Source organism: Parapedobacter tibetensis, from assembly GCF_024704835.1.
GTDB classification, from domain to species: domain Bacteria; phylum Bacteroidota; class Bacteroidia; order Sphingobacteriales; family Sphingobacteriaceae; genus Parapedobacter; species Parapedobacter tibetensis.
This window is the reverse complement of the sequence record NZ_JAMXBE010000009.1, coordinates 115,343-173,013: the sequence shown is the minus strand read 5'-3', so window position 1 is coordinate 173,013 and position 57,671 is coordinate 115,343. Positions and strand designations below refer to the sequence as shown.

The 57,671-nt window shown below is 47.1% G+C and carries 53 protein-coding genes, 1 tRNA gene and 2 pseudogenes (1 of these 56 cut by a window edge); 33 read left to right on the top strand and 23 right to left on the bottom strand.

Annotated elements, in window-relative coordinates:
- From NF543_RS15720 to NF543_RS15695, 6 genes are all read left to right on the top strand, one after another.
- Positions 1-225, top strand: partial view of a VOC family protein gene (locus tag NF543_RS15720; RefSeq protein ID WP_257668826.1) — the 3' portion only. 144 nt of this gene lie to the left of the window's left edge; only the last 225 of its 369 coding nucleotides appear in the window; the start codon falls outside the window, past its left edge; its stop codon occupies positions 223-225.
- A gap of 79 nt (positions 226-304) precedes the next feature.
- On the top strand, positions 305-547 hold the full coding sequence (locus NF543_RS15715) for a hypothetical protein (RefSeq protein ID WP_257668827.1): 243 nt from the start codon (positions 305-307) through the stop codon (positions 545-547).
- 377 nt (positions 548-924) lie between these two features.
- Positions 925-2,526: a DUF4139 domain-containing protein gene (locus tag NF543_RS15710; RefSeq protein WP_257668828.1), complete on the top strand. Its 1,602-nt coding sequence runs from the start codon at positions 925-927 to the stop codon at positions 2,524-2,526.
- Between the two features lie 10 nt (positions 2,527-2,536).
- A complete protein-coding gene (locus NF543_RS15705) occupies positions 2,537-2,875 on the top strand; it encodes a hypothetical protein (RefSeq protein WP_257668829.1) in 339 nt (112 codons plus the stop codon).
- 344 nt (positions 2,876-3,219) lie between these two features.
- Positions 3,220-3,930, top strand: coding sequence for a DUF6891 domain-containing protein (locus NF543_RS15700; RefSeq protein ID WP_257668830.1), 711 nt, complete (start codon positions 3,220-3,222; stop codon positions 3,928-3,930).
- Positions 3,931-4,041: 111 nt separating this feature from the next.
- Positions 4,042-4,686 carry a tetratricopeptide repeat protein gene (locus NF543_RS15695; protein ID WP_257668831.1) on the top strand — a complete coding sequence of 215 codons (645 nt, stop codon included), beginning with the start codon at positions 4,042-4,044 and terminating at the stop codon, positions 4,684-4,686.
- Positions 4,687-4,794: 108 nt separating this feature from the next.
- Here the strand turns inward: NF543_RS15695 and NF543_RS15690 are convergent, their stop codons facing one another.
- The 4 genes and pseudogenes from NF543_RS15690 to NF543_RS15675 all read right to left on the bottom strand — a co-directional run bounded on the left by NF543_RS15690 (position 4,795) and on the right by NF543_RS15675 (position 11,483).
- Positions 4,795-6,297, bottom strand: coding sequence for a TlpA family protein disulfide reductase (locus NF543_RS15690; protein ID WP_257668832.1), 1,503 nt, complete (start codon positions 6,295-6,297; stop codon positions 4,795-4,797).
- Positions 6,298-6,299: 2 nt separating this feature from the next.
- Positions 6,300-7,286: a hypothetical protein gene (locus NF543_RS15685; protein ID WP_257668833.1), complete on the bottom strand. Its 987-nt coding sequence runs from the start codon at positions 7,284-7,286 to the stop codon at positions 6,300-6,302.
- A gap of 358 nt (positions 7,287-7,644) precedes the next feature.
- Positions 7,645-8,310 carry an ATP-binding cassette domain-containing protein gene (locus NF543_RS15680; RefSeq protein WP_257668834.1) on the bottom strand — a complete coding sequence of 222 codons (666 nt, stop codon included), beginning with the start codon at positions 8,308-8,310 and terminating at the stop codon, positions 7,645-7,647.
- 683 nt (positions 8,311-8,993) lie between these two features.
- Positions 8,994-11,483 (bottom strand): annotated as a pseudogene (locus NF543_RS15675) (zinc-dependent metalloprotease).
- A 255-nt stretch (positions 11,484-11,738) separates the two neighbouring features.
- On the opposite strand from NF543_RS15675, the gene NF543_RS15670 reads away from it, so the two are divergent.
- From NF543_RS15670 to NF543_RS15645, 7 genes and pseudogenes are all read left to right on the top strand, one after another.
- Positions 11,739-11,972 carry an alpha/beta fold hydrolase gene (locus tag NF543_RS15670; protein WP_257668835.1) on the top strand — a complete coding sequence of 78 codons (234 nt, stop codon included), beginning with the start codon at positions 11,739-11,741 and terminating at the stop codon, positions 11,970-11,972.
- Positions 11,973-12,031: 59 nt separating this feature from the next.
- Positions 12,032-12,238 (top strand): annotated as a pseudogene (locus NF543_RS25560) (transposase); the annotation flags it as partial.
- Entirely contained in the window at positions 12,216-12,383 is a 168-nt protein-coding gene (locus tag NF543_RS15665) for a hypothetical protein (RefSeq protein ID WP_257668836.1), read from the top strand. The pseudogene NF543_RS25560 and the gene NF543_RS15665, both read left to right, overlap by 23 nt.
- A gap of 2 nt (positions 12,384-12,385) precedes the next feature.
- Positions 12,386-12,829 carry a hypothetical protein gene (locus tag NF543_RS15660; protein WP_257668837.1) on the top strand — a complete coding sequence of 148 codons (444 nt, stop codon included), beginning with the start codon at positions 12,386-12,388 and terminating at the stop codon, positions 12,827-12,829.
- Positions 12,830-12,983: 154 nt separating this feature from the next.
- Positions 12,984-13,346, top strand: coding sequence for a hypothetical protein (locus NF543_RS15655; RefSeq protein WP_257668838.1), 363 nt, complete (start codon positions 12,984-12,986; stop codon positions 13,344-13,346).
- A gap of 187 nt (positions 13,347-13,533) precedes the next feature.
- Positions 13,534-13,674, top strand: coding sequence for a hypothetical protein (locus tag NF543_RS15650; protein WP_257668839.1), 141 nt, complete (start codon positions 13,534-13,536; stop codon positions 13,672-13,674).
- 5 nt (positions 13,675-13,679) lie between these two features.
- On the top strand, positions 13,680-14,018 hold the full coding sequence (locus tag NF543_RS15645) for a hypothetical protein (protein WP_257668840.1): 339 nt from the start codon (positions 13,680-13,682) through the stop codon (positions 14,016-14,018).
- Between the two features lie 214 nt (positions 14,019-14,232).
- Here NF543_RS15645 and NF543_RS15640 read toward each other — a convergent pair whose 3' ends face one another.
- Complete coding sequence (locus NF543_RS15640; protein WP_257668841.1) at positions 14,233-14,781, bottom strand: DinB family protein; 549 nt, start codon at positions 14,779-14,781, stop codon at positions 14,233-14,235.
- A gap of 201 nt (positions 14,782-14,982) precedes the next feature.
- On the opposite strand from NF543_RS15640, the gene NF543_RS15635 reads away from it, so the two are divergent.
- The 4 genes from NF543_RS15635 to NF543_RS15620 are packed head-to-tail and all read left to right on the top strand — an operon-like array spanning position 14,983 to position 17,373.
- Positions 14,983-15,291 (top strand): hypothetical protein, encoded by a 309-nt coding sequence (locus tag NF543_RS15635; RefSeq protein WP_257668842.1) that lies wholly within the window; start codon positions 14,983-14,985, stop codon positions 15,289-15,291.
- 12 nt (positions 15,292-15,303) lie between these two features.
- A complete protein-coding gene (locus NF543_RS15630; RefSeq protein ID WP_257668843.1) occupies positions 15,304-16,284 on the top strand; it encodes a hypothetical protein in 981 nt (326 codons plus the stop codon).
- A 25-nt stretch (positions 16,285-16,309) separates the two neighbouring features.
- A complete protein-coding gene (locus NF543_RS15625) occupies positions 16,310-16,624 on the top strand; it encodes a hypothetical protein (protein ID WP_257668844.1) in 315 nt (104 codons plus the stop codon).
- A 32-nt stretch (positions 16,625-16,656) separates the two neighbouring features.
- Complete coding sequence (locus NF543_RS15620; RefSeq protein ID WP_257668845.1) at positions 16,657-17,373, top strand: hypothetical protein; 717 nt, start codon at positions 16,657-16,659, stop codon at positions 17,371-17,373.
- A 146-nt stretch (positions 17,374-17,519) separates the two neighbouring features.
- Here NF543_RS15620 and NF543_RS15615 read toward each other — a convergent pair whose 3' ends face one another.
- A complete protein-coding gene (locus NF543_RS15615) occupies positions 17,520-17,954 on the bottom strand; it encodes a hypothetical protein (protein ID WP_257668846.1) in 435 nt (144 codons plus the stop codon).
- A 250-nt stretch (positions 17,955-18,204) separates the two neighbouring features.
- Between NF543_RS15615 and NF543_RS15610 the strand changes: the two genes are divergently transcribed.
- The 8 genes from NF543_RS15610 (at position 18,205) to NF543_RS15575 (ending at position 28,244) form a co-directional block, all read left to right on the top strand.
- Entirely contained in the window at positions 18,205-19,707 is a 1,503-nt protein-coding gene (locus NF543_RS15610) for a toxin-antitoxin system YwqK family antitoxin (protein WP_257668847.1), read from the top strand.
- Positions 19,685-21,376, top strand: coding sequence for a hypothetical protein (locus tag NF543_RS15605; protein ID WP_257668848.1), 1,692 nt, complete (start codon positions 19,685-19,687; stop codon positions 21,374-21,376). Before NF543_RS15610 ends, NF543_RS15605 begins: the two co-directional genes overlap by 23 nt.
- Complete coding sequence (locus NF543_RS15600) at positions 21,373-22,095, top strand: hypothetical protein (protein WP_257668849.1); 723 nt, start codon at positions 21,373-21,375, stop codon at positions 22,093-22,095. The genes NF543_RS15605 and NF543_RS15600 overlap by 4 nt, the downstream gene beginning before the upstream one ends.
- A gap of 236 nt (positions 22,096-22,331) precedes the next feature.
- A complete protein-coding gene (locus NF543_RS15595; protein ID WP_257668850.1) occupies positions 22,332-22,934 on the top strand; it encodes a hypothetical protein in 603 nt (200 codons plus the stop codon).
- 513 nt (positions 22,935-23,447) lie between these two features.
- Entirely contained in the window at positions 23,448-24,779 is a 1,332-nt protein-coding gene (locus NF543_RS15590) for an ankyrin repeat domain-containing protein (protein ID WP_257668851.1), read from the top strand.
- A 79-nt stretch (positions 24,780-24,858) separates the two neighbouring features.
- Positions 24,859-25,389 carry a hypothetical protein gene (locus NF543_RS15585; protein ID WP_257668852.1) on the top strand — a complete coding sequence of 177 codons (531 nt, stop codon included), beginning with the start codon at positions 24,859-24,861 and terminating at the stop codon, positions 25,387-25,389.
- 54 nt (positions 25,390-25,443) lie between these two features.
- A complete protein-coding gene (locus NF543_RS15580) occupies positions 25,444-26,223 on the top strand; it encodes a LytR/AlgR family response regulator transcription factor (protein ID WP_257668853.1) in 780 nt (259 codons plus the stop codon).
- Between the two features lie 5 nt (positions 26,224-26,228).
- Positions 26,229-28,244: a histidine kinase gene (locus tag NF543_RS15575; RefSeq protein ID WP_257668854.1), complete on the top strand. Its 2,016-nt coding sequence runs from the start codon at positions 26,229-26,231 to the stop codon at positions 28,242-28,244.
- 137 nt (positions 28,245-28,381) lie between these two features.
- Here the strand turns inward: NF543_RS15575 and NF543_RS15570 are convergent.
- The 7 genes from NF543_RS15570 to NF543_RS15540 all read right to left on the bottom strand — a co-directional run bounded on the left by NF543_RS15570 (position 28,382) and on the right by NF543_RS15540 (position 36,368).
- Positions 28,382-28,453, bottom strand: a tRNA-Glu gene (locus tag NF543_RS15570).
- Positions 28,454-28,560: 107 nt separating this feature from the next.
- The gene (locus NF543_RS15565; RefSeq protein WP_257668855.1) at positions 28,561-29,988 is read right to left on the bottom strand and encodes a TolC family protein; all 1,428 of its coding nucleotides are present in this window, start codon (positions 29,986-29,988) and stop codon (positions 28,561-28,563) included.
- Between the two features lie 82 nt (positions 29,989-30,070).
- Complete coding sequence (locus NF543_RS15560) at positions 30,071-33,283, bottom strand: efflux RND transporter permease subunit (RefSeq protein ID WP_257668856.1); 3,213 nt, start codon at positions 33,281-33,283, stop codon at positions 30,071-30,073.
- 15 nt (positions 33,284-33,298) lie between these two features.
- Positions 33,299-34,438: an efflux RND transporter periplasmic adaptor subunit gene (locus NF543_RS15555; RefSeq protein ID WP_257668857.1), complete on the bottom strand. Its 1,140-nt coding sequence runs from the start codon at positions 34,436-34,438 to the stop codon at positions 33,299-33,301.
- Positions 34,439-34,601: 163 nt separating this feature from the next.
- Positions 34,602-35,204: a TetR/AcrR family transcriptional regulator gene (locus NF543_RS15550; RefSeq protein ID WP_257668858.1), complete on the bottom strand. Its 603-nt coding sequence runs from the start codon at positions 35,202-35,204 to the stop codon at positions 34,602-34,604.
- A 96-nt stretch (positions 35,205-35,300) separates the two neighbouring features.
- Complete coding sequence (locus NF543_RS15545; RefSeq protein WP_257668859.1) at positions 35,301-35,954, bottom strand: class I SAM-dependent methyltransferase; 654 nt, start codon at positions 35,952-35,954, stop codon at positions 35,301-35,303.
- A gap of 6 nt (positions 35,955-35,960) precedes the next feature.
- Positions 35,961-36,368: a DoxX family protein gene (locus NF543_RS15540; protein ID WP_257668860.1), complete on the bottom strand. Its 408-nt coding sequence runs from the start codon at positions 36,366-36,368 to the stop codon at positions 35,961-35,963.
- A gap of 143 nt (positions 36,369-36,511) precedes the next feature.
- On the opposite strand from NF543_RS15540, the gene metG reads away from it, so the two are divergent.
- Positions 36,512-38,581 carry a methionine--tRNA ligase gene (gene metG / locus NF543_RS15535; protein WP_257668861.1) on the top strand — a complete coding sequence of 690 codons (2,070 nt, stop codon included), beginning with the start codon at positions 36,512-36,514 and terminating at the stop codon, positions 38,579-38,581.
- A 2-nt stretch (positions 38,582-38,583) separates the two neighbouring features.
- Here the strand turns inward: metG and folP are convergent, their stop codons facing one another.
- From folP to NF543_RS15515, 4 genes are all read right to left on the bottom strand, one after another.
- The gene (gene folP / locus NF543_RS15530; RefSeq protein ID WP_257668862.1) at positions 38,584-39,390 is read right to left on the bottom strand and encodes a dihydropteroate synthase; all 807 of its coding nucleotides are present in this window, start codon (positions 39,388-39,390) and stop codon (positions 38,584-38,586) included.
- Position 39,391: 1 nt separating this feature from the next.
- Positions 39,392-39,871 (bottom strand): DUF4920 domain-containing protein, encoded by a 480-nt coding sequence (locus NF543_RS15525; protein WP_257668863.1) that lies wholly within the window; start codon positions 39,869-39,871, stop codon positions 39,392-39,394.
- A 67-nt stretch (positions 39,872-39,938) separates the two neighbouring features.
- The gene (locus NF543_RS15520) at positions 39,939-40,517 is read right to left on the bottom strand and encodes an L-threonylcarbamoyladenylate synthase (RefSeq protein WP_257668864.1); all 579 of its coding nucleotides are present in this window, start codon (positions 40,515-40,517) and stop codon (positions 39,939-39,941) included.
- Between the two features lie 22 nt (positions 40,518-40,539).
- Positions 40,540-41,358: a 2,3,4,5-tetrahydropyridine-2,6-dicarboxylate N-succinyltransferase gene (locus NF543_RS15515; RefSeq protein WP_257668865.1), complete on the bottom strand. Its 819-nt coding sequence runs from the start codon at positions 41,356-41,358 to the stop codon at positions 40,540-40,542.
- Between the two features lie 127 nt (positions 41,359-41,485).
- On the opposite strand from NF543_RS15515, the gene NF543_RS15510 reads away from it, so the two are divergent.
- The gene (locus NF543_RS15510; RefSeq protein ID WP_257668866.1) at positions 41,486-41,887 is read left to right on the top strand and encodes an RNA-binding S4 domain-containing protein; all 402 of its coding nucleotides are present in this window, start codon (positions 41,486-41,488) and stop codon (positions 41,885-41,887) included.
- Between the two features lie 19 nt (positions 41,888-41,906).
- On the opposite strand, the gene NF543_RS15505 is transcribed toward NF543_RS15510, so the two are convergent.
- The 4 genes from NF543_RS15505 to NF543_RS15490 form a co-directional block, all read right to left on the bottom strand.
- Complete coding sequence (locus NF543_RS15505; RefSeq protein ID WP_257668867.1) at positions 41,907-42,659, bottom strand: hypothetical protein; 753 nt, start codon at positions 42,657-42,659, stop codon at positions 41,907-41,909.
- A 310-nt stretch (positions 42,660-42,969) separates the two neighbouring features.
- Positions 42,970-43,461, bottom strand: coding sequence for a 6,7-dimethyl-8-ribityllumazine synthase (gene ribH / locus NF543_RS15500; RefSeq protein WP_257668868.1), 492 nt, complete (start codon positions 43,459-43,461; stop codon positions 42,970-42,972).
- Positions 43,462-43,471: 10 nt separating this feature from the next.
- Entirely contained in the window at positions 43,472-44,155 is a 684-nt protein-coding gene (locus NF543_RS15495) for a tetratricopeptide repeat protein (protein ID WP_257668869.1), read from the bottom strand.
- Between the two features lie 173 nt (positions 44,156-44,328).
- Positions 44,329-46,257, bottom strand: a complete 1,929-nt coding sequence (locus NF543_RS15490; protein ID WP_257668870.1) for a polysaccharide biosynthesis protein — start codon at positions 46,255-46,257, stop codon at positions 44,329-44,331.
- A gap of 308 nt (positions 46,258-46,565) precedes the next feature.
- On the opposite strand from NF543_RS15490, the gene NF543_RS15485 reads away from it, so the two are divergent.
- The 4 genes from NF543_RS15485 to NF543_RS15470 all read left to right on the top strand — a co-directional run bounded on the left by NF543_RS15485 (position 46,566) and on the right by NF543_RS15470 (position 51,481).
- Positions 46,566-47,777: an alanine dehydrogenase gene (locus tag NF543_RS15485; protein ID WP_257668871.1), complete on the top strand. Its 1,212-nt coding sequence runs from the start codon at positions 46,566-46,568 to the stop codon at positions 47,775-47,777.
- A 12-nt stretch (positions 47,778-47,789) separates the two neighbouring features.
- Complete coding sequence (locus NF543_RS15480; RefSeq protein WP_257668872.1) at positions 47,790-48,704, top strand: alpha/beta hydrolase; 915 nt, start codon at positions 47,790-47,792, stop codon at positions 48,702-48,704.
- 436 nt (positions 48,705-49,140) lie between these two features.
- A complete protein-coding gene (locus NF543_RS15475) occupies positions 49,141-50,565 on the top strand; it encodes an MATE family efflux transporter (protein ID WP_257668873.1) in 1,425 nt (474 codons plus the stop codon).
- A 37-nt stretch (positions 50,566-50,602) separates the two neighbouring features.
- Positions 50,603-51,481: a glutamate--tRNA ligase family protein gene (locus tag NF543_RS15470; RefSeq protein WP_257668874.1), complete on the top strand. Its 879-nt coding sequence runs from the start codon at positions 50,603-50,605 to the stop codon at positions 51,479-51,481.
- Here NF543_RS15470 and NF543_RS15465 read toward each other — a convergent pair.
- Positions 51,478-52,758: a replication-associated recombination protein A gene (locus tag NF543_RS15465; RefSeq protein WP_257668875.1), complete on the bottom strand. Its 1,281-nt coding sequence runs from the start codon at positions 52,756-52,758 to the stop codon at positions 51,478-51,480. The two genes, NF543_RS15470 and NF543_RS15465, sit on opposite strands and share 4 nt — an antisense overlap.
- 179 nt (positions 52,759-52,937) lie before the next feature.
- Between NF543_RS15465 and NF543_RS15460 the strand changes: the two genes are divergently transcribed.
- Positions 52,938-54,074, top strand: a complete 1,137-nt coding sequence (locus NF543_RS15460) for a tetratricopeptide repeat protein (RefSeq protein WP_257668876.1) — start codon at positions 52,938-52,940, stop codon at positions 54,072-54,074.
- 185 nt (positions 54,075-54,259) lie between these two features.
- Positions 54,260-56,386, top strand: coding sequence for a carboxy terminal-processing peptidase (locus NF543_RS15455; RefSeq protein ID WP_257668877.1), 2,127 nt, complete (start codon positions 54,260-54,262; stop codon positions 56,384-56,386).
- Between the two features lie 153 nt (positions 56,387-56,539).
- Here the strand turns inward: NF543_RS15455 and NF543_RS15450 are convergent, their stop codons facing one another.
- Positions 56,540-57,199, bottom strand: a complete 660-nt coding sequence (locus NF543_RS15450) for a DUF6266 family protein (protein ID WP_257668878.1) — start codon at positions 57,197-57,199, stop codon at positions 56,540-56,542.
- Between the last annotated feature and the right edge of the window lie 472 nt (positions 57,200-57,671).

Sequence of the window (57,671 nt, the reverse complement as noted above, 5' to 3'; positions counted from 1 at the left end):
CATAAATGGGGAGAACACGAACATCCGACAATGTTGAATCCTGAAAAGGAGATTGGAAACGGACTGATTCTCCTCTTCCGTGTTAACAACTTAAATCGGGTATTGGAAAATGCACAAAAGCTCAATGCAAATATTCAGAAAGAAATTCATTACAACGAAAACTCACTTAAAAATCAGTTCACTTTGAGAGATTTGGACGATTATTACTTAATTATATCTGAATAAAGCAACGACAGCTAACAGGACAATCGGCCACGATGGTGAGGCGGCAAAGTTTGTTGTTTCGCGCCAGTGTAGTGAATTTATGAATGGAACCAAGGGATATGCAACTACTCGTTTTCCGGCTTTTCAGCGTAAGATCGACCGCAGAGAGGTTCCAGCGGATGTGGGTGCCATAGATCCGGTTATACACCCGGGCCGCCACCCAGATGACGAAGCATATGCTGGCGAACAGGCCCAGATAACCTACAACGGAGTATACCCGGGCTTCAAAAAACCAGAACAATATATCGTGCAGGAAATACCAATATCCGGCTGCGGTAGCTAAAAGCAACACGGTAAACAGTAAGGCAAATACCGCCATGCACCCCGCGGCGAATACATTGGCCGAAAAGCTGCATTTTATCCCGGCTGAACTGATGATCGTGACACCCTATCTAACCTACCAATGCGCGCATTTCAATAGCGGATACCGAACAAGAAAAAGGATGGATTGGGCATCCTAAAACGGGGCGTCGCCGTAAAGCACAATAGGCACCAATGGTTTCCAGCGAATACTAATCGATCGTCGGCACATTTAAAACGCCGATTGACCCTGAGCATCCCTTAACCGATATTGCACCCTTGATTTTCGGATTTTTTTATGGAATTTGAAAGGTTGGGGAATCCGTAGTGCAACATGTTAATAAACTAATGAACGATATCATGAAGAAGTTGCTGTTTTTTGTATTCGCAGGATATATGGGGAATGCTGTGTTCGCGCAGTCCTCACCCACGGTGGCCAAGCTAGACTCAGCTATCGTGTATAGGCAAGGCGCCGAGTTGATGCATCGGGCTCGGTTGCGTTTAAACCAAGGCGCCAACACGCTGCGTATCGCCGGGATCGCGCGGTCGCTGGACGAACGGTCGCTGCGGATTGATCTGCCCGAAGGGGTGAGTCTCCTATCGGTGCAACAGGCCGCTGCCGATGCGGACCGGATGGGAGCGCTCGACGACCATCCGAAGTATCGTCAAATAGCCGATAGCGTCGACCGGATCAAGCAGGAACTGGAAGAAATCCGGAACCAACAGCTGGCCGAAGAGGGTACATTAGTACTGCTGGATGAAAATCAGCAGCTGGCTGGAAAGGAGGGCGCACTGACCATTGACCAATTAAAGCGGTTCATCGACTACTACAAGCAGGAGCGGCTTGCTGTGCGGGGCCGTATCATTACGCTCAATGCGGCGAAAAAACGGACACAAAGCCAATTGGATAGGCTGGAAAAAGCCTTGAAGGCGGTGGAAGCATCCATCGGTGGCAGCGGAAGCCAGTTGGATTTGCAATTATTCGCTGAGCGCGATACGGATGCTCCCATCGCCATCCGATATGTGACCACGGCAGCGGGGTGGACGGCCTTTTACGACCTGCGTGTAAACGATGTTGCTTCTCCGCTGTCGCTGGTTTACAAGGCACAGGTACGGCAGGAAACCGGTGTCGATTGGAAGCAGGTGGCGCTCACGCTGGCTACCGGATCGCCTGCCCGTGCCGGTACCGCGCCGCAGTTCGATCCGTGGTTCTTGCAGGTGGTGCCGCCAACGCCACGGCCGCTGTATGCGTCCGAAGCAGACCTCGCCATGGAGAATATGGAATTGGAAGAGGTGGCAACCGCCCAGTCCAAGCGGAGCGAATACGTCGCGATACCCATGCAGGTGCAGGAAAGCCAGCTTAACCTCCGTTTCCATGCTCCTGTGCCGTATGATATCGCTGCAAACGGCAAACCGCATGGTGTGATTTTGCAGCAAGTAGACCACCCTGCGCGTTACCATTATTATGCTGCCCCTAAATTTGACCTCGATGCGTTTTTAGTGGCGGAGGTGACGGATTACCGGAAGCTCAACCTGTTGGCTGGCGAAGCCAACCTGATCGTGGAGAATGCCTATGTAGGCCGGGCAACCGTAGACCCTAAGCAGACGGGGGATACGCTGCGGCTGAGCATGGGTCGGGATGACCGTGTGGCCATCAGTCGGACACGCGTAGACGAGAACCGTACCGTTCAACGGATCGGTAACCAAAGCAAGCAAACGTTCACCTATGAAATAATGGTGCAGAACCACAAATCCACCCCCATAGACCTAACGCTTGAAGAGCCTTATCCGATTTCGGCCGACGATGCGATCCGCGTAAAATTATTGGAAACGAGCGGTGCCACAAACGATGAGGAAAAAGGCCGGCTGAAATGGGTGTTGTCGCTGAAGCCGGGGGAGTCGAAGGCGGTGCGCATCGAGTACGAGGTGCGTTTTCCCAAAGACAGTGCAATTAATCTATAAGCATAAAGGTATGCATGAAGACAAGCGGATTGACCAATTGACCAAGCAATTGCCGATCTTGGGGCTGGTACCTCGGCCGGCACGGTTGCAGGTGCATCGGCGGGCAATCAGACACCCGCTCACCTGGATCACATTGGTGGCGTCAATGGCATTATGGTTTTATTTTTTTGCGGAAGAGATCATGGCTATCGAGATACCTGAGGGATTGAGCGGGAGGGCACGCACCCTGGCCATCGGGAAAGCCGTATTTTTTCCAGCGGTGGTGCCTACCATGGTGATTTGCGCTGCCCTGTTAACGATCCGTTACCAGCTGGTCAAACGGATTGTCAAGAAAGAATACGGAGCGTGATATTGATAATTCGTTTCGACGTCTGGACGGTATTGTTCCACGCCGCACCGAACTCTGCCCACGCCGGATAGGGTTCGGGTGCAATACACCCGGTTTACTTCCAGCATCGGCCCAAACCCGTCGGGCGTTCCATGGACCCGTTCCGGCATGGAACGGTTTTATGTCTGGCGTTAGACAACGCCAAAACGGTTTGTATCATGTGTCGGTCTTTGCTGCCCATTGCCGGCAGCCGTGCCCTATGGGATAACACAAGGCCACGAATACTCGATTCATCTCAACACATATAAACCTACCGTATAACTTATGCATATTCGGCTTACCTTTGGGCTACCAAATAAAACGCGATGGGATTTTTTGATTTTTTCAGGAAGCCGGATGGACCGCAGGGCGGGTCGAGCAACAAGGAGGATTTTCCGGCACCGGAGGATGAGCAACTTCAGGAAGAAGTGCTGCAACTGATTAAAGAGGAGATTACGTTCGGTTTCAAAAACGAGGAGGAAATCGTAGAGGCCATCTGGGCGGCAGGTTTTGAGAACGAAGAGCAATTGGACGAGCAGTGGCTCCGGACGTTGATTTCAACCCACTACGCGGCTTATCAACTGGAGAGCAGGCTATGGACGAGACCGACCGACTTTGATAAGTTAGCCCACGTTTTCGATGAGCTGAACCGAGCGGGCATCATCGCACTGCATCAAGCCGGATATACCAAGCAGGATGGAATCAGCGATGTGCGGGAAGTCGTCCAAGCACTTAAGGCAAAAAATATCGAGCCATTGGGGTTCTGCTTTTACCATACCCAAGATCTGCAACGGGCCATCCATCCGGATATCCGGAATTTGTTCTTGGCTTTTGACGACATCGCCCAAGACGACGGGAAAGCCGTGGCACTGGGCAAGCGGATTGTGGAGAAATTGCATGCTCAGGGATTGAAGACAGCGTGGGACGGAACGGTCGATCAGCGGATTGAGCTGAAAAATGTCGACTGGAAAAAGCTGCCGGACGGGCAGGACTGGGGGATGAACCGGGCATTGAAGCAACTGTGTGAAGCAACATAGCGTACGTGTATCCAGTAACGTTTCTTAATCTGTTCCCAACGGATTTATATCAGACTTGTCACCTTTGGGCGCTACCGGTTTATATTTGTTATCGTAAAAAAAACGATTAAAATGATGTGTTTAAAAATGAAGCGTTTCCACTATGGTGCATGGGTGGCCGCCTTGATTGCGCTAGTAACTGCTGCATGCAATGGCTCGGATGAAGCGAAGGCTGACCGATTGGCCGGGCAGGGTAAGACGGGTGAGGCGATTGCCTTATACGAACGTGCTATTGAAGATGGTAGCCTTGAGGCGATCAACAAACTCGCCTTGCTGTATAGCAACAACCTACAACCCGAAAAGGCCAAGGAGTACTACCACATGGCACATGAAAAGGGAGACCGGAAAGCTACAGCGTATCTCGCCAATACCAGTCTGAAAGACCACAACTATGATGATGTGGTTACCTACCTGAAACCCTTGGTGGACGATGGGGATACCACGCAGGTCTATCCGCTGGGGTGGGCTTATGTGGAGCTGGGGCGATACGAAGATGCGGTGGCATGCTTGCTGAAAAACAAAGACAACGTGTACGTGAAAGGGATTTTGGGGACGGCCTACTATGAGCTGGATGATCTGGAACAAGCGGAAGCGGTTTGGAAATCAGCCGTCAATGATCATTCATCCGGTGGAGTGAATTCGTATAACAAGCTCTTGGAGCTCTACTGCGAACAAGGTAGAACGGAAGATTACGAGGCGCTGGAAGGTCGGTATTGAGGGCTTTGGATAGAGCCGTGATCATCCTATCGGTTGTTCGTGCTAATACCCGGCACTGTGGTACTCACCGCAAACCTGAGCCAAAGCCGCGAAAAGAGTAGGTGGACATTAATCCGGATCCGCCTCGCCATCCAGTTCCTGTGCCAGCTTGCCGATATTGGAAGGGCCGTTAACGTATTTGCGGACGATCGTTCCAGCTTGATCCACAAGAAAATGCCAAGGGATCGTGAAGGGATCGTCGCCACGAAGCTGAAGCAGATCGTCTACCAGGCTGTCATTTGCATGGATATGGTATCCTTCAAGTTCATAGTAGTGCACCATGTCGTGCCATAATTCGGCCCTGTCATTTTTGTCAATAGAGATGTAAATGGGTATGATGTTCTTGTCTCTTAAGAGGCTAATCAGCTCGGTGTTATACCGGAACTCGTCTTTGCACGGGCTGCACCAGGTTGCCCAAACATCCACATAAAACTGCTTTCCTTCCAATTGTCCGGCCAGCTCTGCAAGGGAGTTCATTTCCCTCGGATTTTCGAGGAACCTTATCTCCGGGTTGGTTGATCGCTCTTTTTTTTCGTGGAAGCCAATGATGTGAATAATTTCCGGTTCGATAAAAGCGGTGTATTTGCTCTGCGGATAGGTGGTTTTGAATTGCTCAAATAGCGTCAACAGTTCCTTTTCGTAGTTTCTGTTAATGGCGTTATAATAAAGGTATGCAGCGTAATAATACTCCAGCTGTGGTTCAGGAAGGTGGTTTATCGCCGTTTGGATGTTGTGTGTATGGATAGCCCCTTGCTCGCGTGCTGCGGTTAACGTATCGAAGGATGTGGACTCTACAATCAGATACTGATACCGTAGAAAAAGTTCGGTGTAGTAGAAAAACCAAGGCGACCGGAGGAGCTCCGGATGGGTAACCGGCTCTTTTTCGAAGATGCTGCTCCAAAGTGGGATGTAGCTGGCTTCATCCATTACATTTTGATTACGTTGGCTCAACAGCTTGTTGAGAAATCCGACGGTGCCCTGTACGCCATAATAGAAATAGGTGCGATCATTTTTTACCAGATGGTAAAAGTCGTCTGAAATGAGGTTTTTCTCCAACAAACTGTCAAATCGGAAGAGTTCCGCTTTCAGGCGTTGTTTAATACCCGTCTCGATCTGGGTTGCTACGGAATCTTGCCGATATTGCGCTGCTCCAGCATCAAAATCTCCAATTGGCATGCTCCGGTTGGGTAATTGATTATACAGCGCCTGCCCGGCTTCATCCTGTCCATGCACAATGATCGTGGGTTTTTCCTTCCTGTGATCGATGGCGACTTCATACGTCGCTCCCGGCATGGCGATGATGCTGCCGTAAGAAGTATAACCTTTGGATAATTCGATGATAGCCGGTCGATCCATGTTGACGGACAGTCGGAAGCCACCCGTGCTGTCCACAGATACAGCGTCTTCAAATCCGAAATAGTTGATCCCGTTTACGGGTACAGTGAATTCGACGATGTTAGGAATGGCACCAATGATCTGACCGGTAATTACAACATCGCTTTTGAGTTGCTGTGCATATCCGACTCCTGTCAAGCAGACGGACAAAATGATATGAAGAATGGTATGTTTCATTTTTAATTTTCTTGCATTTCAAAATCCTCCACCTCCGGCTCAGATTTTTCGGATTTGACCAGCTGTAGGCGGTTATCCCGGTAAACAAAATACTCCTTGGCGTTCCAGACCCAGCTTTTGCCTCGCTGCATGTTGACGCCTGTTACCGTGTAGGCGACCACGATCTCATCGCCGCTCACGGTGAGACCGATGCTGTCGAATGTTTCCTGCATGGTGGCGCCATCAGGGATAGTCGGGCAGTTTTCGAGCTTTTTCAACACGGCGCTGTCGTTCCGGAACCAGTGCCGGAGGAAGCCGAGATGGGTATTGGAGCACTGGTAACCTAAATTAAGGGCCGTCAGGATTTTGCACTTCAGGTTACTGCGGGACGAAGTGGCTTTTCCATCCCAGCTGCATTCGTTGCCGATGAAGGTGGCTACGTAACCCAGTGCCGCCTTCTCCGGGTCGGTGATGGTTTTGGCATAGCTTTCATCCAGCACGATGGTATTGATTGTTGTGTTGAACTCTTCGTTAAATCGATCTTCCCGCCACAGGAATTTCACAGTACGGTTTTCCAGCTTCAGGGGTTCTAAAAGGGAAGCAGATACCAACCTCTCGGTAAAATCCAATTCTTCAGGATCTCCGGCGAAGTACATGCTGTCCATCTCCCATTGGATGGCCAGCCGGTCGCCCCGCACGAAATTGTGTTCATCCTGGTAGATTAACCACACCGTATCCTGCGCCTTTTCCACATTGAACAGGAAATAATCGCCGTCGTCATTGAAGTCCACAAACGTCACCGTATCGGTGTATACTTTTCCAAGTTTGAGCGGCTCGCCAGGGCGGAGATCGCTTTTCAGGGAGGTGGTGCCAGCTGCCGCCTGTGTTGAGGCAGGTGCGGGAGGCGCTTCCGTTTGGTTGTCGGTGGGCTGCTGACATGCCAACGTTACTGTCAAGGTCAGGCCGGATAGCCATCCTGTATACTTGAATAATTTTGTCGGATTCTCCATAACCATCAATAGTCACTCACAAACATCCGGATAATGAAATGAATGGATTGGCGGATTGGCGTGTGCTGGTTTCGAAAATCAACCGCTTTTGCATGTAAAGGGGCACGGATGTTAATGAATACGGGCCGTATAAAAATAAAGGCAGTGAGGTTCATTTAACAGATGGCTGATATGCTAAGCTTTCGCCTTTAGCTTCACCCTTAGGAAACACAATAAGTGTTAAAAATGCAATCACGGCAAGAAAAGCACTCTTGTTTGCTGAATTTAAACTACACGTAATTAAGGCGTTATTTATTTAAAATTGTATTGATAGTTGAGATCCTTGTATACCACAAAGCTATAAATTTCTTTGAATAATTCATAGTACATCAGGAACATATCCATGTGTAATCAAATCTTCTTCCTTTTGAATTTGATAGTTGCTTCCATTATGGATTAATACTATTCGATCACTTATGCCCAATATGTCTCTGTAACTATGGTCCGTTATTATGATCCCTTTTTTTGCTTTAAACTTATCTATTTCGTCAATAAATAGGAGTTTGAGCATCGGTTCGAGATGAAGAAATGGCTCATCGAGCAAAACAAACGGAGGATCTCCGTAAAGGATGATGAGTCCCTCTATTAATCTTGCCAAACCACCGGACAAATCCCCCATCTTATCGTTTAGATGCCTTTTTACATGCTCATTTTGAAGCAAATCATCCCTATAGACAGTGGTCAACATGTTGACTGCAAAACCAACCTTAGAACTTGATGGCAACAAACGCTTTTGCGGAAGGTAACCGACTTGACCCGTCAAAAAGGCTTTTTTTACGATCTTGCCATTGATGGTGAGGTGCTTGAATTGTCCTTTTTCAATGCCAAATATCATTTTCAGTAATACTGATTTTCCCGAACCGTTCCTTCCCAAAACGCCGACAATTTCCCCAAGTCCGCAGTTTAAAAAAACAGCATTCAAGACGTTTCTATTCCCAAATCTACACTGCGCACTATCGATGATTAATTCACTAGGACTGTCCATATGGAGATAATTGCGAGAAAGACGATAAAGTCAACTAAAAAAATGAAGGAGAATAGTTTTCTGTACGGCAATTGAAGATTGTAGAACAGGGCCTTCCGATGGTTCTCATAAAACACAAATTCTAAAACGACCGACAACACATAACCCAGTAGTTTTAAGGACAAAATAAAGGGGATTAAGACAAACATATTTGCCGATAATTGTCGATTCGTATATAGGGTCATAAAAACAGATAGGGCGATATTGAGAAAAATTATTGTTTTAAAGTATTTCCAATATACAATTAATAACTTGGTGTTATCCTTATTTCGGAGATTCATTGGGTCTGTAAATGAACTATGCCAAAGGCTGATTGCCAGCCTCACGAGGCCGGCAATCAGCCTTTGCATCTATCGCAAATATAACACCATTCTCCCAGGAAGCCAAAACACTGAAGAATAAAGACAAGGAATGGGAATAAATCGCGAATTATAACTACGGTCAAATGGGTGACAAGCAGGGTGGCCATGGCTTGAGAAGTATGGGGCAACGTGCGGCCAGAATGAACGGCTAGCTGGTGTGTACGGCTGAAGATGGCGTATTCCACCTTACGCTGGTTATTCTGTAGGACAATGGTTAACTGAAAAATCCCCGGCTGTACATGACCGGGGATTTTTGATGATTCAATTAGAAGGTTCGGTCATCTACGAAGTTGAATGTGTGTTGATGACCGTATCGATTTCGCGCAGCAAATAGTGGTAATGTGCTTTGGTCACGGCATCTTTCGTACGTGGGATGGCGCGTTTGAGTTCGCGGTGCAGCGTAAGCAAGTCTGCCAGTGCCAAAGAACGTACATCCGTGTTCGAAGTATACCCACTGGCCAAGCCAGCCATCAGGCTTTGGAGATCACCGCCGCTATTTTTGGGATTATACAGGGCAATCATATTCGACACATACGTTTTTTGGAGATGTCTGCGATAGGTATCTATCGCCTCCCGGCTGCCCAGCTCTTTCCAGACCATGCGGTGAATATCTGCCAAATATTCCTCCGGTCGGTAGGGGTCTTGATTGGGGTAGCGCTCCGCAATGAACATCATCCGGCTGAACCGGCTACCACCCAGCAGGGTGAGCAAAGTCCCCTCTACCTCCTGGTTCACCGCATGCTTAGCCTTTGGCGATGCAACCTTGTTCAGAATATCCGTATCGATGAGCCATGTCGGTTCATGAAAAAGGTGGGTGTCTAAAAATTCAAGCGCTTCCTTTTGCTGCACTTTGGCTACGGATCCATACACATCCCCTCCTTCTGCAGTGGTTTGGGGCGATATATAAACGCCGCCGATACTTTTCAACACATGATTGATGTACCGGTTGTATTGGCTGACGGCTGCGTTGTACACTTCATCGAGGTTTTCATAGGTATCCCAGCTATCCCCTTTTGACCATTCGACCAGTTCAGGCACAATCCGTTTTAGGTTTTCAATGCCATAGGCACTTGCCTGTACCGCATTGTCGCCCAGGTCTTCGGTTTGCGACCGGGGGTCAAAATCCCGGCCTTCCCCGCCAAACCAGAGCCGGGGATTAGCCGCCACGCTATCCGTAACCAATTTACTCAGGTATGCCCGCTCCTCATCGGCATTCATCTCCTGCGGTAATCGGCTGTATCCCCATTGGATGGCCCATTTGTCGTAATCATTGATCCGGGGCATAAGATTCTCCGGGTTTACGCCATCTTCCGGTTAGGCCACATAATTAAACCGCGCATAATCCATGATGGAGCTGGTATGCCCGTAACGTTTGAGCCACTCCGGATCGCGCAATTTTTCTACAGGGGTAGCATGGCTGGCGCCCATGTTGTGGCGGAGCCCCAACGTATGTCCTACCTCGTGCGAAGAGACGAAGCGGATCAGCTGCCCCATCAGTTCGTTACTAAACGTCAACCGCCGTGCCCTTGGGTCTATAGCCCCAGCCTGGATCATATACCAATTGCGCAAGAGGTTCATCACGTTGTGATACCATCCGATGTGGCTTTCCAAAATCTCTCCGCTACGCGGATCGGCCACATTCGGTCCGTAGGCATTGGGTATAGGCGATGCATAATACCGGATCACCGAAAAGCGGGCATCTTCCAGACTCATGGTCGAGTCATTCTCCGGCCATTCCTTTCCAACTATGGCATTTTTAAATCCGGCTTGCTCAAATGCACCTTGCCAGTCATTGATGCCCTCAATCAAATAGGGGCGCCATTTCTTCGGTGTAGCCGGGTCGATATAAAAGACAATCGGTTTGGTTGGCTCCACCAGCTCGCCCCGTTTCCATTTTTCCAGATCTTCCGCCTTCGGTTCCAATCGCCAGCGGTGGATGACTGTCTGCCGGTTTACCCGTTGTTGGTCATCGCCATATTCATAATACGAGCTTGCAAAATATCCAACCCGTGGGTCGAAATACCGCTTTTCCATCGGCTCTTCCGGCAATAAGATGATCGAATTGTTGATCTCTAGCGTTACCACACCAGCCAGCGCCGCCGCCGCGAGGCTACTGCCGCCACTATCGCCTGTTTTGGCCTTGTAGGTCTTCACGGTCTTGATTTCCGTGTTGATCGGGTAGGTCGCTATGTTTTTAATATACGATTTATCCTTCTCCAATGCGGTCAGTTTCAGGCTTTCCTTCTGGCTGGCACTGAGCGAAAATAGCGGGTTATCACCATTGATGAAATCCGTCACATCGATGACGGATCCTTGTTTATCCTCACTAAGCGCTTTGATATCAAAAGCAGCAACAATGGGTGTTACCGTTGAGCTGCTTACCGCTTTCGCGATGGCATCATCTTCACTTGCCCTATTGATCAGGGTTTGGATGCGGAGTAAGATTTTGTCGCTCGGCGCCTTTTCCCACGTGATGGTTTTCTCCCCGATTTGCTCCCCTCCATATTTCATCGCCCCGTCCGGGGTTTTGATAAACCGGGTTACCACCAACAATTCGCGGTCTAGTAAACTGTCTGGCAGCTCAAAATAATAGCGGTCTTTCACCAGATGTACGCCAAAAAGCCCCTGTTGGGATACCGCGCCTTTGGTAATCACTTTGTTATAGGGTTTCGGCTTTTTCCCCTCATCGTCTTCCTTTTCTTCGTCAGCTTTCTTGGCCGTGGAATCTGTGGTATCCGTTTGCGCGATGGCTAGGCGGTGTGTCAAGTTCATTTCAGTTACCGAGCCGTGGCCGATGAACGGAGCGAATGCAATTAAAAAAATCAAGGATTTGACAGCGATCGTTTGTTTCATCAACGTGTTTTTTTTCATGTTCTGGTGTGCAAGTTATCAATTATTGATATTTTTTTGTCTTTAGCGGCATCAATGAGACCGCTCCGCTAAGTTATTGATGATTTAATTGGATGTCTGGATTGAACTCCTGGACTTTCAAAGGGATTTCTTACTTTGCTGGAAAATGCCCTCACTTTGGCAGGCTGGAAAAAAGATTTATATATAGGGGATAAATTACACCAATTGGAAATTCCGGTAAGGTTTATTTGGGGAGACAAAGATGCGTTTGAAAAGCCTGAAACGGGTAGGCTTAAGACTTTAGCAATCCAGGACTGTAAATTTGAAGTAGTGGAAAATGCCGGGCATTGCCCTTGGCTTGACCAACCGGAAGTATGTACTTCTTTGATAAGCACAATGCTTGAGGATTAAATTTCTGAAATAAATAAATAAGGTTACCCATTTAAGTCACAAATAGTGGGAAGAACCTCGCGATGCTGCATATACAGATCCGGAACTTCAAGAGCTGGCTCCGGGGAGTGCATTCATACTGCAACAGGAAATACCTCCAACGCTACATTGACGAGTATTTCTTCCGATTCAACAGAAGGAATCATAGGGAAACGATACTCGACAAAATCATCGAGCGGTGCGTCAATCACCTGCCAGCGACCTATGGACGGCTTTGTAGCGGTTAGTTATGACGAAGATAAACCATACGCCGTCCTTGATGAAAACAATCGGGAGATTTCACTGTTTAAATATTATTCTTTCCATACTGAAGTACTTGATGGTGACCGGGAAGTGACGGTGTTAGCCGAAGAAATATCTTTTAATCAATAAATATGAAGAAGATAATAATGAGTGTTTTGGCTATCGGTTTGTTAACCATAACGGCGTGTAACCATACACAAAAAGCTGTGCCCCACACTGTAGCGAGTGGGTACTTTGTGAAGAACACCTATCAAGATGGTCAATTGAAAAATCCGAAAATTACCACGCGAGAAACGTTTGAAGCGTACTTCGGTATGGCCGCTACGATGGATGGGAATGGAATGCCTACACCGATCGATTTTGATGCCCAATATGTGATCGCGGTCATCGGACCTGAATCGGACCGTATCCCCGAATTGGAAGTGGTAAGCCTTACCCAAGAAAGCGATTCCATTACGCTGGAGTATCGCCTTAATGAAAAACAGGAGCCTGCTTCGTTTACCTCCAAGCCCGTGCTGCTATTGGTTGTTGATAAAACGCACGAAGGCGAGGTTATGATTGAACAGGTGGAGTAAAATACAAGGATGTACACGCCAAAATGCTACATCCGCTTGCGGATCCGTTTCTATTAGACTAAACCATATATGCCTGGATTTTTTATAACCAATATCATTCGTTTATATAACAGTTTCTACCGGATATAAATTAGATCGCTGGCTATACAAAAAAATGCCAGCGGGCCAATTCAGGCCTTGTGTCTATCCTCGGGGTTCCGATGAGCGCATCAGGCTGTTCCCCTCCTTTTTAAGGCCCAACATGAACGATGGGATTGCCGGAAGGATGGAGCTGTTTACGTTTTCTGCCACGAAAGGGCAGTATAGCCTAAAATTAGCCGCGGGATCGAGTATATCAACGGTAGAGGAAGCGATCACGGGATGGTTGGCCGGTAGACCGGGTGATAACAATCTATACTGCATCCAGGTCCGGGCAAGCCAACCTTTTTATGCGCTTCCCATCGGCATCATCCTGATGCTAATTGCTGTGGGCTGCATGGTTGGGGGGGCGGTTGCCGGGATATTGATACTTCGTTAGAAATCGATGACGAGTTGTCGCATTATGTTTTTGAGCAAGGCACGCCTGTAGCCATTGGGGTTAGTATCCAGCACCATCGCTCTAACGGAAAGACTGCATGCCGATGGGGTATTTCCTGGTCGTGCACCCATTTGGAGGCAATGCCCAAATTCCGTTACTTTGCGGCAGTTAATACAATATTGAAGCCGTGCTTACACTATCAAATTTTGAAGAACACGTTTCGGCTGTTATCCTGCAACGTGGAAAACGGTACTTTGGCGATGGATATGTATTCGAACTAGAAGAAATGGACGACGGTGCCTGGAGCGCGGGGAGTCGAAGGGTCTGATGTCTATGAAGCCAGAACATCCACCGCTCCTACGTGATTTGGCGGCCATTTTCATACTGGAACAATATTGGGAAAGGCTCTTGCCATTGGTGCAGCAGGAAAATAAGCTAGGTACGACGCTGGAGTGCCACGACCAGCTTGCCAAGCGGTTCCCCCAGGAAATGCTTGATCTTTACCTGCCCCAGCTTGAAGCTTATGGTTTGGCCACCAGCAACCGAAGCGAATATACCGATTTGGTGCGCACAATGAAACAGGTAATAAAGACCATTCCGGAGGGTAGGGACGATGTGCTAGCTGTTGCCCGCCGCCCGGCCATGCTCGAAGAGTTGGGCAAGTTGGTGTGAACTATAAACACGAATACTAACCCACATGCTACGGATATGAATCCTGGGTTCCGTCTAATATTGCTGAATCCATTTGACGGATTAACCGTGGAAAACGAAAAGGCATTTCCGGCTTTTTCGCTGGAATTGAAGGACCGCAAGGGGAATACGATTCTTTCCAACCCCAATGTGTTAAGTGCCTATGAAGATACAGGAGCCAACGTCAATTATAACCTTACCAACCTACATACTTCGGCGGTTCGATGCCTTTCAGCCTTAGGTAGACGATGAGTTGGCCCAAATGATGGGTTTGGTGGGCATGCAGCAACTCGCGGATCTGCCGTTTGGTCATCGGTCCGGCAAAAAAGGATACCTTTTCGTCCAGTTCTTGTTCGGATAGGCGCTGGTGCGCCCGCGATCCCACATCAAACGCATCGCCCAATATCTGGACGATGGTAGCTTTGCCATCGAGGATCATGTCCGATTCGTCCGGCTGTTCATCCGGCAATAGATAGCTATATGACAGCTTTTCGATATTCCTGGCCATGTGTGTGAGCTGACTTTGGAAGGTCATTTGTTCCGGCGTGGGCTTGAATGTATAAAACTCCGCCGGCATCACTTCGGCAATTTCCAGGGCGTAAGCCTTCAAGTTCTGCCATTTGGTTTCCAATTCTGTTGCGGCAGCATCGCTTTGCTGTGCAAAACTTTTGGAAGACAGTAGGGGGGAGATCAATAACAAAAGAAGTACCGTGTATTTTGACATGATTTCGTGGTGTTTATTCATTTTTTTGTCAAAGGTAATAAATCCGATGCACCGTCTGCCCATAACACTTCCTAACGTACTGCCTGCGGATAATGAAATTTCCTAGACTATCCGCTGAATCCGCTTGGCTATGAAGGTAAGCCATAGTAGATTTGGGGATACAATCAGATACGTTTACGTTTACAAGCGGACACGGAAGCAGCAGAAACATACAACGTGGAAATGAACAGGGAAGAAAAACTTGAACTAGTGAGGGAACTGAATAGCCCGGGGGGTAAGGTACATGTGTTCGAATCGGACGGGACATTGTACCGGATGAAAATCCTCTTCCGGGGTGAAGCGCTGTTCTTTTCCATGGATGGCCAATCGCTGCTGTTCGAAGACTTTTCGGCCCGAAAGGCGGTCGTACGGGTGGGGGATATGGAGCATTGGCTGGAGGGAGGGCGCATTGCCGACAAAAGCGGGGTAGTGATGAAGATCAGGGAACTTTATTATTTGTACTATAGGGACATGTTACAGGTGATTATTTAACGTATTATAGCTATGCGGATATTAATACTGATGATTTTGATGATCATCACAGATTGTAATATAGGTTTTGGCCAGGAATACACCAAGCTCCTGCGTGAAGAGGTAATGGTAACAATGGACAGTTGTTTGGATATACGCTGTTTGGATATACGCCGTTCGGATAGTTCGTTGCTGGCCGCCGGCAAATATGACGTTGAGCTGGATGTGTCTATCCGAATGCGTCTGGAGATCGGACAATCGGGTATTCCTCATGGTCTGATGGAAATCCATCGGACCATGTACATCACCACTGTGCAGGTGGACGATGGCTGTTATGATGGGGAAGCAGTGGAACGTACAGATGAGGGAAAAGTGGTTGCCCGGTTTGGTTATGACCGGGGGCAGCTGTTGTATACCAAGTTTTATGACGACGATGGGAATGTGGTAATGAAGACCGATTTTGTAAACCTCACGCAGTTCGTGCGCTCAAGGGACTGTATGAACGGATGGATCAGGGAGCGGACGGTTTACCTGGATGAAGCCTCGTTCCCCAATTTTTCGGAAGCCAAACCCTATGACAATGAAGTAATCAACGAATACGATACCGAAGGGATACTCCGCGTGGAGGACGACGGGATAAAAAAGGCTAAAAAAACCTATAATGAGCAAGGCATGCTGGAAACGCACCGGTATGAAAAGCGGATTTCGTCGACCGAACGGGAAGTCATCACCAAGCGATTCAGTGAAAAAGGACGCTTTTACCACGAAGTGACGGTGTTTTACGTGATGGAACCAGAAGTTGCGGGCGATACCGTGTCGCATTACAACGGTTCGGTGGAACGCTACCTACATCAAAATGGGAAGGTCGATTATGAATTATGGACGAAAGATGGTTACAACGATCCGAAGCCGCACCAGCTGATACATCGCACCTACACTCCGGACGGGAAGCTGATCAAAGAAGAAAAGGAAGAGCTGGTGGTGGAGAGCGTCATGCCTGCTTCGGGCAATTAAGGGTTTCAAAAGAAACGGATTTGGGATGAAGCTGTTCGCATATTTCCTACGGTATATCGGCATGACGGTATTGGTTCTTTTTCTGCTGGTGACCCTACAGGATATGTGGCGTGCTTGTCAGGATCCGGAAGCTTACCCTTTTGGAATAGCATGGCTACCGTGGTATTACAGAAGCCAGTCGTTCTATATTTATTACCATATAGGAATTGCTGGTTGGCTCGGCATCGGAATGATGCTGTCTGCTAGGCAAATGGTGAGGCACCGTAGACCACTAACCTTAATCTGCTATTGGATCTGTACATCGACTTATCTTGTTTGGCAATATTTAATGGTATATTAAACGTTAATACAGTGATCTTATAGCAAGCTAACATGTCGAAAAAATTGGTGGTATTATTGATGGCGATACTCACGCATTACGATGGGTTCACGCAACACATCCCCGATCGATCCGGGCATCCGGACGACTTTATCCCAGAGGGATGGAAGATCCTTCTGGATGAACGGGGCGACCTGAATCATGACGGAATGGACGACCTCGTCCTGGTGATCGAAGACACCAACCCCGAAAATTTCAAACCGAATGACGGATTGGACGTCGATACCCTGAACCTGAATCCGAGGATGTTGCTGGTACTGTTAAAAACGGACACTGGCTACACACTCGGCGGGAAAAATACCATAGGTTTCATCCCTTCCCAAAACACGGAAGACAGTCCCTGCTTAGCTGATCCGCTGATGGAAAGCGGCGGTATCGAAATCAGCAATGGGAGCCTGAAAATCTTCTTCAACTATTGGTTGAGCTGCGGGTCTTATTACGTAAACCAAGCCGGTTATACCTTCAGGTACCAGAAGAGCCGTTTCGAATTGATCGGTTTTGATCACAACGAATACCACCGCGCATCGGGAGATGAACACGGTATCAGCATCAATTTCTCCACCGGCAGGAAAAGCGAAACCTCGGGAGGTAACCTGTTTGATGAAGCCGAAAACAACCCGGAAACCGTGTGGAGTGAAATTCGCGTCGATCCATTTTATATCTTGGAGAATTGCAGTGCCGAGACGTATTTTGAACTGCTTGAGCTATAATTAGATTACTTTATCAAAAGATGATTTCTGTGCAGAAAGTAGGTGGAAAACTGATGTTCTTGCTAACGGTTGCGCTTAGCAGTTGCCGGATAACCCATACCCCCGCAGTATTACAACAGGACAGGCACGGGATAGAGAACTGGTGGTTAGTGCTGGGGTTGCTTTTGGTTGTCGGTATCGTCGAGTTTTGGGCGAAGATACTGAAATAAGGGCAGGCTCAAGAGCGCACTTGCCAAGATATATGGAAACGCATGCCCGAACGTTCCAGCCAATTCTTCCCGAAATGTAAACGTACTCCACGATGCTACCCGGGAAACGTACACGGAATAATCAACAAAAGAACAAACCGCTGCAAAACACACGAGCGAAAATACCAGGCGGCTACGCGTTTCTATTTTGCGGACCAGCAAGACAACCAGCGGAATACAAATGATGCAGACGCTCAGTACTAACACCTCGCGCAACAACGAGCAATTCCAACAGGTCGAAGATGGTTCTTCGCTCATCGGGAGCATGCTGAGGTAGGCCTGCACCACGCAAAGGATATAACAGCCGGAAGTTAGTAAGAAGGTTTTTTTCATTTATTGTCTTGTTACATGTGCTTTCCTGTGCTAAAATGTCATTGATGAGTCGGTAAATAAATGTAGAAGCTTTATTTTATCAGGTTTAGACGCAGTTTATATCCGTTAGGTTATACTTGATAAGCGTTTTTCGCTTGCACTGTCTCCAGGCAGTATTGTACACGCTTCCTAAACAAAAGGGTACGGATTTGAAATAGGGTTTATCGAAGTGCTCAGCGAATACCTATTTTAGCGGCGTTAGACGAACGTTATGAAGAAGCTATTGGTTTTGTTGCTGGGAATGGGGACGCTTGCCGGTGTGCCGAAGCCTGTTGCCGCCCAGGAGGTGATGTCGGCCTCGCTTGTTGATCACAAAAAGAACGGCGATAGCCTGTTGTATGTTCATGTGGGTACCGATCAACCCTTGTCCGGAGCTTATAAATTCATACAATCAGACGATGCATACGAGCTGGCCCACTTCAGCAAAGGTATGCTGGAGGGTTCATACAAAAAATACCGGTATGGAAAATGCGTGACCGAAGGGGTCTATAAAACCAGCCAGAAGGACAAAACCTGGCGGTATTACAGCATGCCCTATGACAGGAACGATGCCGTGTACCTGGAACGGGAGGAATACTACGAAGATGGGCTGCCGCAGGGCGAATGGGTACGCTACAAGACGAGTATGGCTACCGATTTCAAACCTGCTCCGATAGAAAAAGTCCGCTTTAATAAGGGGGGGGCGGAACTGCGCGAAACATACGACGAGCGTGGATGGTTGTCGTCTTCGTGCACGTACCGAAACAATGTAAAACATGGCATGTACCATGAATATTATCCCGATGGTAAGCCCATGGTGGACGTGGAATATCGGATGGGGCAGAAAGCTGGAACCACCACGGCCTACCATGCGAATGGGCAAGCCAGCAAAAAGGGGCAATACAACGAGGCAGGAGATGCCTTTGGGAAATGGGAGTCGTGGTTTGAGGATGGTACTCTGGCCGGATGGACACACTATAAGAATGGCACGCTATCGGGCGATTTCGAATCGTACCACCCGAATGGGAAGCTCCTGGAAAAAGGAACGTACAGCGATGAAGGAAACCGCGCCCACATCGGCCGTTACCAGCGCTTTTATGAAAACGGTCAGCAAGCCGAGGACATCCGGTACGACCAAACGGGCAGAAAGCAGGGGAAATCGACCAGTTGGTATGCCAATGGCAACACCAAGCGGGACGCAACTTATCGGAACAATGCGTTCATCGGGGAGGATAAGCGGCATTTCGAAAACGGACAGCTAGAAGAATTGACCACCTACAGCGAAAAGGAGTATGTGGTGGATGAATGGGGTGATGACAACGAATTTGCCAAATCGGGCCCTTATCGGCGCTATGATTCCGATGGTCAGCTGGTGGAAGAAGGGACGTACGATCACGACAAGAAACAAGGGGAGTGGAAGTCGTACACCCAAGGTAAACTGCGACGTGTACAGCAGTTTGAGGACGGGATGGAAGCGGGGAAGTATATACTGTATCATGACGGGCGCCTCCGGGAAGAGGGAGCCTTTAAGATCGTCACCGACGAATACGGCGGCCGTTACTCGAAAAAAGACGGGTTATGGGTGGAGTATTATTACGAAGCTGAATATCCAAGCGGATTGAAGAAATGGGAGATCCGTTGGAAGGATGGCATCAAACACGGCAAGTCGGTGCGCTATAATGCCGATGGAAAGGTTAGGTTTACAGAAGATTATGATCAAGGAAAAAGCAACTAATTCAGCGGAACCCGTTAATGGAATGATATACACGATGATGCGTTTTACCTATTTAATATTGGGAAGTATGACGGCCATGACGCTATCTTCCTGCTCGCAGGAGAACATCTTAGATACGGAATCCAAAAGTGCTTACGTGGCCAGCTTGCAAAAGCTGTCCGGCAGTGAACGCGAAAAACAGGCACAGGCGGATGCCAAACAGTTGGAACTGTTGGTCGATTCGGTTAAAACGATGACTTATTATTTCGGCTTCTCGCTCGATTTATCCAGCGGAAGCGGAGGCACTCCAACGGTGGATACCGCATCGGCCTTCCAATTGCAGGATAGGGATACCTTGAAGCACGATTTTCTGGCCCCGGATCGGCAATTGTCTTTGGTGCAGCAATATGCACTGCCCGAATCGGGCTTCGCTTTTGGTAGTGGGAATGAGGAGCGAGGTTTCCAATGGGTTAACGAGGAGGACATCCAATACCACATCAAGGAGATTTTTCATGGGGGCAAGGCGGTGGCGCCTACGGATCTGGCACTCCGGCGCGCCGATAGTGTACTTGTGGAAGCCACCTATAAGTTCCCGGTAAGGTTTGATACGTTGGTCATCGATATCAACCAGCGGGAGCCCGTGGTGTATAAAGGGGATACCGTTGATTTGGAGGAAGTGACTGCCCATAGTGTGGAGTTTGCTCTGCCGATTGATCTGGCAAATGCCATGATCGATAATCACGGTGTGATGGCAGACGGTACCTTGGTAGACAATAACAGTTATTCCGGGTTTCCGGTCATCGGTGTGCATCCCGATCGCCTGGCGGCCGTCAGTCAATTGCAATCCCTGTTGGCGTCTGCCGATGGTGAGACGGTAATGGAACAGCTCGATAATGTTTCGGATAGTACATTTGTTTGGCTGAATAAGCTGGTGGCGTTTCAGGAGACATTCAATGATCAGGGAAACGCGGATGTAGAGGATGTCGATGCCCAGATCGACGTGATGAAGGGGTGGACCGATACCTATGCCGACCTTTTGGGGGCTGTGTCCAAAACCTACCGCATCGCTTTTCCGCAGCCAGTGGAGCAGGTGTACCTGTATGTGGCCTCCGAATACGAGGAAGTCTCCCGCTCGTTTGTTGCCCGAAATAACCAACCTTCCGCTGGGTATCATGTATTCGTCGACCGGCCGAAGCAGCATTATGGCATCGCGGATAGTCTTGGCGGAATTATTATTCCGGTTGAATACACCAGCCTCAGGGAGGAAAGCGGCGGTTTCTTCGTGGAGCAAAAAGATGGAGTTTTGACGACGTATTCACTGAATACCGGCGAGAAGAAACTCGACCCCTTCCCGGAAGGGATACGCTTTTGGGCACCGCTCAACGAAACACTGGCGGTATTCAAGAATGAGGATGGATATGCCGGCCTGTTGGATAAGGAGAAAAGGGAAATCATCCCGTTTGCGTACGATGGGTTTGATGTGGAGGGGAATATCGTTATTGCCAACGCATCGTTGCGCGGGCGTACATACTTTCACTTTTACACCCTGGCCGGGAAGCGGATTGAGGTGCCGGAAAAAATCACCACATTCGAAGCCGGAGACGGAGGTGTTACTATCGGTACAAGGGATGACCGTAGCGGCAGGATAGATGGACAGGGAAACGTAACATTTAACACGGAAGGACGATGATGAAATATATATTATTCTTTATTGCTTTAGTCATGGTGTTGATTCAGGCTTGCGGGCAATCCCCCGAGTATGGCAAACAACCCTTGGTGCTGGATGATTTCAAATTTGATTTGGATATCGCTCATTTTTTCCGGGACGAACGTATATTCCGGTATACACACGATGACTTTTCCGTAAGCTCGGAAGAATACCGCCTGGATGACGACTCGCTCATGACAGGCTTCATCACCTATAGTACCCGGTCGATGTCAACCAGTCGCCCGCTGGCCAGCTACGCGGGTGTGCAGTTCGAGGATATAGGACTGGTGACCGATTGGGAAGACGAGCAGGTGTTGATGGTCTATGGCGGAACCAGCTATGGTGAAACTGAAGATATCCGAAAGGTAATCGATGGATTGAAATCCGAATTCAATAATCAAGCGATAATCGAAAAAGGTGGATTCATGCGCAACGAAACACTTTACATCCTTTTCAAGGGCGATCGCAAGGTGGCCAAATTGGCGGTAAACCTGCCGGATGTGGACACCTTGGTGCCGGATGATCTGGAGGACGGTTCGGATGCTGGACAGCCCTTGACGCCGGAAATCGCAGCAGCCATCGAAAACCAGCTCCGCGAGCGGGAGGAGATCACCTTTCATTTGTTTGTCAGTACGCCTGAAATGGATGAAGTGATGAAGGACCTTCGTGGTCGGTCGGGATTTTTGGTGGATTATCGGTGAGTGGGTTATCTTTCGCGATGATTTAGCTCAGGCATTATCGGCAAAATCGAAATGATACCGTACTTCAGCCCACCACCACTTATTTGCCAATAGTTGGTTTTCGGTTTACATTTAATCGCTACAAATAAAAAGTGATTCCCTACGAATACCCAACCCTCCTTGACAAATCTAAAAACAAGCTTCATCCTTTCTGTATTTTCACATACTTTCATTTCACCACCATAAAAATAGCTGACATGAACAAATTTATCATCTCGAAAGACGCCTTTTACAAAAATGTACTGTTTGAAGAAGACGCCCTCATGGCTTCAGATGAAAACTACGAGGATGAAACGACGTTTAGGGTTCATTTGGAAAACGGCAAAAAGGGGAAGCTCGACACCCACCTCAAGCTGGCCTATACAGCCATTAATAAAATTGTCCCCTTTCCGGAGGAAAACATCATTCAGGTGTTTTTTAATAAAAGTAAAGCCGGTTTTTCCATAGGAAATGCTGAAGATTACAAAGAAATATTGAACCATATATTGAGTAAAAAGCCGCTCCAACAAACTACAGAACAAGTAGGCGGGCTACGAATGATTTTGAAGCCTGCATTATACACCTTGGCCGTAGCAATTATAGCGGGCGTCCTAATCAGCTTTGCTAAAACCCTTGAAGACGGGAATTCAGTAAGCATTAGTGGGGGCAAAAGAGGAATAAAGCGGATTTTAGTAGGGCTTGCAGAGACGTTAGGGTTATGGGGAACCGTAGCTCTTGGTGTTTTGTTAACCGGAGGTTTTTTATTTTACACGATAAAGCAATACAAATCCTCAAAAGTAGAAATGGTCGTTTATAAATAAAGATTCCGGGCTCAGGGTGACGCCACGCCCCGAAAGGCAACGGATATAAACAAACCCCATACGCATATATAACAGTGTGTGGTGCAAATTCAATCAGGGACTTACATTTGCTGGCAGAACTCATAAATTCTACAGTTATGATATTTTTTTACGGCATCAAAAACAAACATCTGAAAACATCAGCCCTAAATGCAAATCAAATTCAGTGTCAGCATTGCCACTCCGGCAATATGTTGATGAGTATAGTTGGCAGGTACGCACATTTTTTTTGGATACCACTATTTTCGATTGGAAAAACCGGCGTTTCGCACTGTGAACATTGCAAGCAGGTATTGCGAAAAAGGGAATTTACACCCCAGTTAAATCAAGAATTCATTCAATTGAAACAAGAAGTAAAGGCACCATTTTGGTTTTATATCGGATTGATTGCGATAGGCATATTGTTCATCTTGCCTATACTTACTTCCTTATTTTTCTGGTTGATTAACTAATTGTATAAAAAAGGGATATTCTTTGATTTTGTTTCGTTTCATACTCATTCTTTTTATCGCTATGCTGGCATTGGGGTGCCATGCCCCACGGATGATCGTCAACGTACAGGGTGAAGCACCGGCCCGCAATTATGGAAAGCAGGTGCTTGCCTTTACGGTTCCTCAGTACAGCGTGGTAGCCTTCCGGCCGAATCCGGATGACGATACGTACGACAACGTCGCTGACGCCGAACAACGCGAACAGATGACGCAACTGATTGAATTTTTCGGCGGTGCCATTACTTCGGAATGTCCGATCATGACCATCGAAGATGAAGCAGGTTATGTGGAAGACGCACGTGATGCGGTGAACCAAAAACCCAAGGTGCGTAAAGTGGCCCAAGGGCATGTGCGTTTTGAAAACAGGACAGGGCCGTATATTTTCCATAACCGGCCTGACGACCGTAAAAAACCGTTTGGACTGATCGTATCGAACGGTATTGACGAACCCCGTATCTTTTGGGGGACACGGGGGTACCTGCTGCGCGTGAAACGGACGTTCAACATCGATAGCTACGCGGCATTCCGCGATAGTGTTTTGGCTCGGGAAGCGGATACTCGTTTTGACGCTGTTATTCCCGAAGTGTCAGTTCAAAAGCAATTGGATGACCGAGTCGAACAATCGCTAACTATCATCGAGCATCAGCGTAGAGGGGAGCAGGTGCGGGTTGATACGCTGCTGGCAAGCATGGACAGCTTGATCCGGTGTGGGGCCGTGGTGGGCGAGCATCAGCTGTTGAAACTTGTTGAACGCGATGGCGGAGGTTGGTCGATCGCCACGCACCCGGAAGTGCTTAAACACCTGTTAAACAACTACCTCAATGGCCCAGATAGCCGAGAGGACAAAGTGTACCTCCTCAATCAATTGCTTTGCCGAGCGATCCTGATCAGCGACCCGGGCATTGTGGAACTGCTGATCAATGCCGGTGCCAACCCGCGGAAACAGGATATCTGGGAAATCCTGTATCACATCACGCCCGATTATTTTCCATCCTATGAAACGATGCGGTTGCTGGTGGATGAACTAGCATTTGACCTGTACCGCTATTGCCGGGTTACGCCACTTTGGTGGTTGATTTACGAGCGTTCGCAGCTGCCCGAGCGCCGTGATTCCCAGGTGCTGGCCGAAGAAATTCGGAAGCGTAAGCATGATGCGGACAAGGTATGCAATGTGGAAACCGGGGGCAGCTATTTTCTGGATCCGGAAATTTTTCCTGCCGACCTGACGGCTTGGGAATTGGCCGAGCGATTCGGGGATGAAGAGGTGTTGGCTTACCGTACATTTTCTCAATCCCCCGCCACGGTTCCTGAATAATGCTCGGCGGATATCAATCAGACCGAGGGGGCCTTGTTAAAGTACGTTACTTTTGTGTATGGACCACATAGGTGAAATGATGGAACCAAAGATATTTGCGTACAAACCAAAGTTTGTTGGCAACTACCTAGCATGTATACTGGGATTGCTGGGTATAGCTGTTGTCATATATCCGTTGTTTTACCGAATCGATGGGATCCGTATCAACCGGTTGGTGCTCCATGTGCCATTCCCGATCTTAAATATCATCTTGGTCGTCGCCGGATTGGCGGCGTTGTGGTATGTAAAGCAAGCGGTAGTGAAAGCGGTGGCACTGCGGAAACACGGCGGAGCCATTACGCTGGACGATCAGGGCATTTCGTTTTCCACGATACAAGGAAGGAATGCCGGCAGAAAGACCAAACCTTACGCAAGCATCGATAACATGCTACGTGCCGGGGAGGAACCCCGGCAGATTGGACAGGGCAAAGGAACTTGCTTACTCGTGCAATTTGCGGATGGAAGCACCGAATTATTCAGGGAGTCGTTTTTCAGTTCATCCGCAGCGTTCACCACCTTTGCCAGGCAGCTCAAGCAACGGATAGCGGAGGCTAGGGACGGCGTTGTTTAGCCGATAACTTTGAAAAAGACTATATTTGCTCCACACTACCTGATATGATATAGCATGATAAAAACGGTCATTATAGAAGATGAAGCCGCCATCCGAAAGGAAATCGAATGGTTGGTGAGCAAACAGCCGGACCTGGAATTTGCCGGGTCTGCAGGAAGTGTCGCCCAAGGGGTGGCGTTGATTACCGATAAGAAACCTGATTTGTTGTTGATGGATATTCAGTTGACCGATGGGAATGCATTTGAGCTACTGAAACAAATTGGCGAAATGCCGCTGCAGATTATATTCATCACGGCGTATAATCACCACGCAATCAAAGCAATCAAGTTCGGGGCGTTGGATTACCTGCTCAAACCCCTGGATGAGGATGAATTGCAGGCAGCGCTTGATCGGGTGCGCACAAGTTTTGCGAAACCTGAAAAGCTGGATGTGTCGATGCGACAGCAGCAATTGCAAGCAGCGGAAGTACAGATCGCTAAGGAACCGGAAGGGGTGGCCCCCATTGTGTCACTCGACGACCAGATCGTGTTGCATACGATGGAATATCTCCAGTTGCTGCAGATCAAGAATATTGTGTACTGCAAAAGCGAAGGGAGTTATACCACGTTTGTACTTCATGATAAACGGGAGATCATGGTTTCTAAACCATTGAAGTATTATGATGAATTGCTGCCGGAGAAATGGTTTATCCGCCCCCATCAATCTTATCTCCTCAATTTGTTGTTTGTGGATCGATACATCAAGACCGGATACATTTACCTGAAAGACAACAGCCAAATCCCGGTCTCTGTACGGAAAAAGGACTATGTGCTGCAACGTTTGACGCAACGGTGAACCCCATGAAACAGGTCTGCTTGCTATTCGGTGTGTTGTTGATTGTGGGGTGCGTTTCTCAACCGGATAGGGAGCATGTCGAAAAGCAGCGCCAGCGTGGACTGGCTTTATTAAAGGACGCTGAAACGGAGGCGCGCCTTTTGAGCGATGTCGCGAAGCGAACCGCCTACTGGCAGGAACTGCTGGCTACCCAGCCGTTTTCGTCAGATTCGATATTGCTAGCGAAGATACATTATCAGTTGGCCGGTGTGTACTATGCAAAGAATGATTTAGATTCCATCAAATGGCATATGCGGCGGGCGTGGTCACTTATTGAACGGCAGGATGGCGTGGAAGATATGATGGTTCTTTTCAATGTGGGAGAGGGTAATATCGCTACGCATGAGCAGCTTATCCATCAGGCAAACTATTACTATGACCTAGCGGTGACGATGATTCAGAATGCCGATCGCCAAACGCTCGGCTTATCGAATAGCCAGCAGGCCATGATTTACCTTGCAGCAGCGCAATCGGATGCCGGACTGCACCAATACGAGCGTGCCATTGCGCGTAACAACGAGGCAGTTAGGCGGTTGAAAGCTGATACCGCGGTGAGCGCCCGGTTGCTTTTACGTGCTTACGACCAATTAGCATCAGATTTTTTGAGTGTTTCTGAAAAGCAACTAGATTCGGCATGGGTATACATCCAACGCATGGAAACCTTGGCCGAGGAATATCCCGATGCGGCTATCCCTCGTTTCCTGTTTGATCGTAAGGCGCTCTATTATGGTGAAGTAGGCGAATCGGATTCATCCATTTATTACCATCGTGCGATCCTGCATATCGATGAAGCTAAAATCGCTTCAGGAGGTGCATCTCCCACCGACTATGCCAACCTGTTCAAGGACTTCGTCAATTTGTCGGATCGTTTTATACAAAAGCGGCGATTGGACAGCGCTTCGTTTTATTTGCGGCGTGGCGAGCGATTCATAGAAGAGCACGGCGATTATCTATCGACCAAGGAGCATATCCTATACCGTGAGAATTTGGTCAACTTCTTTTTCACTTCAGGGCAATACGGCCGGGCTTATCAGGAACACTTGAATGTGTTGGAAGCGACGCGAGAGCTTAACGAAAACAAATATGCACAGGCAATTGCAGAGATGTCTGCGATTTACGAGCTTCAGGCGAAAGAAAAGTCTATTTTGGAACTAAACCGCCAAGTGGTGATCAAAGAAGGGCAGCTGGCTGAAAATCGCCTGTTGTTGGTCATCACCACCCTGTCTGCACTGCTGGCCATTGCCGTCGTTGTTCTGCTCTATACGGGCCGGAGACAGCGTAGATTGCGGGCTGAAGCCGAACGTGCCCATTTGCAGAAAAATGCCATTGAATTAGAACAGCGTCTGTTGCGCACCCAGATGGAACCCCATTTTATTTTCAATACGCTGGGGTCGTTGCAAAGTTATATCCGGTTGGATGAAAAACAGAAAGCGCTGAAGTACCTCAAACAATTCAGCAGACTGCTGCGCAACAGTTTGGAATTATCGCGGGAGAGCTTTGTTCCCTTGGGCGATGAGCTTGAAACGCTGAGGTATTACTTGGGGCTTCAGCAAATGCGGTACGAGGAGGGATTTGATTTTCGTATTGACCACCATACGATTGACGAAGAGGAACTTCAGGGCTGGCTTATCCCTCCGATGCTGATACAGCCGTTTGTTGAAAATGCTATTATACATGGTGTGGACAGTACGGAAGGGAAGGGCTTGATTGACATCGTAGTGCTTCGTGAGCCTGATGAGAAGCGGCTAAGGGTGACCATTTCGGATAACGGCCCCGGTATTGACGGCACTGCCGCCTTGGAAACTAAAATCGCGAGCAAAAAGAAATCGCTTTCCACAGCAATTAGCAGGGAGCGGTTACAGATACTAGAAATGGAAAAGGGGATGTCGTTTGGTGTCAGCGTTATCGATCGGAATACACTGCCTGGAAATCAACGGGGAACGCTAGTGGAATTGCTGATTCCCTTGGTTTACGATTTTTAGCGGAAAATAATAAATTCGAAAATCCAAGAGACATGTTGACGAAAGGGGAACCCCTTGGTTCTTATCACTTCCATTAACAGGAGGTTATATGGTGTTAAAACGGAAAAGTCGCTGGTTTACAGCGACTTTCTGTCAAGTAGCCCGTAGGGGAATCGAACCCCTGTTTCCAGAATGAAAATCTGGCGTCCTAACCCCTAGACGAACGGGCCATGCTTAGTTTTCTCAAACCCCAATGGGATTTTTCGGTCTGCAAAGATAGAAGTATTTGTAATGCTTCCAAAACTTTTTGCATAAATTTATCGAAAGTGGCTGGCGATCACTGCCACCCACCTCCAACGGCCCGATAAAGATCGGTCAACGCTCCCAATTGCAACCGTTTGATGTTGGCTAATTCCAATTCACTTTGCAGCACATTGCTCTGGGCAGTGATTACTTCCAAGTAGTTTGCCATGCCATTTTTAAATAGCATATCGGCATTTGCAATGGCACTGCGCAATTTTTCTACCCGGTCTGTGGCAATGGCATCACGCTGCTTCAGTTTTTCGAGTTTGATTAACGCATCCGATACCTCGCCCACTGCGATCAGGATGGATTGCCTGAACTGGATAACCGATTTTTCTCTTTCAATGCGGGCTGTCTCATATTTTGTTTTCAGTTCACGCTTTTGCAAGATGGGCTGGGTAAGCCCGCCGGCAACGGCACCAAATAACGACGCAGGGATATTAAACCAATTGCTTGCAGTAAAGGTATTGACACCACCTTGCGCCGTGATCGTCAATGAAGGGTACATGCTGGCCCTTGCCTGTCGCATGTTTGCATCGGCAATAAGGATTCCAAGCTCCGAAGATTTCACGTCGGGCCGCCTACTCAAGAGGATGGATGGAATACCAGCCGACATGTTTTGTGGGATGGTGATATCTGTGAGACTTACTCTAGTCTCAACGGAATCGGGCATATTGCCCAGCAAGATATTCAGCGCGTTTTCCTGCAGGTTGATTTCCTGCTCGAATACCGGAACCAGTTCGGCAGCGGCCAATTGTTGTGCTTCGGCTTGCTCAATGGCAAGCAAACTTGCTTCGCCCACTTCATATTGGTGCCGGATAAGGGTGAGGGTCGTGTCGTTGAGCGAAAGATTGCGCTTAGCGATGCTGAGCTGTTCTTTGAGCATCAATAGGTTATAGTAAGCCTGTGCAACATTGGCCACCAGTTGGGTCTGTACGGCTTTTTGGGCCTCCTCAGTCTGTAGATAAGAAGCAAGGGCAGCAGCCTTCTGGCTGCGGATCTTACCCCAAATATCGACCTCCCATGAAAGGGAAGCTCCGGCACTATAATCTTCAATATGCTTGCTGCCCAAGAACTGATTGAGGCTGAGACCATTTAAGCTATTGTTTGATGGGCGGGTGGAACTGGCTACGACGGATAGTCCCACAGTAGGCAGGTAAGCCATTTTTGCCTGTTTCAATAGCTGTTGGGCCACTTCCAAGTTTTTAATGGCGAGTTGCAGGTCATTATTTTTCGCGATAGCGGTGTCGATCAATGCCAGCAGGCCCTTTTCTGCAAAGAAATCCGCTCGAGAAAGGGCGGTTATGCCTAACGAATCAATGGCATCGTCCATAGTGGGGGTTGCGTTGCGATAAGAGTCAGGCAAAGCGGTGAGCGCAGCAACGCTGTCTTTCGATACCTTGCAGGAAGCCAATACTAGGGTGAGACCAAGGAAAACGGGTAGTAAACGAATGGTATGCATGTTGTATAATTTATTATTGTAGACTCACGGTATCAATAACCTGCAGGAGATATTGTCCTGCAGGTCATGATTCGCGATGTGTTTAATTGTTGTGCAATACGGACTGTTCTGCTGCCACCTCTTGGTGGTTCACGCTGAAATCAGATACGGGAGGCGCTACTATAGGCCGCTTACCTGTCACTTTTTCATGCAGATATTGGAACATGATATATAGCACTGGAATAATCAGTAACCCCAGTAATACGCCTGTAAACATCCCTCCGGCGGCACCGATACTGATGGAATGGTTTCCCTTGGCGGAAGGGCCGACGGCACTCATCATGGGCGTAAGACCCACAATGAAAGCAAAGGAAGTCATGAGGATGGGACGGAGCCGCAACTTAGCGGCCTCTAATGCTGAAGCAACCAGTGATTTCCCGGCCCGACGGCGTTGTACGGCAAATTCCACGATGAGAATAGCATTTTTGGCCAATAAGCCGATGAGCATGACCAAGGCTACCTGTACATAGATGTTGTTTTCGATGCCGGTGATACCGATAGCGGCAAAAACACCGAAGATACCTGTGGGTATAGACAAGATAACCGCCATGGGCAATATATAACTTTCGTATTGCGCTGCCAAAAGGAAGTACACGAATAGGAGGCACATCAAGAAAATGATAACCGATTGGCCACCGGATGTGATTTCTTCCTTGGTGATGCCCGAAAACTCATGAGAGAACCCATCGGGCAATGATTGCGAAGCAACGGTATTCACAGCTTGTATGGCATCACCTGAACTAAATCCCGGGCTTGGTATCGCATTAATGCCAATGGAGTTGAATAGATTATACCGGGAAGTCGTTTCGGGGCCGTAAACACGATCTAGTTTGACCACGGTGTTGATGGGTACCATATCGCCGCGAACGTTTTTCACAAATACACCATCCAGTGAAGACGGTTCCGCCCGGGCGTCTTTCTCAGCCTGTAGCATCACCCGATAGTATTTGCCGAAACGATTGAAGTCTGACGCTTGTATACTACCAAAATACGCCTGCATGGTCTGTAGGATATCTTTAGTACGTACACCTAGTTGCTCCGCTTTCACATCATCCACCTGCAATTCATATTGGGGATAATCTGCCCGAAAGGAGGTGAAGGCGACCGCGATTTCTGGGCGCTCCATCAGGCTCTGGATGAAGCCGTTGCCGATTTGTCCAAACCTGTCCAGTTTTCCCCCGGTTCTATCCTGCAACACCATATCTAGGCCATCTACATTACTGAAACCCGGTACGGTAGGGAAGGTGAACACAAAGAAATCGGCACCCTTGATGCTGGCCAAGCGCTGCCTTACTAGGTTCATGATTTCATCGATATCCTTCACGTCACCCCGTTCTTTATTAGGCTTGAGGAGTACAAAGGCCACCCCCGCCGAGGGGCTGGTAGACTGGGTGAGGAGGTTATATCCTGAAAGCACGTTGAGAATTTTTGTGAACGTCATGGGCTGTAAGATATCCTCCGCTTCTCTTAACACGGTATTGGTGCGCTCCAGTGAGGCGCCTACTGGCATGGAGAGTGAAATGGCAATAAAGCCTTGGTCTTCCGGGGGGATAAAGCCGGAAGGTGTGCGCTGAATCATCACTACCGTGCTGATAAATATCACGGCCAACCCAGCTAAACTAAGCCACCTGAAGCGAATGAGGAAGCGTAGGCTCCCGATATAACGATTTGTCAGCTTAGTGAAGGCGGTATTGAAGCCAATGAAAAACTTGTCCTTAAACGACAGCTTCTTGCCATCAGCGGCATGTCCATGGTGATTGTCTTTTAGGAACAGGGCGCACAACGCAGGGCTCAATGTCAGTGCGTTTACAGCCGAGAGGACGATGGCGATAGCCAGCGTGAAGGCAAACTGCTGGTAAAACACCCCTGTGGATCCTTCCATGAAGCCAACGGGCAAGAATACGGCAGACATCACCAAGGTTATCGAGACTATTGCTCCGGTAATCTCGCCCATGGCAGATATTGTGGCTGCCTTAGGCCCAAGATGTTGGTGTTCCATTTTGGCATGTACAGCTTCTACCACCACGATAGCATCATCTACCACAATGCCTATTGCTAATACCAAGGCAAACAACGTGAGCAGGTTGATGGAAAATCCAAATAGCTGCATGAAGAAAAAGGTGCCCAAGATGGCAACAGGCACTGCGATAGCAGGAATAAGCGTGGACCGAATATCTTGGAGGAACAAAAAGACAACGAGGAAAACAAGTAGAAATGCCTCAATCAGCGTGTATTTTACTTGGGTGATGGACTGGTCAAGGGAATCTTTCGTGTTATAGAGCACGAGGTATTCTACCCCTTTGGGGAAATTTTGCGCTGCTTTCTCCATCAGCTCCTGGAGCGCAATTTGTATTTCACTGGCGTTGGATCCGGCCAACTGCATAACCCCAATGTTTAATCCGGCTTTTCCATTGATGCGGGTGTTGCTGGCGTAGGTGTACGAGCCGAATTCGATTCTAGCCACATCCTTCAGCCTCAGTATCGAACCATCGGCGTTTGACCGGATAATGATATTTTCATACTCAGTGGGCTGGTTCAGCTTTCCCTTATATTTTATAACGAATTCGAAGGACTCCTGACTGCTCTCACCAAACCTACCGGGTGCTGCTTCCACATTTTTATCTTGGATAGCAGCCATTACTTCACTGGGTGTAACATTGTAGGCGGCCATTTGGCTTGGCTTGAGCCAAACACGCATGGAGTAATCCTTGCTCCCGCCGAAAATAACGGCTTGCCCTACTCCGGGTATCCGTTTCATCTCAGGGATGATATTGATCTGGGCATAATTCGCCAGAAACGTCTGGTCATACTGCGCTTCGTCCTCCGTATAAAGGTCGATGACCATGATAAGGCTGTTTTGCTGCTTTTCGGTGGTAATACCCGCCTGCACGACTTCGGCGGGCAATTGGCTTGTCGCCTGGGCCACCCGGTTTTGTACATTGACAGCTGCTTGGTCTGGGTCGGTGCCGAGCTTGAAATAAACGGTGATGATTAGTGAACCATCGTTGCTGGCCGTGGAACTCATGTAGCTCATGTTTTCCACCCCATTTATGGATTCTTCCAAGGATGGGGCCACGGCACGAAGCACGGTTTCGGCATTGGCCCCGGGATATAAGGCTATCACCTGTACGGCTGGGGGAGCGATATCGGGAAACTGTTGTAACGGTAACCTGAACAAGCCCAGGATACCTAAAATGACCAAAAGGATGGAAATAACGGTAGCCAGTACGGGTCTTTCGATGAATTTATTGAACATGACGAAGTGTCTTTTTTAGTGTAGTGCGGTTCTGTTTATACTATCTTTAACGGTTTTTTCAGGAATAATTAGCTCGCCTTCCTGCAGGTGATCCATGCCTTTGGATACGATGCGATCACCAGCCACCAATCCGTCTTTGACAAGGTAATTGGGCCCGCTTTTACCGATTACGGTGATGGGCTGCTTGGCTACCTTGTTGCTATCATCAAGCGCATATACGAAAATCTTGTCTTGCAATTCTATGGTAGCCGACTGTGGTACAAGTAGGGCATCCTGATGCTGCATGCTTAGCCTTATTTTGCCGGTATTACCGGAGCGGAGTAATCCATGTTCATTTGGAAATGTAGCACGCAGGGTAATTGCCCCAGTATTTTTATCAAACTGCCCATCCACCATGTCTATCTTACCGAGGCTGCCGTATACGCTGTTATCCGAGAGAAGCAGTTCTACAGGAGGGATATGCTGTAGCTTATCTTCTAGGGTATTGCCCTCATATTTGCTTCTGAATGTAGCAAAATCACTTTCGCCAAGTGAGAAATAAACATGCAGCTCATGTACGTCAGACAATTGGGTCAATGGATCTGGATCTGCTGGGCTCACTAGGCTTCCCTGTTTCTTAAGCAAGCGACCGATATACCCATTGATCGGTGCTTTGACAACCGTATAATCGAGGTTAATCTGCGCGTTTGCAAGATTGGCCTTCGCTTGTTCAAGATTGGCAAGGGCTACTTTGTGGGCAGCTGTCGCTGTTTTGAGCTGGAAATCTGAAAAGACCTTGTTTTCGGATAGCCTGGTCATTTTTTCGACTTCAAGCTGGGTATTCTCCACCGCCGCCTCGGCTGCCTGTAGGCCGGCCTTCGCTAGGTTCAGCTGTTCGCGGAAAGGTCTGTCGTTAATTTTAAATAGGGCTTGGCCTTTGACAACTTTTGCGCCTTCATCGATAAAAACACGGTCAAGAATACCATCTACTTGCGGTCTAATCTCCACATTATCTAATCCGGTAATTGCGGCAGGATATTCCTGAAAAGTGGTTTGCTGGCCAGCGGTAATTTCCACGACCGGAAGGGTTTGGGCTGTAGGGCCTGTATCAGCTGAATGTTGATCATGGGAACATCCATAAATAAATAAAGGCAGAAGTAAAAGCAACTGTTTCATAATGATATTAAATTGTTTAACGATGTTAAATTAAAGTTAAAAAAAAGAGAACTAAAGAAAACTTGATATACTAAGCGCTATATTAAAAGAATTGTTTGTCATGCTTACGTTATTATTTAACGATGTTAAAGAATCTACTATCGTTAGGGTAAAGTCAAAAAAATTAATCTTTCAATGACCGCGTAATACCCTGGATGGCATCCTTGAGAATTTGCTGATTATTGCTCTCGCCCAGCAGGCCTTCATTCACCAGGTTAATGGAAATCAAACCATGAATGACCGACCAGAAGGTGAAATACTTTTGGCAAAGTATGTCTGCAGATGGCTGTTTGTCTTTCATGATTTCCTGAATAACCTCACTGACCATTTTGGAGTGTACGTTGGATCCCCCAAAGCTTTTTTGCTGCTCGCAACATTGTGTGCCAACCCCAAACATCAACTGGTAAAGTTCTTTTTCAGCGAAGGCAAAGTCCCAATAAGCGAGCCACATGGCTTCGAGTTGTTGCGTTGGCTCCGCATGGCGCTCTTTGGCATCGCACATTTTTTTTGCCAGTTGAAGGTAACCTTGGGCCGCCAATGCAGAAAGGAGGGCTTCCTTATTGGTGAAATACTCATAAATCATCGGAGCTGTATACTCAATGATCTCGGCAATCTTGCGCATGCTGAGTGCTTGCCAGCCTTCCTCCTTGACAATCTGCATGGCCGCCTCCAAGATATTGATCCTGTTTTCTTCTTTCAACCGTTGTATACGTTCCTTACTTCCCATTGTCCATTGTTTAGTTATTTAACAATGTTAGGCAAACATCGATATTATTTTTTATTGAATTGCCATATTCTTGTAAAAGCTGACAAAAGCACATAGTTATCTCGCCACCATAAAGATTTCCTCACGCATCATTTCTTGATCGGCTGCACTTTGCACCTTCCGATTGCATATGTCGATGTGTAGCACTTCAAAACCGTTTTTAACGAGCAATGCCGCCGCGTCTTCTGCACTGTATAACGTAAAGCCATAAGGCGTAAAGGGCAGTGTTTTCATAAACGATTTGCTTGCAATGGCGATGCAGACTGTTGCTCCCTGCTTGAGCATTCGCTTGATTTCTGCTAGCTGTACCATAGGATTTTCCCAAAAGTAGAGCGTATTAACGGTGAAGATCTTGTCAAAAGACTCGTCGGGAAAGGGAAAACTGATGCCATCCGTCTGTTCGAAAGCAACGTCTCCGGCTTCGATATCGTGTCGGTTTATTTCCCTTGCAGCGTGAACCATGGTTTCCGAGATATCGGCTCCCGTATACTGTATTCCCGTTCCTTTGGATAGGATATAGGCTGCAAAACGCCCGTTGCCCGGACCGATTTCCAATACCCGGTCACCGCTGCTGCAATCCAGTAGGTCGATGGCATGTCGCGTCATGTCGCCATTGCTCATATTCATGCGTTCGGCTGTTCTGATACCGGCTTCTCCCTGCGGTTTGGCCAATTGTGCGGCCACAGCCTTAAAATCGATTTCTTCCTTCATGTTAGCTTAGCGTTTATCTACACTATATTTTCCAGGGCCTATAAAAGCAAGACCCAAAAAAACTACACCGATTTCGATGGCATGGGAAGCGCCCATCAACCCATCACCGGCACCCAAATGCTTCAATGCTGCAATAAGCATCGTAAAGGTTAACAATAACGCTGTAGGCCGGAAGAATAAACCAAGGATAAGGAACAAACCACCAAAGGTTTCGACAACTGCAGCAAGAAATCCCCAAACTATAGGCAGGAATGTGATGCCGACTTCACTCATGGCACCGCCGACACCTTCCCACATCTTGATACCACCCAATAACTTTGGATAGCCATGAATGATAAACATGATACCCAAACCGACACGGATGAGCAGTAATCCCGTATTTTTAAATTTAGCTAATGATGATAATATGGCCATTTTGATATGCGATTTTTAATTTTTAACTTTTAATCGTATAGATTTTATCGCGCAATTTGATTTATCTTTGCCACATTTGCAAGCATCAGGATTCATTTTTTCTGTAAAATTGGATTCATTACCCACTAAACAACTGGAATACATTGAGTAATATAGCTTTACCTTTTAGACGTTACACGATTACTTCGGCCTTGCCTTATGCCAATGGTCCGCTCCATATCGGCCACTTAGCAGGAGCCTACATCCCCGGTGATATCTTCGTGCGTTTTCTGCGCCTTAATGATAAGGACGTGGTCTATGTATGTGGTTCGGATGAACATGGCGCTGCGATTACTATCAAAGCTAAAAAAGAAAAGACCACACCTAAGGCTATAATAGACAAATATCATAGCCAAATCAAGGAAAGCTTTGAACAGTTTGGGATTTCCTTTGACATTTACCACCGTACTTCGGAGAAGATACACCATGAGCTTTCCCAGGAATTTTTCCTCAACCTCTATGAAAAAGGGGAGTTTATCGAGCAATTATCTGAGCAGTACTATGATGAAGAGTTTCATCAATTTCTTGCCGACCGTTATATCGTAGGCACCTGCCCGAATTGTAAAAACGAGGGGGCATATGGTGATCAATGTGAAAAATGTGGAACTTCACTAAATCCCACGGATCTGATCAATCCCATTTCTACACTCAGTGGGAAACCACCCGTGCTTCGCGAAACCAAGCATTGGTACCTGCCTTTAGACAAGTACCAACCTTGGCTGGAAAAATGGCTGCTGGAAGGCAAGAAGGATACACTCAAGCCCAACGTCTACGGACAGTGCCGCTCTTGGCTCAAATCGGGATTGCAACCCCGATCCATGACGCGTGACCTAGATTGGGGGGTGGATGTGCCATTGGACGAGGCAGTAGGCAAAAAGCTGTATGTATGGCTTGATGCGCCGATAGGCTATATTTCGGCGACCAAACAATGGGCCCTGGATACCGGAAACGATTGGGAACTTTATTGGAAGAAGCAGCCTGATGTGGCAGACGATGCTTGCCTCATCCACTTCATCGGCAAAGACAATATCGTATTCCACTGCATCACATTTCCGAGCATTTTGCATGCCCATGGCGAATATATCCTGCCGGAAAATGTGCCCGCCAATGAATTTCTTAATCTGGAAGGCGATAAGCTGTCTACGTCACGAAACCATGCCGTGTGGCTGCATGAATACCTTGATGAGTTCCCCGGCAAACAGGATGAGCTACGGTATGTACTTACATCCATCTTACCGGAAACATCAGATAGCGAATTTACCTGGAAGGATTTCCAAGCGCGTGTAAACAACGAATTGGTGGCGATCTTCGGCAACTTCATCAATCGCGTATTAGTACTCTCCCACAACTATTTTGACGGCAAGGTGATGCCCGCTGCTAACTTAACGGATACGGATCGGTTTATTTTTTCCGAATTGGAGCGTTATCCAAAAGATATTGCAGGCTCCATTAGCCAATACCGATTTCGTGAGGCATTGGCACAGTTCATGAATGTAGCCCGGTTGGGCAACAAATACTTAGCGGATGCTGAACCCTGGAAACTCATCAAAACGGACGAGGAACGAGTGAAAACCATATTGAACGTCAGTCTGCAAATCGCCGCCAATTTAGCGGTGATGGCACAACCTTTCCTGCCTCATACGGCTGAGCGGTTATTTAGTATGCTCAATTTGGATGCCCGTGACTGGGAAAATGCGGGCCGTGAGACTCTTCTTCCCGAAGGGCACCAGCTGGGGGAGGTTCAATTGCTCTTTGAAAAAATCACCGATGAGCAGGTGGATGCCCAGCTTGCAAAGCTTTCCAAGGCGAAAGAAGCCAACGAAAAAGCTGCCAAAGCAATAGCCAAAGGCAATATCAGCTTTGAGGATTTCATCAAACTGGATATCCGTGTTGGGAAAATCCTGACGGCAGAGAAAGTGGCCAAAACCAAAAAGCTGCTTAAGCTCACCATCGATACAGGTATCGACCGGCGCACGGTGGTATCGGGTATCGCAGCGTTCTTCAATCCCGAAGAAATCGTCGGTAGGCAGGTTTCCATTTTGATAAACCTTGAACCCAGGGAAATCAAGGGGATCGTTTCACAAGGCATGATTTTGATGGCCGAGGATGCTGATGGCCGGTTGGATTTTGTGTCGCCGGGGAGTGAAGTGTCGCCAGGAAGTGAGATAAGGTAAGCTTATTGAAGCAAAGCAATGGCCTCTTTAGCGGCCTTTACGTCATGCACCCTAAGCATTTGAACACCCTGCATCAGGAGGACTGTATTGAGCACGGTGGTGCCATTGAGTGCGTCCTCTGGTTTCACCCCCAATTTTTTGTATACCATGGACTTGCGGGAAATGCCCCCCAGTAACGGTAGTCCAAAGACATGTAGTTCATTCACACGCCGCAGCAACTCGTAATTTTGCGCCATGGTTTTGGCAAACCCGAAACCGGGATCCAACACGATATCCTTGACACCCAGTTCGCGCAAGGCAGCTACTTGTTTCCCAAAAAATAGGCTCACATGGCGCACCACATCGTCGTAATCCGTCAATTGCTGCATGGTAGCGGGTGTGCCGCGCATGTGCATGAGGATATATGGCACTTGCAGGTCGGCCACCGTGGTAAACATGTGTTCATCCAAGGTTCCCCCAGAAATGTCATTGATGATATGTGCACCGGCTTCTATACTTGCCCTTGCTACTTCGGCACGAAATGTATCGATGGATATGATGGATTCTGGGAACTTGTTGGTAATGGCCTCCAGCACAGGGAGAATGCGGTTCAGCTCATCCGCTATAGGCACTTCAGCCGCTTTGGGGCGTGAAGAATAAGCGCCGATATCCAGGATATCCGCGCCATCCATCAATAGTTTTTCTGCCTGTGCCAATGCGGCATCGATGGTATTATGGCGACCGCCATCATAGAATGAATCCGGCGTAACGTTCAGGATGCCCATTACTTTCGGTATGGAAAGGTCGAGCAAAGTGCCTCTCGCATTCATTTTATTTCACCACCACTACGCCATCGGCAATGATGTTGATATCCATTTTCGGTTCGGTGATTTTAGCGATTTCTTCGGCATTTTTGCCGGCATCTTCCGCAAAATGTTGTTGTTGGGCTACGGAGACCTCCTTCACTTTTGCTTGTCCTTCAAGCACAACGATTTTGCCGACAATATCTTGCGGCATAAAAAAACCGTAATCCTTGAACCGCACAAGAATAGGAGATCCTTCACCTTCGCGTTTTACTCGGATGAAGCAGCCTTTCTTTTTGCATACTTCCACTACTTCCCCTTCAATCTTTCCGGTGTATACGGAGTCTAAATCAAACCTTCTCTCCAGTTCTTTCACGTTGATGGCCCCTGCCTCGTCAATGGCTTTTCCATATTGGATGCCCGGCCGGGCTGAGGGGATTTCTTCTTGCGCCATTGATACAGCTACAAAGCACGTAATCGCTGCAAATATTAATGTCACTCGTTTCATGATAAACCGATTTTTAGATTATCCAAAATTAAGGATAAATGTTGATATACAAGATGCGACTGCTTGATCATTTCCGGATAAACGAAAACTTGCCATCCGGTTCCAGTTTCATCACCTCAGACGCTTGTCTTGCACTCAAATCATCTTGACCATATTCCACCACATAATCCACCTGATCTAAGATGGACTGTTCTATTTCCAAAAAGTTCTTTGGAGCAGGTTGGCCACTGATGTTAGCGGAAGTGGAAACAATGGGTTTCCGGAAGCGTTGGAGCAATCGTTGGCAAAAGGGATGCCTCACAATACGAATACCGACGCTTCCATCATCGGCAAGTAGATTAGGCGCTAAGTTTTTAGCTCCTGAATAAACGATGGTGAGTGGTCGCGATGCATACTCAATAAGCTTGTAAGCCATTTCCGGCACTTCATTGACATAGCTTTGTAGCCTATTTTCACTGTCAAGTAAGACGATAAGACTTTTACCTTGGCTACGGCCCTTCAATCGATACACCTCCTCCACAGCCTTTGGGTTGGTGGCATCGCAACCAATGCCCCATATCGTGTCTGTAGGATATAGGATAAGCTTCCCTGCACGCAAGGTGTCAAGGGCACTGTTTATATCCGATGATTGGACACTGTTATCCATGTCAGCTGCGTTCCATCATTTATTAAACCGCCACACTATGCTCACGTAAAGCATCGTTGAGTGATGTTTTTTTATCGGTCGATTCCTTACGCTTACCAATGATTAAGGCACAAGGTACTTGGTATTCACCGGCAGCAAATTTTTTGGTATAAGAGCCGGGGATGACCACTGATCTTGCGGGTACGAAGCTCTTATACTCCACAGGCTCCGGGCCACTCACGTCAATTATTTTGGTGGAAGCCGTGAGCACGACGTTGGCTCCCAATACGGCTTCAGACTCCACATGTACACCTTCCACCACGATAGCGCGTGAACCTACGAACACGTTGTCCTCAATGATTACGGGAGCTGCTTGCACAGGCTCCAATACCCCGCCTATACCAACGCCGCCGCTCAAGTGTACATGTTTGCCGATTTGTGCACATGAACCTACTGTGGCCCATGTATCCACCATGGTTCCTTCATCCACGTAAGCCCCGATATTGACATAAGAGGGCATCATGATGACGCCTCGGGCCAAATAGGCTCCATAGCGCGCTATCCCGTGGGGTACCACACGCACGCCCAATTCCTTGTAATTGGTCTTCAGTTTCATCTTGTCATGGAATACGAAAGGTCCAACTTCCGTTACTTCCATTTGGCGGATGGGGAAATATAGGATAACGGCTTTTTTTATCCAGTCGTTTACATGCCAACGTGAACCAATAGGTTCGGCTACCCTCAGCTCGCCCTTGTCCAGGTGCTGGATAACGGTCTCGATTGCCTCCTGATATTCTTTATATTCCAAAAACTGCCGGTTTTCCCAGGCATCTTCCACCAGTTTCCTTAATTCTTTAATCATGGGTTATTATAGCTTATGAATAGGCAAAGAAAACAAATTCTTCTGACTTCACCTGTTAAAGGTTGTAAAATTCCAGCGGTTGCAATCAAAAACAAAGTTTAAGTAAGTTATTGTTAATTTTGCCTCCATGGCTGCTGAAATAGAAAAACTGCGCATAGACAAGTACTTATGGGCCATCCGGGTTTTCAAGACACGGAGTTTGGCTACTGAAGCTTGCAAAGCTGGTCGGGTGAAACTCAATGGACAAAATACCAAACCCTCCTTTGTGGTGAAAGTGGGGGATACCTACCATATACAGAAAGGTATTGAAAAGAAAGTGGTGAAAGTGAAGGGACTATTGGATAAACGGGTGGATGCCAAAAGCGCCATTAATTTTTATGAAGACCTCACTCCGATAGCAGGGACTCCTGGCTATAAAGCTTTACATCAGGCACCTGTCCTTAAAAGGGACAGGGGAGCTGGACGCCCTACTAAAAAGGAGCGCAGGGAGATTGATGGATTACAAAAGGATTGGTGGGAAGAAGATTGATTGGATAACCATCTTCCGGCTAGGGTTTGTTAAATTTTTGAGCTTCTATATTGACCAATGCCGCCGCAAGCGGGTATGTTACGCTCGTGGTTGTATCACTCCCGGTAAAACGGGTAGGCAATACCAGCCCCCCGCCGATATCCTTGAATCCACTTATGGAGAAATGGTTTGCAGCACGTTTCGGCCTCCATTCCTGGATTTGCCCGGTTTGGGCATCCATGTATAATTGGCCATCTATTGCAGTTTCAAAGCTTGTTTTTGGGTTTTTGATGTTCACTACGGTAAAACGTTGTGATCCGATTAACTTTTCTTCTGCTACGGTATACGAAACGCTGTTCCCTTCTAAGGCTGTGGGTAAAAACAATAGGTATGCATCCTTTTCAAAATCAGACCTTACCTCGTCGATAATATCAGCAGCAACCCGTTGATTATCAATCTTTATACCATTGATATATGCCGTGCCTTCAGCCGTTTTGACGTTGAATAGTACAATCACATTTTCATCATCTGTAGTAACGCCATCAAAACGACAATTGCCAGAGAGTTTATCCCATAAATATTTACGTTCGCCTTGTGCAAAGGAATGTTTCTCCCCTCCAATACAGCTAAACATGAAGTACCGGGCATTTTGCCAATTTTCTTTACCGCCTATTCCTTCCCATAGTTTGGCTGCCACGCTCGAATTGGTGGCCGGTTGGCCATGGGTCGTCGTAAAAAAAATAAGCAAAGTAAGAAATAGGGCCAGGTTGATCTTTACATAATTGTCCACCATCTCTATAAATCTATTTCACAAATAGCCTGTAACATCAGCTATATTGAACATGCTAAAAACACGAATGACAGCAATATTGATTATTTCTCCAAACAAAAGTAACAATTACCGAACCCGTTTTGTTTTTGGATAAGTATTATAGGCGGGGCAGGTTTTTCTCGAACAGGACTGCATCGTTAGTGAAGTCAGTATAAGAAGCATGATGGCTATAGAAAGGACCCTTTTCATATGAGATAAGTTTCTGTGACTATAATTATAGCAAAATTAGTACCGAAAACGTTTGCCATCCATCAACATCTTAGCTAATAAACTATCTCATGGTGGCATTCAAAGTCGCCATTTGGATGGCAGTCACTGCGGCCTCTTCTCCTTTATTGCCATGTTTGCCGCCGGCCCTATCCAGTGCCTGCTGTAAATTGTCTGTGGTTAAAACGCCGAAAATGACAGGTATATTATGTTTCAATGCCAGATTTGTGATGCCGTGGGCAACAGCGCTGCAGATGTAGTCAAAATGCTTTGTCTCGCCCTGTATCACGCAACCAAGGCATATCACGGCGTCCAATGTGCCATCACGGAGCAGGATATCTGCCCCGCTAGTCAATTCATAGCTGCCAGGGACATGCACAATCCTTATGTTTTCCCCAAGGGTCCCATGTTTTTTCAACACTTCATAAGCCCCTTTCAACAAACTACCCGTGACTTCGGCATTCCATTGCGATGCCACAATACCAAATCGATAAGGAGTAGCTGAGGCAACTGCTATATGGGAAAAATCCGATAAACTCTTGTTGTTACTAGCCATACCACTGGGGTTACAATTGCGCTTCTGCCCGCGCGATATAACTTTCTATGGACGTAGCTTCATGGCTTTCAGGAAAATCCGATTGAATCCGCTTGTACGCTTCAAGTGCTTGTTTGAAATCATTCTGGGCCTCGTATACAAGTCCCAGTTTTTTGAGTAGTAAAGGGGAAGTGAATGTGTTTGAATTTTTATCAGCCGCCTTCTTGTAGTAGGAAGCCGCCTTTTTATAATCCTTTAGTTCGGAATATGCATCCCCAAGCAAACCAATGACCAAGGGATCCAACACGGTGCTGCCCGTATTGCTATATTTTTCAAGTGCGTTTACGGCCTCCTGGTAGTTGCCTTGCCGTAGGTATAATCCTCCTAGGTATGCATTAGCGATGTTTGCGGATTTTGTGTTCTCATATTCGCCCGCGATTTCTTTAAATCCTGGATATGACCCATCGCCATCAATGGCACGTTGTTGTAATGAATCTATCGTAGCATAGGTCTCCGCTTTGAAAAGCTGGTCTGCCGCCGTTGTAGCGCGCGGAGCTAAGTAGAACCGCTGGTAGCCGATGTAAAGCAACAGCAACACCACGATGCCACCTATGATGAAAGCCAAGCTCTTCTGGTTTTCTTGGATGAAGCTACCACTTCCTGGTTTTTTGGCGGGAGTCTCCGCAACGGTTTTATGTTTTTGATTACTTGACATTTCTGTTTCTAAAATTCGGACTGCAAAAATACACTTTTACAAATTATATGCAAGGTTTTTTGTATTGTAAATGTATGATAATGGCACAAGCTTTCTAAGTGTACTGCGTAGGTATGAAATCGGTGAGGGAAATAAATGGCTCAGGGCGGACTATGATAGGTATTTGCCCGAAATCAAAGATCAAGGGGTTTTTTCTTTTTTTTGTCTAATTCCTCATAGATGGAATTATTACTCTTGAATTCAGGAACCAATTCTTTCATTTTCAATACGATTTCCCGTTCATTTTGATTTTTGGCTGTTTTGATTAACAGGTCTATTTGTTTTTCAACCGTTTCAAAATCATAATCCCTTACTTTGGCAATCATGATTTTGCGATGATGAGTGGGCAACGTATTTTCCAGATCATTGAGGAGTTCTTCGTATAGCTTCTCTCCCGGTCTCAACCCAGAATATTCGATATTGATGTCTTTGTTGGGTATGAGTCCAGACAATTTGATCATTTTGCTGGCCAACTCGACAATCTTCACAGACTTGCCCATATCGAATACATAAATCTCACCCCCTTTACCCATGGATCCTGCTTCCAGTACCAATTGGCACGCTTCAGGGATCGTCATGAAATACCGAGTGATTTCCGGGTGAGTTACCGTCACCGGCCCCCCTTTTTCAATTTGGGCCTTAAAACGAGGTATTACCGAACCATTGGAACCCAAAACATTGCCGAACCGGGTGGTGATGAAACGGGTATAGGATTTACCATCACCGTTCAGTAAGGCATTCCGCTGTGCCAAATGGGCGAAATATGTTTGTACATATATTTCCGCTATCCGTTTGGAAGCCCCCATTACATTGGTGGGGTTCACAGCTTTGTCCGTAGAAATCATCACAAATTTTTCGACACCATATTCCACGGATAAGCGGGCGATGAGTCGGGTGCCCATAATGTTGGTACGTACCGCTTCAACGGGATGGTTTTCCATCATCGGCACATGTTTATATGCCGCGGCATGATACACATAATGCGGCTTGAATGTGCTAAACAGGGCATGCATGCGCTCTTTATCGCGGATATCTCCAATATAGGCATGATACACCTGGTTTTTTTGAAAATCTTCCAATTCTAGCTGCAATTCGTGCAAAGGAGTCTCCGCTTGATCGGTCAGGATAATCATTTGAGGGGAATATCTCCCCAATTGCCTAGCAATCTCGCTGCCGATGGAACCGGCGGCCCCCGTAACCAAAATACGCTTGCCAATCAATTGCTCGCGAATCGATTGGTTGTCAATCTTAATGGGCTCGCGCTCCAAGAGGTCCTCAATCCGCATCTTCTGGATTTGGCCAGGTGTCACTTCACCATTGATAAGGCGGTTCACCGGAGGCATGGTGAGTACTTTGATGTTCTGCTCCAGGCAGATGTCTACAATATTCGCTTTTTTTTCTATGGGAATATTATGGGAAGAAATAATCAGCTCATCTACTTTGCCTTGTAGGATGAGCTGTTCAAAATAGTCAGTATGGTATATACGTACACCATCAATGACCTTGCCTACCTTCTGTATGTTATCGTCAATGAATGCGACTACTACGTTGTTGGAATTATGGTCATGGTCCAACGTTCTTTTGGCGGCAATCCCGATGTCCCCAGCCCCGAAGACGACGGTTTGCCGACGAGTCACCTTCATATTTTTGATGTACAAAAAGAACAGCTTGACCGTTGAACGATAAGTGATCAACAGCAAGAAACTCATCAAGCCATAGGCAATCAAGAGACTATTGGATAATAAGGGCACATAATTGAGGGCTATCAATACCGTGTTTAGCAAAAACAGAAAAACCACGCTCAAAGATACCGATGATAGGATACGTACCGAATCTAGTGCGCTCGTGTAGCGCACAATGCCAGCATACATTTTCAGCTGATAGAACACTCCCGTATTTACAATCAATACAACCAACAACTTGCGACTGAAATCAGTAGAGTTAATCATGACATAGGCAAAGCTGTTCAGTAACAGGTAAGCAAAAAACAATGCAAACGCACTACAGCACAAATCGAGCGTGAAAATAATCCAACGGGGAACGATGTTAAACCTATCAAACATCCAATATGATTAAAAAGGCATTAAATCAGTACGATACATCATGGCAAATGCGTGTCAAATATACTGATTTTCCAATAGTAAACAAGCTATTCTGTGTTTAAGTTTATTTCGTTATTGATAACAAGTAGCAATTTTTTCAACTGGCTAATTGTTTTTACCTACCGTTATTATTAAAACTTTGATTATTTTCGCATGTTGAACCCAAATTTTAGTGAGAAAGCATCCGCCAGCTGGCGGATATCTACCTGCATTAGGCAGGGTTTTATTACCATTAAAGCAAAACATATGCTAATAAAAATGTGCGTATCATGAGTGAGCTATCTAAATTGGCGCGCCAGGCTTTGTTGCAGCCGCAGGAAGCCATGCTTGAAACCGGAAAGAAGAAAAACAATCTTTATATTGGGATACCGAAGGAGATCAGTTTTCAGGAGAACCGTGTGCCGCTAACTCCGCTTTCCGTTGCCTTGCTCATTGAAAACGGCCATGACGTGGTACTAGAAAGCGGTGCGGGCGAAGCGGCCAATTTTCTCGATCACCATTACAGCGAGCAAGGGGCCCTCATTGTACACAACAAGGAGGAGGTTTATAAAGCTGACATCATTATCAAAATTTCCCCCCCTACAATGGAGGAAATAGCGATGATGCGGAGTGGGCAGGTGTTGCTTTCATCGCAACAACCTTCATTGATGAGCCTCGACCATCTTCATGCGCTTATGAAAAAGAAAGTAACGGCGCTTTCCTATGAATACCTGCGCGACGAAGGCAAGACCCTTACCGTAGTGCGTGCTATGAGTGAGATCGTTGGTGCCACTTCCGTCCTCATTGCGGCAGAATACCTCAGTAATGTATTTGAAGGCAAAGGGTTGATGTTGGGCGGCATTACGGGAGTGCCTCCCACCGAAATGGTTATTTTGGGAGCGGGTACTGTGGGTGAATTCGCGGCGCGAACTGCTATAGCATTAGGGGCACAGGTGAAGGTATTTGATAGCTCGGTTTACCGGTTGAGGCGTTTGCAAAACAATGTGGGCAGCAGGGTATTCACATCGGTTATTCAACCCATCGTATTGCGAAAAGCTGTCATTTCGTGCGATGTGGTGATCGGGGCCATCAGAGCCACTAATGGTCGAAGCCCTTGCATCATCAATGAGGAAACCGTTTCGAAAATGAAACCCAACTCCGTATTGATTGATATAAGTATCGATCAAGGGGGGTGTTTCGAGACTTCATCCATTACCAATCATGACAAACCAGTATTCAGGAAGTACGATGTAATCCACTATTGTGTGCCCAACATCGCTTCAAGGGTGGCGCGAACGGCTACCTACGCGTTGACCAATATTTTTACGCCTATTCTTTTGGACATCGGGGAGATGGGCGGCATCATGAACCTGATCTGGGCTAGACCAGGTTTCCGAAATGCCATTTACCTTTACCAAGGACACTTGACGAACAAAGATATAGCAAACAAATTCAACCTTACACCCAAGGATTTGGATTTACTAGTCGTTTCTAACCATTAACAATAAGCACATATGCAAAATTTGAAGGCTGTTTTATGTCTGGGGATGTTATTTGCCGGAACGACGTCTGTGAGCAGCCAGGTCGTCATTGACCTATACGAGGGCGATGTGCCCAATAGCAAATCGTTTGCTTTGGAAGAGGCCGCCGTTACGGACGGCAATGGGATTACGCGGGTTTCTGGGGTAACCGTACCCACACTCACGGCCTACCTTCCCGCTGCGGGCACCGTTAATACCGGTAAAGCCATAATCATCTGCCCGGGAGGAGGATATAGCATTTTGGCGATTACCCATGAGGGGCACGACATTGCCAGGTTATTAGCGGAAAACGGCATTGCCGCCTTTGTATTGAAATACCGGTTGCCCAAAGACGAAATCATGGTCGACAAACGCATCGGTCCATTGCAGGATGCTCAGCGCGCCATGCAACTGGTACGTGAACGGGCGAATGAGTGGGGTATTGCCCGTGATAAAATCGGCGTTGCAGGTTCATCTGCTGGCGGCCATCTGGCATCCACCCTTTCCACCCACTACCGGGATGCGCTCATTGACAATCCGAACGGCATCTACCTGCGCCCTGATTTTTCGCTGCTTCTATACCCAGTGATCAGCATGCAGGAGGGGATGACCCATGGTGGTTCGCGGAAAAACCTGTTGGGAGATAAGCCCGAGGCGAAGAATGTCACTCTTTTTTCGAACGAGTTGCAAGTAACCTCCGATACTCCACCTGCTTTTCTGGTGCATGCCGAAGACGATAAAACGGTACCCATTGCCAATAGCCAAGCTTATGCGGCGGCATTGGCAAAACACGGTATCGATGCCCGGCTAGTCACCTATCCGGCTGGCGGGCACGGGTTCGGCTTGAATAACAAAACTACGGAGGATAAATGGTTCGATCATTTTTTGGAGTGGTTGAAAAGTAATTAGCGCTTTTCAATCCGCCTCTATTCTTCAACCATTAATTGAACGCGATGAACCAGCTGGAGCTGGCGATTCGTTGGGGACGATATCGCCAGCGGACCAGTGATTCACAAACACACATCATATACATGATAAAGAGCATGCCGAAGTTTTAAGTTTTTGATAACTAGGGGTATGTATAGATCTGAACGAATTAAAAGTGTTCGTTTCCGAACAGTAGGTGTGTCAAAAGCGTGCACTTTTAATGGTTTCATGTTTTTTCCAAAATATTTTGGCCGAGTACCGAAAAATAATCTATCTTTGGCCACCAAATTTTTACTCCGATGAAAATATCAGGAGCCCGCACCTGCTAAATAAGGGCCACACCTTTCTGTAACGTAGTTTTGATGGTTTTGCCAAACCGTCGTTTTTCTATTTTCCTTTTTTTCAACTTTATATTAATATGTCAGATATTCGAAAATATCAGCGTGGGTTTGCTGGTTTTTATGTATTGCTCAAACAGTCTTTAGCAGGCAAAGATGTAGATTATACGACGGGAAGTATCCGTAGGTCGGTGATGTTACTTGCTATTCCCATGATGCTGGAGATGATCATGGAATCGGTATTTGCCTTGGTCGATTTATATTTCGTGGGCCACCTATCCAACAGCAGTCAGGCGGTGCAGGTGGTGGGATTAACGGAATCCGTCCTTAGCATTATCTATGCCATTGCCATCGGAATCAGCATGGCGGCCACCGCTGTCGTAGCTAGGCGGGTGGGTGAGAAAAATCCCGAAGCTGCCGGGAGGGCGGGTATTCAAGCCATTCTTATCGCCATTGCCATAAACGCGGTGATTAGCATTGCAGGCTTGGTGTTTGCCAAAGATATCTTGTTGCTTATGGGGGCTTCACACGATACCGCCTTGCAAGGGACACCTTTTGTACAGATTATGACAGGTGGAAGCACGGTCATCATGCTTTTGTTTTTGATTAACGGGATATTCCGTGGAGTAGGCAACGCAGCCATCGCCATGAAAAGTTTATGGTTAGCCAATATCGCAAATATCGTGCTTGACCCTATCTTGATTAATGGCCTGGGTCCAATACCGGCCTTTGGGTTGACGGGAGCAGCTATCGCTACTACCGTGGGCCGAGGTATAGGGGTGTGCTACCAATTGTATTATTTGTTTGGCAAGGATTTCGTGCTGAAGGTGCGCTTAGCGCATTTTGTGCCCCGTTTGAAGCAAATCAAGGCATTGCTTGCTATAGCCATGCCAGGCATGCTCCAGTTTGCCATCGCATCCTGCAGCTGGATTTTCCTGGCGCAATTGGTGGCTGTTACGGGGGGCGATCATGGCTCGGCCGGTTACCAAACGGCGCTCAGGCTCATGATGTTTTTCATGTTGCCTGCCTGGGGGCTAAGCAATGCAGCCACCACATTGGTAGGACAAAATTTAGGCGCAAAGCAGTTTCTGCGGGCCGAACAAGCTGTAATGAAAACCGTGAAATATAACATGATATTCATGTTGATAGTGACCGTCATCTTTTTGCTTTTTAGCCAGCTGTTGGCAGCGATATTCACCAATGATAGCCAGATACAAGAAGTGACCATACGTGCGTTGCGCATCATGTCCGTGGGATTTGTTTTTTACGGACTGGGTATGGTGATGGTTAATGCATTCAATGGAGCTGGGGATACACGTACACCCACATGGATTAACTTTTTTGGGTTCTGGTTATTTCAGGTGCCACTGGCCTATCTATTAGCCAAGTATTTCGCTCTAGGGCCTGATGGAGTATTTATTGCCATCCCCGCATCGGAGATTGGTATCACCATCGCAGGGTTTATATTATTTAAACGAGGGAATTGGAAGAAGACAGAAGTATGACGAAACCTCATCATAATTCATTAAGTTTGGCATTGCGATGAGCGGAAACCTTGCTTTCAAACGTACTCGAATTGCCCCAACACCCAGTGGGTACTTGCACTTGGGTAATGCATTTTCCTTTGCAATCACGGTGGCCCTTGCCCAGCAAACGGGAGCACGGATTTTCCTGCGCATTGATGATTTGGACAGGGAAAGAGTTAGGCGGGAATACATAGAGGACATTTTCGAAACCTTGGATTATTTGGAGCTTCCTTGGGATGAAGGCCCAAAAAATTACAATGAATATGAGACGATATACTCCCAAATCCACCGTTTGGATTTGTATCACGAAGCCTTGCATAGCCTGCGTGAACGGGACTTAGTATTTGCCTGCGACTGTTCTAGGTTGGACGTGTTACGAAGGGATGCCCAAGGGGTTTATTCCGGAACATGTAGGAAAAAAAAATTGCCTTTGGGTGGAGTAGCATACAATTGGCGATTGGATACCTTAGCCGAAAACACGCTCGCCATCCGTGGTTTAGATGGCAATACGCAATACACCATACTTCCCACATCAATGCGGTATTTTGTGGTTAGAAGAAAGCATGGTGCCCCCGCATACCAATTGGCGTCCGTGATAGATGATGTGCATTATGGCGTGGATTTCGTGGTCCGTGGCGCGGATTTATGGGAGTCGACCTTGGCCCAACATTACTTAGCCAACGTACAGGGGTATATGGGCTTTCTTAACAGTATATTCTTTCACCATCCACTGCTAAAAAGCAATTCAGACAGCAAGCTATCCAAATCGGCAGGAGCGACATCGATAAAGTATCTTCGTGAGCAAGGCAAAACCAAAGCGGAAGTTTATCAAATGATAGGCCATATGCTGGGGTTGAAGCATCCAATATCCAGCTGGGAGGAATTAACCCCCTAATATCCATATTTATCTTTCCAGTTCTGCCGCAGTTTCTCACGCAATTTATCTTCAGCGGGATTGCGTCCGGGGTCATAGAGTTTCATGCCACTCAACGTTTCGGGCATAAACTCCTGGTCAGCGAAATTACCTTCGTAGCTGTGGGCATATTTATAGTCCTTGCCATAATCCAACTGTTTCATCAGCTTTGTTGGTGCATTGCGGATATGCAGCGGTACGGACAAGTCGCCGGTTTGCTTAACTAATGCCTGTGCTTTATTGATCGCTTCGTAAGCAGCATTGCTTTTGGCTGAGGAAGCAAGGTAAGTGACGGTTTGTGAAAGGATGATGCGTGATTCCGGCCAGCCGATAACATTCACGGCTTGGAAGCAATTGTTGGCCAAGAGGAGTGCATTGGGATTGGCGTTGCCGATGTCTTCTGAAGCCAATATAAGCAACCTTCGAGCAATGAACAGCGGGTCTTCGCCGCCCTCAATCATGCGGGCCAGCCAATATACAGCGGCATTGGGGTCACTCCCTCGAATCGATTTGATAAAAGCCGATATGATATCATAATGCTGCTCGCCGGCCTTGTCATAGATGGCCATGTTTTGTTGCACCTGTTGGAGCACAAAGTCATTGGTGATTTCGAGTGGTTTGCCATCGACCGCATTGACAACCAATTCAAGCACATTCAGTAGTTTACGGGCATCGCCACCCGAAAGCCTAAGTAACGCCTCATGCTCTTTCACGGCTACCTGCTGTTGGCTGAGATATTCATCTTCATGGAGGGCCTTGTTGACGATGTCGAGGAGCTCGTTTTCCGTGAGGTGTTCTAGCACATATACTTGGCATCGTGAAAGTAAGGCTGATATGACCTCAAAGGATGGATTTTCCGTGGTGGCACCAATGAGTGTCACCAATCCCCGTTCTACGGCACCTAAGAGGGAGTCCTGTTGTGATTTTGAAAAACGGTGGATTTCATCGATGAAAAGGATAGGTTGTTCCTGATGGAAATTTTTTAGTTGTCCGGCTTTATCAATGACCTCGCGGACATCCTTTACCCCCGAGTTGATGGCGCTGAGACTAAAAAATGGCCGGTCCAATTGCTTGGAAATGATAAAGGCAAGCGTGGTTTTGCCCACGCCGGGCGGCCCCCATAACACCATGGAGGGGATATTGTTGCGGTCAATGGCGTTGCGTAGCACCGCCCCTGGCCCAACGATGTGTTGCTGGCCTACATAGTCCGCTATTGTCGTTGGGCGCATCCGCTCTGCCAAAGGTATCCGTGTTGCCATGATTTTTAGCAAAAATAGGGAATAAACTTTTGGGGAACAAATAGCGGACGTAATTATCTTCTGACAGTTGGACGTCGGATATGACATATTTTCATGAAGTTGGATTGGTATCCACCGAAATCCGCAGACTATTAATAAAGGAACAATTTTTGTATCTTAGTGCACTATTCGCGATAGCTATGAAGATAATACATAGGCTGCAAGGATATGCAGCATGCTTTTGTTTCTTTGTCTTGGGTAATCAGTCGACTCTTGTAGGTCAGCAGAAAACCGACTTTTCAGGCTATATCGCTAAATATGACAGTACATTTTCCGGTATCGGTCCGGAGGTATATTTCCTCCCGCCACCTAAATCGGAGGAGGAATTGCTTGACGATCGGTATGCGGAAAAGGAGATTGACTCCGTTCTGGTGGATGAATACATAGACCGGATGAAATATTACCACAGATTGAGTATGACGGGTAACACATTGGCCATTGCCAAGTACCTGCCCCTTACCATTGCACAAACAGAAAGCGTGGAAGGCCGATTGTTGGTCGAAATAGACCGTGCTGAACGACAGGGAAGCGTAGATTTGGTGGCCGATCTTGAAAACCGTTTGGGGATGGAATATTTGGCAGCTGGTGCATTCGACTTTGCTTTGGAGTTTTTCAAGAAAGCTATGGAGATAAAACAGCGCAATAACCATGCGTTGGACCGCGAAATTATCGCACACAACTTGGCTGTCACCTACGAGTCCTTGGGGCAACTGGATAAGGCACTAGGTTTGCGCCAGGAATTGCATGATCAAGCCATGAAGTCTCGTAATAACAACCAGCAAGCCTACACGATGATGGAACTGGCAGCCATAAAGGCTAAGCAGGGTTTTGCCTTTGAGGCCGAACGCGATATCATTCGAAAAGTGGTGCCCTTGTTCCGCCGGGCAAAGAACGAGGCCGGCCGGGCCACGGCATACCGCACATTGGCAAATATCTATGCATTACAGCATAAATATCCGGAAGCACAATGGTTTTTGGTACAGGCTAAAACAATCGCCGATAAAGAGGGAATAGTGGATCAAATGCCGGAAATTATCTTCAACCTCGCGGAAACAAAAAAACAATCGGGAAACCCGCGGGTAGCCATTGAAGAGTATATAGTGGCGGATGGTCTGGCCCGCAAAGATAACATGATCGGAATGCAATTGGCCATCCAGGACGCACTTGGCGATCTTTACCACCAAGCGGGCAATTACGATGAGGCAGCTGCAGCGCTAAGCCGGTATGATACGCTGAAAAACATGCTTTTTAATGGAACCGACCCAGTGGATAATTAACTCTTGTTGATATTCATTTTTTCTGGTGTCGATTTGTAACGAATTTAAGAACAAATAGTCAGTATTACATTAATATAACAGGGGTTAACAGTTTTTTGATTAAATTTATCGGCTAAATTGTAGGGTGGGATTGTGTGGCTATTATCACAATCAGCTAAATTGAGATTTAAAATAGAATGGAGAATATGTTGAAGAAAGTTTTTTTTGCGTTGTTTGTGGTAGCCATTGCAGCTTGCGGTTCCAAGCCGCGAGTCAACTTGGAATCGGAACCGGGAGCCTTGCAGCCCACAGCACAGCATGCGGTGATTGCCAAGGATGTGGTAGGGTTATTTGAATCGGTAAGCTATAAGAAAGTGCCTTTTGGCGATTCCATATCTTCCATTATCTTCAATAACCTTATCGAAGCCATGGACCAAGGCAAAAACTATTTGATGCAGTCAGACATCGATGGGTTTGAACAATATCGAAATACGTTGAGTAAGGACTTCCGTGATGGCGATTTAAGCGCGGCATACCATATTTTCAATGTGTACATGAAGCGTTATCTCGAGCGGTTGGAGTATGCTTTGGCGGCGGTGGATGCAGATCATGATTTCTCAATAGACGAAACTTATGTGTATAACCGCGAGAAGGACGGTTGGTTTGCTTCTGAAGCGGAAGCCGATGATCAATGGCGTAGGCGGGTAAAGTATGATTTACTGAATCTTCGGCTTAGTGGCAACGGTGATGATGATTCAACCGCTACAAAGCAAAAGGAAACATTAGTTAGCCGTTACAAGAACCTGATCTCGATGGCTAAGAAAACGGATAATAATGAGGCTTTCCAGATTATCATGAGTGCGTTGACCGATGCCATTGATCCCCATACCAGCTATTTCAATCCTTATTTTGCACAACGGTTCAATGAAGAGATGGCCAATACTTTTGAGGGTATCGGTGCACGGCTTACCATGGAAAACGAAGTGGTAAAGGTAGCGGAAGTCATCGTTGGAGGACCCGTATATAAGGAAAAGGCATTGAGTATTGATGACCGGATTATTGGGGTTTCCCAAGGTAAGGATGGGAAATTTGAAGATATAATCGGTTGGAAGCTCGACCACGCCGTTTCAAAAATCAAAGGCCCAAAAGGCACCGTAGTACGCCTTAAGGTTATTCCAGCAGGAGAGGATTTGACCGCGGAGCCAAAAATCGTATCGTTGACGCGTGAAAAAATCGTTATAGAGGAAGAGTCTGCGAAGCGCGAAATCAAGGAAGTGATTGGCGAGGATGGCAAAACTTATCGAGTAGGTATCATAAGCTTACCTAAATTCTATATTGATTTTGAAGCTTACCGTAAAAACGATCCCAATTATAAAAGCACTACACGTGATGTTAGGTTACTGCTCGATTCGCTGAGCCAGGAAAATGTGGATGCGGTGGTAATGGACCTACGCTTTAATGGTGGGGGCTCATTGCAAGAATCCATTGAGCTGACGGGCTTGTTTATCGATAAGGGACCTGTGGTGCAGGTACGTGACACACGCAATCGCGTTGAAGTGAATAGGGATCAAGATGAAAGTGTGGCATGGGATGGGCCTTTAGGAGTGATTATCAATCGTTTCAGTGCATCAGCGTCTGAGATTTTTGCCGCAGCCATTCAGGATTACGGCAGGGGAATCGTTTTGGGATCGCAGTCCTATGGTAAGGGAACAGTACAGTCGGCAATCGATATGAGCCGGGTAATCAGCCCTACGGATCGTTTGTTGCTGAAAGCCAAAGCGGACAATAAAGAGGGGCTTCCAGTTGGCGCTCCCCAATTTGGACAGATAAACATCACATTGGCCAAGTTTTACCGGATCACGGGGAGCAGTACCCAGCACAAAGGTGTTGAACCAGATATCGTATTCCCTTCCCTGTATTCTGCCGAAAAATATGGGGAAAGCTCCGAGCCCTCCGCGTTGCCATGGGATCAAATCAACGCTACGGATTTCGTCCCACTAGCTGACTTGAACAACGTAGTTACCCAATTGGCGCAGAAGCATCAGTCGCGTATGGAAGCTTCGCCTGCTTATAAATTTCTACTGGAAGATATTGACGTGATGCAGCAGCGCGAATCTGAGTACAGTGTGACGCTTCAAGAAGATAAATTAAAAAAGGAACGTGAAGAAAACCGCTTAAAAAGTAAGAATCGTACGGATGCCCTCAAAAAAATGCAGGTAAACCTGCCCTTGGGTGGTGTAGCTACTACTTCAAACATTGACGAAGGACTGGATTTTATCCAAGAAGAAAGCTTATCCGTTGTGGCAGATTATGTGGCTTTATTGAAGAAATAGCTGCTGATCACTTTAAAAATACGTCGAGCCATCTGCCTGTAGGCGGATGGCTTTTTTGTTTATAATCTTGCTAACCTTGACACCACAACCACGGCACCATCAAATCCAAACCAGGACGCGAGATACTACTTTTCGACTTGATTATAGCTAGCGCTATGGGTTCTGTTCGAGTATAATCGTGCCCGCATATGCGCTATTGGAGACGAGCCCGGATTCCTCGTCGATGAAGGCGATGTAAGCATTGCAGGGGCTATCGACCAGATAACGGAGGTCATTCACTGCTATCGTATCTTCCAATTGATAAGCTCTTGCTCCATAGATGTGATAGTCAGAGGTATTTTCACTGGGTATATGCAGCAGTAATAGCGTTCGAGCCCCTCCCGGCAAATCACGTGGACCGGGTTTATCCCACTTGAAGCGTACCACGTCCCCATCCTGTTTCGCAACGGGATTTGCGGGTGGGGTCAGCGGTCCCTGACTAAACCTGAATGCTTCGGGGTTGACGGCAAAAACACCGTCGGTCACCTCCATGATGGCCTTGTTGAGGTTGTAAGACATAGCAGCATTGTGCCCGCTTCGGGGCGAAGCATTGTCCTTAAATCCGAAACGGAGCAGCCTTTTTATCGGTCGTAACCATTCCTGCATCACGGTAAATCTGGCGCGTTGCCTTGCCTGAAGTGGGGTTGGTTTGCGCTTCTTTTTGGGCTGATGGGGTAAGGAGCGGGCACGTGTTTGGTTGCCCACCTGGTAAAAAATGACGTTGCCAACCCTGCCTGATACCGGTCCGTTAATGCCTTCTGTTAGGATGCCCATATACCTATAATTTAGTCTTCATTTACCCCAAATCTAAATAAAATAAATAGATAAGCATAAAATAATTTTGATTTTAGTTTAAGTTTATTCGGTTTCTATTCGATTAAACTCCGAATGAAATCCGAACTAATTCCGAATTTTAACCGAATTAACAATATGATAATATTAGATTAGTTGTGAGCCGGGGGTAATGGATACATAGCCAATACAGCGATTGTTGCTCCTATAATTGGTGCAGGTGTTAAGAGCAACATCAACGGTGTGGAAGCTATGAACTTTCTAAAAGTGCTGTTTGCATCGTGTCGACAGAAATAAAGTAAATACCATAACAAACCAAACCAGCGTTTCATATTTTTAGTTATTGTACTAATATACTGATTATAAATAATATAGTAAAATATTTGAGAAATTATTTGGATTGAATGTCGGAATGTCTTATACTTGCATTTGTGGTTTAATTACCAGACCATAC

Coding starts and splice junctions, on each gene's coding strand:
- NF543_RS15715 (WP_257668827.1), top strand. CDS start 305: ATGAATGGAACCAAGGGATATGCAACTACTCGTTTTCCGGCTTTTCAG.
- NF543_RS15710 (WP_257668828.1), top strand. CDS start 925: ATGAAGAAGTTGCTGTTTTTTGTATTCGCAGGATATATGGGGAATGCT.
- NF543_RS15705 (WP_257668829.1), top strand. CDS start 2,537: ATGCATGAAGACAAGCGGATTGACCAATTGACCAAGCAATTGCCGATC.
- NF543_RS15700 (WP_257668830.1), top strand. CDS start 3,220: ATGGGATTTTTTGATTTTTTCAGGAAGCCGGATGGACCGCAGGGCGGG.
- NF543_RS15695 (WP_257668831.1), top strand. CDS start 4,042: ATGATGTGTTTAAAAATGAAGCGTTTCCACTATGGTGCATGGGTGGCC.
- NF543_RS15690 (WP_257668832.1), bottom strand. CDS start 6,297: ATGAAACATACCATTCTTCATATCATTTTGTCCGTCTGCTTGACAGGA.
- NF543_RS15685 (WP_257668833.1), bottom strand. CDS start 7,286: ATGGAGAATCCGACAAAATTATTCAAGTATACAGGATGGCTATCCGGC.
- NF543_RS15680 (WP_257668834.1), bottom strand. CDS start 8,310: ATGGACAGTCCTAGTGAATTAATCATCGATAGTGCGCAGTGTAGATTT.
- NF543_RS15665 (WP_257668836.1), top strand. CDS start 12,216: ATGGACGGCTTTGTAGCGGTTAGTTATGACGAAGATAAACCATACGCC.
- NF543_RS15660 (WP_257668837.1), top strand. CDS start 12,386: ATGAAGAAGATAATAATGAGTGTTTTGGCTATCGGTTTGTTAACCATA.
- NF543_RS15655 (WP_257668838.1), top strand. CDS start 12,984: ATGCCAGCGGGCCAATTCAGGCCTTGTGTCTATCCTCGGGGTTCCGAT.
- NF543_RS15645 (WP_257668840.1), top strand. CDS start 13,680: ATGAAGCCAGAACATCCACCGCTCCTACGTGATTTGGCGGCCATTTTC.
- NF543_RS15640 (WP_257668841.1), bottom strand. CDS start 14,781: ATGAATAAACACCACGAAATCATGTCAAAATACACGGTACTTCTTTTG.
- NF543_RS15635 (WP_257668842.1), top strand. CDS start 14,983: ATGAACAGGGAAGAAAAACTTGAACTAGTGAGGGAACTGAATAGCCCG.
- NF543_RS15630 (WP_257668843.1), top strand. CDS start 15,304: ATGCGGATATTAATACTGATGATTTTGATGATCATCACAGATTGTAAT.
- NF543_RS15625 (WP_257668844.1), top strand. CDS start 16,310: ATGAAGCTGTTCGCATATTTCCTACGGTATATCGGCATGACGGTATTG.
- NF543_RS15620 (WP_257668845.1), top strand. CDS start 16,657: ATGTCGAAAAAATTGGTGGTATTATTGATGGCGATACTCACGCATTAC.
- NF543_RS15615 (WP_257668846.1), bottom strand. CDS start 17,954: ATGAAAAAAACCTTCTTACTAACTTCCGGCTGTTATATCCTTTGCGTG.
- NF543_RS15610 (WP_257668847.1), top strand. CDS start 18,205: ATGAAGAAGCTATTGGTTTTGTTGCTGGGAATGGGGACGCTTGCCGGT.
- NF543_RS15605 (WP_257668848.1), top strand. CDS start 19,685: ATGATCAAGGAAAAAGCAACTAATTCAGCGGAACCCGTTAATGGAATG.
- NF543_RS15600 (WP_257668849.1), top strand. CDS start 21,373: ATGATGAAATATATATTATTCTTTATTGCTTTAGTCATGGTGTTGATT.
- NF543_RS15595 (WP_257668850.1), top strand. CDS start 22,332: ATGAACAAATTTATCATCTCGAAAGACGCCTTTTACAAAAATGTACTG.
- NF543_RS15585 (WP_257668852.1), top strand. CDS start 24,859: ATGGAACCAAAGATATTTGCGTACAAACCAAAGTTTGTTGGCAACTAC.
- NF543_RS15580 (WP_257668853.1), top strand. CDS start 25,444: ATGATAAAAACGGTCATTATAGAAGATGAAGCCGCCATCCGAAAGGAA.
- NF543_RS15575 (WP_257668854.1), top strand. CDS start 26,229: ATGAAACAGGTCTGCTTGCTATTCGGTGTGTTGTTGATTGTGGGGTGC.
- NF543_RS15565 (WP_257668855.1), bottom strand. CDS start 29,988: ATGCATACCATTCGTTTACTACCCGTTTTCCTTGGTCTCACCCTAGTA.
- NF543_RS15560 (WP_257668856.1), bottom strand. CDS start 33,283: ATGTTCAATAAATTCATCGAAAGACCCGTACTGGCTACCGTTATTTCC.
- NF543_RS15555 (WP_257668857.1), bottom strand. CDS start 34,438: ATGAAACAGTTGCTTTTACTTCTGCCTTTATTTATTTATGGATGTTCC.
- NF543_RS15550 (WP_257668858.1), bottom strand. CDS start 35,204: ATGGGAAGTAAGGAACGTATACAACGGTTGAAAGAAGAAAACAGGATC.
- NF543_RS15545 (WP_257668859.1), bottom strand. CDS start 35,954: ATGAAGGAAGAAATCGATTTTAAGGCTGTGGCCGCACAATTGGCCAAA.
- NF543_RS15540 (WP_257668860.1), bottom strand. CDS start 36,368: ATGGCCATATTATCATCATTAGCTAAATTTAAAAATACGGGATTACTG.
- folP (WP_257668862.1), bottom strand. CDS start 39,390: ATGAATGCGAGAGGCACTTTGCTCGACCTTTCCATACCGAAAGTAATG.
- NF543_RS15525 (WP_257668863.1), bottom strand. CDS start 39,871: ATGAAACGAGTGACATTAATATTTGCAGCGATTACGTGCTTTGTAGCT.
- NF543_RS15520 (WP_257668864.1), bottom strand. CDS start 40,517: ATGGATAACAGTGTCCAATCATCGGATATAAACAGTGCCCTTGACACC.
- NF543_RS15515 (WP_257668865.1), bottom strand. CDS start 41,358: ATGATTAAAGAATTAAGGAAACTGGTGGAAGATGCCTGGGAAAACCGG.
- NF543_RS15510 (WP_257668866.1), top strand. CDS start 41,486: ATGGCTGCTGAAATAGAAAAACTGCGCATAGACAAGTACTTATGGGCC.
- NF543_RS15505 (WP_257668867.1), bottom strand. CDS start 42,659: ATGGTGGACAATTATGTAAAGATCAACCTGGCCCTATTTCTTACTTTG.
- ribH (WP_257668868.1), bottom strand. CDS start 43,461: ATGGCTAGTAACAACAAGAGTTTATCGGATTTTTCCCATATAGCAGTT.
- NF543_RS15495 (WP_257668869.1), bottom strand. CDS start 44,155: ATGTCAAGTAATCAAAAACATAAAACCGTTGCGGAGACTCCCGCCAAA.
- NF543_RS15490 (WP_257668870.1), bottom strand. CDS start 46,257: ATGTTTGATAGGTTTAACATCGTTCCCCGTTGGATTATTTTCACGCTC.
- NF543_RS15485 (WP_257668871.1), top strand. CDS start 46,566: ATGAGTGAGCTATCTAAATTGGCGCGCCAGGCTTTGTTGCAGCCGCAG.
- NF543_RS15480 (WP_257668872.1), top strand. CDS start 47,790: ATGCAAAATTTGAAGGCTGTTTTATGTCTGGGGATGTTATTTGCCGGA.
- NF543_RS15475 (WP_257668873.1), top strand. CDS start 49,141: ATGTCAGATATTCGAAAATATCAGCGTGGGTTTGCTGGTTTTTATGTA.
- NF543_RS15470 (WP_257668874.1), top strand. CDS start 50,603: ATGAGCGGAAACCTTGCTTTCAAACGTACTCGAATTGCCCCAACACCC.
- NF543_RS15465 (WP_257668875.1), bottom strand. CDS start 52,758: ATGGCAACACGGATACCTTTGGCAGAGCGGATGCGCCCAACGACAATA.
- NF543_RS15460 (WP_257668876.1), top strand. CDS start 52,938: ATGAAGATAATACATAGGCTGCAAGGATATGCAGCATGCTTTTGTTTC.
- NF543_RS15455 (WP_257668877.1), top strand. CDS start 54,260: ATGTTGAAGAAAGTTTTTTTTGCGTTGTTTGTGGTAGCCATTGCAGCT.
- NF543_RS15450 (WP_257668878.1), bottom strand. CDS start 57,199: ATGGGCATCCTAACAGAAGGCATTAACGGACCGGTATCAGGCAGGGTT.